Raw genomic sequence first — 51,327 nt, 5'->3', positions numbered from 1 at the left:
TTGCGCGCGTCTTCGTGGTAGCAGACATGTTTCAGATGTTTCTCCGGGCTGTGGACATCAATGGGTCTTGGGGCCACATTCATGTCTCCACACCAGATCGCCGGCTCCTTCGGGGAAAGATGCGATTCGAAGTGTTTTCGTAGCCGTTCATACCAATTCAGCTTGTACTGATATTTCGGGGATTCAATCTCAAACCCCTGCGGCACATAAGTATTGATGATCGGGATCCCCTGAATCACCACCCGCAACAGACGAGCGTCCTCGACATCGCCTCCATCGTCAAATCCGTATGATATCGCTTCCGGCTTGGTGCGACTGAGCACCGCGACGCCGTTGTAGGCTTTCATTCCGCGGAAGGTGATGTCGTAGCCTGACGCGGCGAGTGCGGCCAGTGGAAATTCGCTATCTTGAACCTTGGTTTCCTGCAAACACAGGACATCCGGTTGATGGCGTTCCAGCCATTGCAGCACAATTGGAAGACGTTTCCGAAGGGAATTGACATTAAAGGTCGCGATCTTCATACGGCGGGGGGGATTCTAACAGAGCCCGTCCGCCGCAACAACTCACTCTCCGCTAAAACGCCACGGCCTGCGACCGGAGCGATCCGATTGCAGGCCGTGGACCTCACGCTTCGGCGAGACAGCTCCCGCCGACTATGTCATCGTGGTCATTTAGTACCGCGCTGCGTCCTTCAGTTCATTCTTCATCGCCCCGACCTCGTTGGCGGCATCATCGGCGGCCCCCTTCGCCTCCTTCACCTTGGCATGAACGGCTTCTTTCTTCGCCTTGATCTTGGCTTTTGCCTGTTCCTTTTTCGCCTTGGCGTCGGCCTTCGCTTGCTTCTTCTTCGCTTTGGCCTCGTCCCGCTTCGCCTTCAACTCGCTTTTTGCTGATTCCTTCTTGGCCTTGAGGTCGCTCTTCAGCTCCTCTTTCTGGGCGTTGAGATCATCGGACAATGCGCCCGCGTCCTGCTTCATTCCCTCAGACATTTTTCCTAAGCCCAGATCATCGGCAAGGGCCAGTGAACTCATGCCCACAACCGCAGCAGCGACCACGACAGCGAGTGACCTTCTCATCAACAACCCCTTTCTGAAGTGAAATATGGTTTCCGGCTTTCCCAAAAGACCGACCGGCATGCAGTACTCATCAATACCTCGACAAACTGCGTTTGCCAACGTTTTTGCCGATTTTTGCCAAGAGCAGAAAAACGTTACGGGCGAAAGGAGGTCAGGTAGCGACGGAGGATGGCTTGCTCTACTCGAGAACGACCGCGATCCGGAGCCGGAAAGCGGAGGACCAGGTGAATACGGCCGGCCTCAGGAAGTTGAATGGTGATACGAGGCTCCGGCGATGGAGCCTCCAGAAGATTTCGCTGTTCGAGCAGTTTCATCTGCCGGCCCATTTGGTCCATAAAGGGGGCGCATTCAACCTTCGCCGCGCTGAGCAGCGCCTGTTCGGCGGCCTGCCAATTGTCAGTGCTCAACAACGGAACCGTTAAGACGTACAGACCATATTCTTGCGATGGACTTTCCTTGATGAGAGGATTGCCGAAAAGCAGACTGTTGGGAAACACGACGGTTCGGCCCGTATAGAGGTGTGACGTCTGTCCGGGACCGATCTCAAGGAGCTTCGTGGCAAACACATCGTATTCGAGGACGACCCCACGGTACGTGCCCAACTGAATCCGATCCCCGACTCCATAGACCCCGCCCCCGACACGCAGTGCGGCGCCGCTCCAACAGAGAATCAGCTCCTTTGTGGCCAGTACCAAGGTGGCCGCCAATGCGACGAGCGAGACCGCGAAGGCTTCCAACTCGTGTGCCCAAATCACCACGAGCCCCACGAAGAGGCATAGCACCATGCTATTGCGCGTGGTCACAATCCAGCGACGCTTGGCGTCGATGGTCAGTGTGGGATTGCCCTTAATCCAACGAACCAGGATGGTTCGCGCGAGCAGGAGGATGAGCAGCAGAAGAATGGACTTCGACAGATCGAAGAAGACGCTCGATCCGATCACCGGCAACAGTTCTCGCATAGAGTCGTCTGTAGGCTTCACTGCGACTCGGTACCTTCTTCAGTCGGACGAGGAACGCATTCTTCGCGTTTCCAGTCCTTCAGCCGTTTGTCCTCGTCAAAGGACAATGTGTACCGATAACAATACAACGGCTCCCGATAGGGCTCTTCGCTTCCGGCCAAGCTTTTTCCGAACGGCGACGGTGACGGCGCGGCTTTTGTTTTTCTTCCCGAAGTCAGGCTGCTGGGGTCCCACGGGTGGACTTCCCGATCACCCATGGGCACGCGATAGGTCCACACCGTATTACCCCCCAGGACCGGCGTCTTGGCGGTGCTGGGGGGGCCGAATTTTTCCGCAATCTCGTCCTGCGTGAGCGTCTTTAACCCCTTGTCCAAATACCGATCACGCCACGGCCCCCCGCATCCTGACATAATCGCGAAGCACAGCAGGAGCACGGTCGTCAGCCTGTAACCCCAGCCCTTCTTTTCACGATACAAGATACCCATCGACCGCCTACCGCTCCGAATCACGTTGTTCCCGAACCCACCGAATGGAACAATACATCGCATACCCTTGAGCCATCATCCCGGTCACCAACAGCCCCAATGCGGTCTGCAACCAGATGGTCTTGGGAAACTCCAGCCCGTAGACGCCCAGCATGAATCCGCCGGCGATGCACACCACGCCCACGCCACGCGCAATCAATGCATTGGTCCGCAAATCAGACATATCCCGCTCCCTGACTCACATCGAGTCACTACGCTACACCGGTCTATCCGAATGGTTCAACTTTTTCCCGGTTCGACGTCAGGACTTCGCTTTCGCTCGAATCTCATCTGCTCGTGTCTCAAGGGCATCCGCCTCAGCGCTCCGGCCGATCTTTCGCAATGCGGCAGCATAGTCGACGAGGGTCTTGGCCACATCGGGATGATCGACCCCTAACTGCTTTTCCCTCACCGCCAACGCCCGCGCAAGCAACATCGACGCCTGGGAAGCCTCACCTTGAGCCATCGCCAGTGCGGCCAAATTGCTCAGCGCCAGCGCAACTTCCAGATGCTCCGTCCCCAGCAATTTCTCTTTGATCGCCAGCGCCCGGGTCAATAGTCGCTGGGCGTCGGCAAACTGTCCGTGTTTGCGATGCAACACCCCGAGGTTGTTGAGCATCGCGGCCACATCGAGATGATTCTCGCCATGCACATCCTGATAAATCTTCAGCGCCTCCAGATACATCAGTTCGGCCTCGACGTATTTCCCCTGCGCGCTGTAGGCCTGCGCAAGACGAGCCAGCGTGACCGCGACGCGCCGATCATGCACACCGAACTCTTCCGCCTTCTTGACCGCGGCCGCATAGATCCGTTCCGCTTCCTCGTACTGTCCCCGCTGCACCGCCGCCTCACCGGCCTGCATGGCAGCCTCCCAGGTCTGCTGCCCGCAGGACCAGGCCACCAACAGCAACAGCGCGCAGGCGAGGGCGAGAACGTTCCGCCTCATACCAGTCCCATTTGCTCGAGGATCGACTCGGCTGGATAGGTCACGATCTCTGCAAGGGTCGGATGGTAATGCGGAATGCGCAGCAAGTCCTGCGCGGTCCCGTGGAAATACATGACGGCAATGAGTTCATGGATGAGTTCTGCTGCGTCAGGCCCTACAATCTGCGCGCCGATGAGCTCGCCGCTATCCGGGCGACACAACAGTTTCACAAATCCGTGAGACGCCCCGAGACACATGGCCTTGCCGTGATCGGCAAACGGATAGGAAGCGGTCAGGTAAGGAATCGATTGTTCACGGCACTGGCGCTCACTCAAACCGGCAATGGCCACTTGCGGATCCGTAAAGACCATCTCGCTATCCAACCGATGATCAATGACTCGCGCGGGCGCATCAGGATGCGTCGCGTTGAAGGCAGCGGTTTCACCTTGCTGAATCGCTAAGTGCACAATCGGCGTGAGATCGTTCACATCGCCGACGGCAAAGATATGCGGCTGCGAGGTCCGCATATCTGAGCCGACAACCAGGCAACCATCAAGGAGATCGACCCCAGCCGCCTCCACATTAAGCCCCTTCAGGTTGGGACGACGACCGAGAGCGTGAAGGATCACAGCGGCCGAACGGGTATGGGAAAGACCGTTCTGTTGGAACTGCACGGTCTTACCGGTTGGCGACGAAGTCACCTGCTCAAACGACACGCCGGTAATCACCTCGATGCCCTCGTCCTGAAAGGCAGACGCTAACGCCTGTCCGACATCCGAATCCATATCGGAGAGCAGCGTGGCGCCACGCTGCACCATGATGACCTTGGTGCCGATGCGAGAAAAAAATTGGGCAAACTCGACTGCGACCAGCCCTCCCCCCAACACCAGCAACGACGACGGCGCCTGCCGTACATCAAGCATCTCATCGCTGGTCAGATACCCGGCTTGCTCCAATCCGGGAATCGCTACTTCCGCCGGGCGCGATCCGGTGGCAATCACGAAGGCTGTGGCTCGAATGTGCAATGCGCCCGCACGAATCTCATGCGGAGAAATGAATTCGGCGCGCGACTCATACAGGGTGAATCGAGGGTCGCGCAACGCGGCGATGCGATAGTCGGCAAACTCCTGCACCAGGCGGTTTTTCCGGTCGACGATGGCCGAGAGATCGGCCCGTGCGCTGACCGGAGTTAACCCAAATTCCCCTGCCCGTTTCATCAGGGCCATAATTTCGGCCGACCGGAGAATGGTTTTCGTCGGCATGCAGCCGCGCAAAATACACAGCCCCCCGAGCGGCCCTTGATCGACGATGGCCACATCCGCGCCGGCATCGCGCGCCGTCCGCGCAGCGGCATACCCCGCCGACCCGCCGCCGATAATCACGACATCGTGCCGACGCTCGTTCTGCTGAGAGAGTTGTGATGGCATGTGCGGTTCGATAGACTGACTCGCAGAGTAACAATCACAAGGATACACCATGATCAAACCGGGTCGCTATCGTCACTATAAAGGGAAGGACTACGAAGTGCTGGGCGTCGCCCGGCACTCGGAAACGGAGGAGGCATACGTCGTCTACCGTCAACTCTATGGAGAAGGCGGATTATGGATCAGACCGATGACCATGTTTTCGGAGTCGGTCTCCGTCGGAAGTGAGCTCGTGCCACGATTCCGGCGGCTAGAGGAAGGTCCAGTGTGAAAAGGTTGCGGCTTGCCCTCGACGATGCCCGGCTTGGTCGACCACAGTCCACACCAGGGCCTGCTCAATCAGAAACCGGCGCCCGCTGCTCGATATTCTGACGCCCTGATAATTGTCGAGATATCCCTGGAGGTTGGCACGTTCGAGCATGCGTTCCCGTTCGGCACGATTCACCGGTTCTGCCGTCAACCGGGAGGGGGTCTGCACGAGCTGTTCCCAGGTCATCTCCCAGAGCGTCAGCGCAAGCTGCGATCCGTAATTCAAGATCGGATCGTCTTGCGTCCCGTGCGACACGGTTACAAAGGGGGCGTGGAACAATGCGTGAGCCTGTGCCTCAGACCCGCCCAACCGGGGCAGCAGGTCCCGGCCGACGCAGTGGCGGTAGCTGTCGAGCAGTTGCTGAGACCATTCGACAACCTCCGGTCGCCGCCATACGTGAATGGAATCGTCCACGGCCTCCTCGGCGGAAGAGAGCGGGAGAAAGCGAGCCCCGCATTCCGCATGCGATGGGTAGTAGCACGGCGGCTTGCCGCCTGCCAAGTTATGCCGCGTCTTTTCGAAGATGCCGCACGAACAATGCTTGTCCGTGGCTACCGAGGAGGGTCATGACCAAGTCGCCGCGTCGGAGAGCTGTGCCGTCATCCTTGGGCCGCGAATCTTGCCCGACGATGGAGCAAGACCACACTTCCACCACCGCGTCTTGGCTTCTCGACTTCAGCAGGACGCGGCCTCCCTGTTCGACCTGATAGCTCAGATCCAGCGGCACGCCCTCAAACACCCGCTCTGCGCGCTCGAGAATCGGCGTACGGGAGTGAGCCGACTTGGCACCCTGCTCACGTGAGTAGTGGAAAACTTGATAGGGAAACAGATAGGGAGCCTGTGGATTCTTGAAGCCGTAGGAAGAATTAAACGTCACCAGATTCCAGGTGCCGGGGAGATCCTCGCCGGTACAGGATCGCAATGATGAGGCTGGGACGGTCAATGCGGGTCGCGTCAGCGACTTCGCATGCGGCCGATCTTTTGCCTCGGCTGATAGGAATGCGAGCGTGATCGAGCAGCATGCAGTCAGAAGCGCCCACTGCCATCGTGCCATGTGAGCCTCCATCTCCAACGAGATCAAGGATCTTTGCGTGAATCTGAGGCGGGGGAGGGAGCAGGCAAGGCCTTGGGAGCCCGCGGCAGGACACGATACTCGATCAGTCTGCAGGTGCAGAACGAGACCTGTCGCCACTCGGCGGTAATTTTCACGATCGCCGAACCGCAGATGGAACACCCCAGCGCCCGGGGATCACGCTTGATCGTCCAGCGGGGGATCGTGATGTGGTCGGCATCGATGGGTTCCTGTTCCATGGAACCCTTATCGGTCCGCCATGGTGGAATCTGAAGAGGCATTTTTTTCCGAGCCCCTTTGCCCTTGATGCGACAGGCCTGGTCGCATATATAATAGCTCCGCGCGAGTACCGCGCCCCAATCTCTCGCAAGGGCGCGGGTTTATAAGGAGCATGGCCATGGCTGCACACACACTGTTCGAAAAAATTTGGAACGACCACGTGGTTCGGGCGGAACCGGACGGAACCACCTTGCTGTATATCGACCGCCATTTGGTGCACGAAGTCACCTCGCCGCAGGCTTTCGAAGGACTGACGGTCGCGGGCCGCACTCCGCGCCGATCGGCGGCCGCACTGGCGGTTCCCGACCATAATGTCCCGACGACCGATCGCCGCGTCGCCATTGCCGATCCGATCAGCGCCAAACAAATTCAAACGTTGGATGATAACTGCAAGACCTTTGGCATCACCCTGTTCGGCATGAACGACATCCGGCAAGGCGTGGTCCATGTCATCGGTCCCGAGCAAGGGTTCACCCTGCCGGGCATGACGATCGTCTGCGGAGACTCCCATACGTCAACTCACGGCGCCTTCGGCGCGCTCGCATTCGGCATCGGCACCAGCGAAGTCGAGCATGTGCTGGCAACGCAATGTCTGGTTCAGAAGCGCCCCAAGACGATGGAAGTCCGCGTAGACGGCCAACTGTCGCCGCGCTGTTCCGCGAAGGACATCATTCTGGCCATCATCGGCAAGATCGGCACGGCAGGCGGAACGGGCTACGTCATCGAATATACAGGCTCCGCCATTCGGGCGCTCAGCATGGAAGGCCGCATGACGCTGTGCAACATGTCGATCGAGGGCGGAGCCCGCGCCGGCATGGTGGCGCCGGATGAGACTACGTTCGCCTATATCAAAGGCCGTCCGATGGCTCCGAAGGGGGCGCTCTGGGACCAGGCGGTGGCAGCCTGGCGGAATCTCCACACCGATGCCGGCGCGAAGTACGATGCGGTCGTGGAATTACGCGCCGAGACGATTGCGCCGCAAGTGACGTGGGGAACCACACCCGGCATGGTCACCGGCGTGGATGGCACTGTGCCGGACCCCAGCACCATGAGGGATGACAAACTCCGCCAGGCCACCGAGCGGGCCATCGAATACATGGCTCTGAAACCCGGCATGCCGATTCGCGAGATTAAAATCGACAAGGTCTTCATCGGGTCCTGCACCAATTCACGGATCGAAGACCTCCGCCTTGCCGCCTCGTTTGCCAAAGGCAAGAAAGTCGCCGGCGGCGTGCACGCCATGGTCGTCCCCGGCTCCGGCCTGGTGAAGCAGCAGGCGGAACAAGAGGGACTGGATCGTATCTTCAAGGAGTCTGGCTTCGAATGGCGGGAGGCAGGATGCAGCATGTGTCTGGCCATGAATGCCGATGTCCTGCAGCCGGGTGAACGCTGCGCCTCGACCAGCAACCGGAACTTTGAAGGTCGTCAGGGGGCCGGAGGACGCACCCATCTGGTGTCGCCGGCCATGGCCGTGGCGGCCGCCATCGAAGGACATTTTGTCGATATTCGCCAGTGGTCATAAGCGGGAAGGCCGTTCGATCCTGGGGCCGAGTCCGTTAATGACAGCGGCCGGCAGATACGCAGCACAAAAGGACATACCATGCATGCATTCACCACACTCACCGGCCTGGTCGCTCCCTTGGACCGGGTCGATGTCGATACTGATCAAATCATTCCCAAGCAGTTTTTGAAGACGATCAAGCGCACCGGTCTGCGGGAAGGGTTGTTCTATGATTGGCGGCGACGGAAAGATGGATCGCAGGATCCTGAGTTTTTCCTGAACCAACCACGTTATCAGCAGGCCTCAATTCTCCTGACGCGGGACAACTTCGGTTGCGGCTCTTCGCGCGAACATGCGCCCTGGGCCCTGCTCGATCAAGGCTTCCGATGTGTTCTCGCGCCCAGCTTCGCCGATATTTTTTACAACAACTGCTTCCAGAACGGCATTCTTCCGGTGGTCCTCAAGGGATCGGACATCCAGGCGCTGTTCGACGGCGTGGCCACCCGTGAGGGCTATCGATTGACCATCGACCTGGCAACCCAGCAGGTCACGACGCCGGAAGGCACGGCCTATCATTTCGAGATCGACCCCTTCCGCAAAGATTGTTTGTATCGCGGGTTGGATGCGATCGGCCTGACACTTCAGCACGCGCCGCAAATCGGGGAGTACGAACAACGGCGCCGCACCCAAGCTCCCTGGCTGTTTCAAGACGTGAAGTAACCGTCAGAAAAGGAGTGCTATGACGTGGTGGGAGACCATTCTGTTTCCTGTAGCCTGGCTCTGGAGACCCAAATTTCTCTTCACGTTGTTGTTTTTCGGCGGCGCAGCCTATCTCCTGGTCGTCTTTAATTGGAGCTACTCCGACGGAGATCGCGCCGGGTACTTGCAGAAGCTGTCCCGAAAGGGATGGTTTTGTAAGACGCAGGAAGGTGAGCTGGCCATGACAACCGTGCCGGGCGTCGCCCCGGTGCTCTGGAGCTTCACGGTGTGGGACGAGAACGTGGCCAAGAAGCTCGACGGACAGATGGGCAAGCGGGTCGTCATCCACTACAAGGAGTTTCGCTATATCCCCACCACCTGTTTCGGCGAAACGCCCTACTTCGTGGATCGCGTTGAGGTCCTCGACTGACCTCCTGGTTAAAGCCACTTTTTCTGCTTGAAGAAATACAGCATCGCCAGACCGGTCACGGCCATGACGCCCAGCACCGCTGGATAGCCCCAGGGCGATTTCAACTCCGGCATGTGCTCGAAATTCATCCCATAAATGCTGGCGATAAAACTGAGCGGCATGAAAATGGTCGTGATGATCGTCAAGACCTTCATCACGCCATTGAGCCGATAACTGACGCTGGACAAATAGACCTCCATCATCGACGACACCATTTCCCGCAGAGTTTCGACGGTGTCGCCGATCTGAATGATGTGGTCGTAGACGTCACGGAAGAAGACTTTGGTGGAGCCCTGCAAAAACTGCCCATCGGACCGCGAGAGATTGTTCATGAGGTCTCGCAGCGGCCAGACCGAGCGTCGGAAGTACAGGAGTTGCCGTTTGAGCGCGTGGATATCCCGCAGCGTTTCCGGACCGGGATTCGTCACACACACATCTTGCAACATCTCGATTTTCTCCCCCAATGTCTCCAGGATCACGAAGTAGCGGTCCACGATCGAATCCATCAGCGCATAGAGCAGATAATCTGCGCCGGCATGGCGTAACCGACCCTTCCCGTTCCGCAACCGTTCCTTCACCCCCTGAAACACATCGCCGCCGTTTTCCTGAAACGACAGCACAAAATTCTCCCCGAAGACCAGGCTCACCTGCTCGACGTTGATGTCGCCTTCGTTCTGCCCCTCATAGAGCATCTTCAAGACCACATAGCCGTAGGTGCCGTAGTCGTCGAGTTTTGGGCGCTGATCCGTATTGGCGATGTCTTCGAGCAGCAGCGGGTGGAGGCCGAACATCTTTCCGAACGCTTCCAGCACCTCCATCTTATGAATGCCCCCGACGTCGACCCAGCGAACCGTCGGCTCTGCCGTCAAGGCCACGTCCTCCGGCCTGGCGACCGATCGCTCTTGGAACTGCCCTTCACCGTACTCGTACACGGTGATCGTGACGTTCTCCGACTTTTTTTCGCCGATGTGGACCAGCGTGCCGGGCGGCAGGCCTGCTTTGCGGGAATGTTTGTGCTTCAGCTTCATCGTTCACCCAGCTTGTACGCGGAAGCCGCGGGAGGGTCAAGGGCTCTCGCAAGCCCACGCCACTCCGGACTTTGTTCCGGCGCCAAGACCTGGTACGGTGAAGGAACGACACGCAATCGTTCGTTCAATCCAATGAATGAGGAGCCACAGCACAATGGATCGTGAACTCGCCCTGTTGTCAGAGGCCATGCATCAAGCCGGTCGTGAAGCGCTTCGCTTGTCGACAGCCGGATTTGACACCTACACCAAGGCGGATCACTCACCAGTCACGTCCGCCGACCTCGCGGTCAATCGCATCCTGCACGACTGCGTGTCGACCGCCTTTCCTGACGACGGCTGGTTGTCCGAGGAAACGGCTGACACAAATGCGCGTCTGAGCCGCACCCGCGTCTGGATCGTCGATCCGATCGATGGGACACGCGCATTCGTGCGAGGGGTGCCGGAATTTTGTTTGTCGGCTGCCTTGGTCGAAGAGGGCCGGCCGATCGTTGCCGCCATCTTCAATCCATCGACCGGTGAATTTTTTTCAGCGATGCGCGGGCGGGGCTTCCGTATCGAGCGTCTCCTCAAGCCTGTCCAGCCGCCGTTTGCCTCGACCGAACGCCCGCTCGCGCTGGTGAATCCCTGGGAGCTTCGGGTCGGCCGGTTTGAGGCCTTAGAGCCACACGTTCGCTGCCGTCCGATCGGGTCCATCGCCTATGCTCTTGCGTTAGTGGCGGCCGGGCGAGCCGACGCGGCCATCACCCTGGATGGCGGCAATGAGTGGGACATTGCCGCCGGGGTCCTGCTCATTGAGGAAAGCGGGGGACAGGCTACCACGGCCTCCGGCCAACCGTTTGCCTTCAATCGCTCCGACCCCAGACTGTCGGGTACACTGGCGATCGGTTCGAGCCTGCCCGCGCCGGCACGCACGCACCTCATTCGACACAGCACCGCACAGTCCGGTACGCGTGCTTCACAGCCCTAGCCCTTTTCATCCCCGCCGCTTCTCTGTACCATGCCCGTTCGCGTTACCATCCTCGGAGGTGTTTCATGAACGTCGCTCTGCTCGGGACAGGATTGTTGGGAGAAGCGGTCGCAGAGCGGCTGCATGCCGCGGGCCACTCCCTGTCGGTCTATAACCGCTCTGCTGGAAAAACCCAACGGCTGCGACAACTGGGCGTTGCTGTCGCTCCAACTGCGGCCGAGGCCATGTCCAAGGCAGACGTGGTACTGCTCCTGCTGGCAGACGAGGCCGCGATTCGTGCCGTCCTGCTCGATACGAAAAACCGTTCCGCGATCAGCGGGCGGATGGTGATCCAGATGGGAACGATCGGTCCTGCAGAGAGCCGCTCGATTCAGGCAGAGATCACTCGCCTGGGCGGCCGTTATGTGGAAGCGCCGGTCCTCGGCAGCATCGCGGAAGCAAAGACAGGCACCTTGTTGATCATGGTCGGTGGAACACCGGAGGACTATGCCGAATGGACGCCGTTGCTCCAGACCTTGGGATCAGACGTGCGCCTAGTCGGACCGGTGGGGAAGGCGGCCGTGATGAAGCTCGCGCTGAATCAGCTGATCGCTGCAGAAATGGCCGCCTTTGCTCTGAGTCTCGGACTGATTCGCGAAGGCGGAGTCGATCAGGACACATTTATGGAGGTCCTACGCAAAAGCGCGCTCTACGCCACGATGTACGACAAGAAATTACCGCGGCTGGCAAAGCGACAGTATGAACAGCCGAACTTTTCCACCCGGCATCTGCTCAAAGATGTCGACCTGTTCCTGGCGGCCGCTCAGCAGGCGCGCCTATCGACCGAAGGGCTTCAGGGTGTGCGATCGCTGCTCACCGGCACGATAGCCCAGGGCTTGGGAGAGATGGATTATTCAGCGCTCTATGAGCAGGTAGACCCTGGGGAAGGCACGCACAGGTAGCGGCTAATGGGGCGCCTGTTCGGCAGGCACCGGGTGATTGTCTGCCATCGACTGCACTTTCACCACGTGGAAGCGCCCGCCGGCTTTGGTCGGCGCACGGTCCTCTTCGATGCGGGTATACCACCAGCGACCTTCACCCTCTGAATAGTCCGGCGACAGGGTAATCTCGAATCCCCCTTCGCGATCGTTTTCCCGCTGAGCCCACGCCCCTGCCCATCGGTGATCGGTGAGCACGTCGGTCCGAAACCGCCCATCCTTAAAATCATACGAGCCGTTGCCGAATCGATCCAACTTCAACGGCACCACCATCCCACCTTCTTCATATTCCCACTCACCGGCCAGCACCGCATTCTCCCCGCGGTGCAGGGAGATTTCCCCCGCTGCCGGTTCGACCCAGACAGCCTCTTGCGGCCGCGGCGCATGACTGCACGCGTGTACCATCAACAGGGCCGCGACAAGTGAGAGAAGAGACAACGGGTGGTGCTTCATGGTGTACATCCTGGTATTTCGAACTGGAGGCAGTTTTTCGGTGTGGGGACGATCGTTTTACATACCATGCATGGGCAGAAGCCTCAAGCCTCATCAAGAATTTTGCTCATACCAACCACTCCCTATGTCGACCACCCTCGGCAATGCCTCTGAACAAGGCAACAGTCTCCGCTTCACACAGATCGCCACAGAGTCTGTCTACGACAGTTGTCTCGAGATCATCCGGCAGGACCAACACCTTACGCCAACCGGCAAGCCTCAAGGTCGGTCGAGCTTGACCGATAAGGAGAAGGCGGGAAATCGGTGGGTGCCAGCCGATCGGCGGTATGCTGTGGTCTGGGGCCACAAGAATCGTTTCAGTCGCGCCGCGTCGAGCCTGCTCGACTTGCTCAACGGCATTCTCGACCTGTCCAAAATAGAGGCCTGACGTATACAGATGGAATCCATCCCCTTCGACCTTCATGAACTCATCGATCGGACTGCGGAATCGATGGCCGTCCTGGCCCACGCCAAACACATCACCCTCCTGGCCTTCGTACATCCGCAGGTCCCCATTTCAATCCTTGGCGATCCAACACGTCTGCGGCAGGTCCTCGTGAGCCTGGTCGGGAATGCGGTCAAATTTACGGAGCAGGGCGAAGTGGTGATTCGAGTGGAGCCGGTTCCTGAGCCTGAAATGGCCGGTGCCCTGCGTGTTTCCGTCTCGGATACCGGCATCGGGATCCCGCGCGACAAGATCGCTGCCATCTTCCAGAATTTCACGCAAGGAGACTCCTCCACAACCCGCAAGTATGGCGGCACCGGGCTCGGCCTGAGTCTGTCACAACGACTTATCGACATGATGGGAAGCCGACTCACGGCTGAGAGCATCCTCGGGCAAGGCAGCACCTTTTCGTTCATCCTTCCCCCTGTGTCAATGCCCACTACCGAATCCCCATCGGCGGCGCCATCGGTCGATCTGCAGGGCCGTCGAATCCTCGTCGTCGACGGCAACCCCGTCAGCCGAATGATCATCCAGGCGCACCTTTCCGACCTCGGTGCCACCATCATCGAATCGCACACCGGCACATCCGCCCTGGCTACCCTGGATGCAGCTCACGCACGACATGAACCCATGGACCTGGCCATCGTCGACAGCCACTTACCCGATCAACACGGCATGTCCCTGGCGCAGGCCCTACGGCAGCGCGCAGACACCGTGGCGATGCCCGTGGTCTTACACACCGAGGAGGTGCGCCACGCCACCGCTCGCTATACCGATACCGTGACCATTGCTGGCTACTTATACAAACCCCTCAGCCGCACCAGACTCCTGAACGCCGTCAACAGCGCGCTGCGGACACCAGCGCCTCCGCAAGCCGTTCAGCCGCCAAGCGCGAATCACTCCTCAACGTCCGACCCCCACCCGCTCAGGGTGCTGCTTGTCGAAGACATGGAAGACAATCGAGTCCTGATCACGTTGTTTCTGAAAGCCCTGTCCTGCCGCCTTGATCTGGCAGAACACGGCGCAGAGGGGGTGAACACGTTTCAAGCCGGCCGGTACGACCTGGTCCTGATGGATATTCAGATGCCGATCATGGACGGGTATGCTGCGACCCGCGCGATTCGCGCATGGGAAACCACGGAGGGGCGTGAGGCGACCCCGATCATCGCGCTGACAGCGAGTGCCTTTGAAGAGGACATCGAGAAGGCCCGCGCGGCCGGTGTCACCGCCTACCTGACCAAACCCATCAAAAAACACACGTTGCTGGAGGCCGTGCGGCGCTACCTACCATCCAGCTCCGGGAAGGAGGCGGCCTGATGAGCGAGACGGCACCTGTGGCATCCGACCTCGGGACCGGACCCCTTCCGGTGGTGGTGGACTCATCATTCGAGCCACTGATCCCCAAATTCATGGCCAACCGGACCAAAGAAATCATGACGATGACCGACGCCGTCGACAAACAGGACTTCGACACGATCAAGCGAGTCGCCCACGGCATGAAAGGGGTCAGCGGCAGTTACGGCTTTCACGCCATGACCACCATCGCAGGTCACGTGGAAGCGGCGGCCAAAGTCGCCGATGACGCCTCCATTCGAAAACACCTCGTGACGCTGGCGGCATACCTTGAACGTGTTCAGATCACCTATGAGTAAGCGGTGTGCGCCGTTCCCGGCATCCCCATCCAGGTAAGCTATGCCGAGGGCAAAAATGAAGAAGTGTTCGTGCGTTGTAGGAATTCATGCTACAAGAGAATGAACTCGTCCGGGCCAGAACCGTCTGACAGTTCAGGCCCCTCATGCTTCGTCACCGAAGGAGCGCGTGCATGGAAAGCGTCGCACATCCCAAACTCAGGGTACTTATGGTGGAAGATGAGGAAGACACGGCGAGCCTCCTGAGGTTTCTTCTCGAACGGGCGAGTTACCAAGTCATCCACGCCAAAGACGGCCGGCAGGCCCAGGAACTCGCCGATACCATCGCGCCACCGGATATTGTATTGCTGGATGTGATGCTCCCGTTTCTGAGCGGACTACAGGTGCTCACCTATCTCAGAAAGCGTGACGGCTGGGGAAAGGTGCCGATCGTGATGCTGACGGCCGACGGCAGCGAGCACGATATCAAACGCGCATTGGAGACCGGCGCCAGCGATTATATGGTCAAGCCGTTCAACCCGCGCGAACTGACCAGTCGACTGAAACGGTTCGTCGGCCAGGCAGCCTGAGCCACCCACCGGAAGGCATCGTGTGCTGGCTCTGGACCAGTCAAACCTGACGCTCCGCATCGGCAGCCTCGCCGCGATCACCATCTATTCCGCCGTATTTCTGCTGCTCCTGGGCATTCTCCTGCTTCGGTTCATACGCCTCACCAAGGACCGTCGGCGGCGCACCGTCACCGAGACCTGGCGGCCCTTGCTCGCCCAATGTGTCGTCGAAGTGCCGGAGACGCTGCCACCGCTCACGACGCGCGACCACATCGTGCTGCTCTACCTCTGGAACCATTGCTATGAGTCCATCCGCGGAGAGGCGCGCACGAATCTGAAGGAACTCGCCAAACGAACAGGGACGGACCAATTCGCGAAAGAACTCCTCCACGCCAGGCTGCTCCGCCGCCGATTGTTGGCCATCGTGACGCTCGGCCACCTTCAGGAACGATCAATCTGGAACGATCTCGCCGCGATGCTGCAGGCCGACAATGCCTTTGTCTCCTTGGTCGCAGCCAAAGCCCTCTTACAGATCGATGCGAAAGAGGCGATCCCACTCCTGGTTCCCGTTCTCAGCCGTCGCAACGACTGGTCACCCCTCAAAGTGGTCGCCATGTTCGAACCGGCCGGAGCGGACATTGCGGCCGAGGCCATCGCGAAGGCCGCCTGTGAGGCCACCCCGGAAATCGGGGCCCGCCTGATCCGCCATCTTGCGGCGACCCAGAGCCAGCATGCGCTGCCACCGCTCAGAGCCCTCCTGAAGAAGGGAACGCCGCCTGATGATGTACTGTCGGCCTGCCTCTTCCTGTTTGGCGAATGCAGCGATCCTCGTGATGTTGCCACGATCCGGACGCACCTCTCCCATCCGACATGGTTCGTCCGCCTTCAAGCGGCATCGGCATTGGGGAAGGTCGGCGTCGAAGAAGATGAAGGGCGACTCATCGCCCTCTTGAGCGATGAGCATTGGTGGGTCTGCTATCGGGCTGCAGAAGCTCTTTCGAATCTGCCCTGGATGACGATCGAGCGCCTGACGCAACTCTGTGAGGCGCTCACCACCGTCGAGGCAAAGGAACACTTGCTTCCATTCATGGCGCAGTCACACGTGAAGACGGACCAGCCGAATTCCGCCATCCCTCCACAGGTGCGCACGGCCTAGGAAGTCGCCGCGCGCGCCATGTCGCTTGGGAGACTGACCACCCGTTCGAACGCAGCTTAGGTGCGACGACCGGCCGGTGACGCGCGACGGCCTGCGGGAATCATGGCACGCGGCGTCAATCGGACGGTGTGGGTGCCCTGCAACTCGGGGACGGTCACGATCGTTCCCTGTTGCTCCACCCCCTGCACAGAGGAGCCGGAACGCGCAAGTTCCCATCCGTTCGGCACCTCAAGGGTCAACCCGGAGACGGGACTTGGCGCCGTCAGCGTCACCCGCAGTTCCGTCGACTCGCGCACCACATCCAATTGAACTTGATCGCGCGCCGCCCACCACCGGCCGAACCCTCCCACCGAACCAAACCAGGCAGAAGGACGCACGCCTTCCACGAACCCCTTCTCGAACGCGAGCTTGTGGTCGAGGACATTCGGATGAATGAGCACCACCATCGAGCCTCCATACCGGCTGAGCTTCCGCGCCAGCTCAAGCGCTTGCGGAAGCCGGTCACCCAACTTCGGAAATTCTTCATCTTCGATCGTCACGGGAAACTCAAACACATCGACTTCACTCTCTGTCAGGCGGTCGTACGTCAATTGATAGGGCAGGTGGGTGAGCGAGTTATTCGCCGTGGCAGTTGAACTGAACCGAAACCCTGTTGCATGCAGTGCTTGAGGCAGCCCGAATGGATTCGACAATTCCCCCGGCCTGAACGAGACAATGTCCTGTCCTGAGAAATGATCGATGAGGAACTTGCTGACCCGCAGTTCGCCCAGCAGGCTGGCGTTGAAGGCCGTTCTCCGGCTTTTCACAAACGGCGCGTAGGAGGGATAGGATTCACGACCAGTCCCCACGGGAAACTGGTCGAACACCTTCGAATGCGCGATCGTATGACTTCCCACCTCCATCCCGAGCTCGGCAAGACGCGCCAGGTGACGCACCCCTTCGTCGTTGAAGAAGATGTCATCGTTGTAGTCGCGAATATATTTCACTTGAATGAAATAGGTGCCGACCAGCCCCTGACTCTTCTCGTACTCCGCATAGTCCACCGCATTGTTCATGGACTGGGTAAAATCGACATCGTGCGTCAACATGACGGAGAGCGATTTCCCGAACGGCACCGTGCCGAGCGTCACCGCCCGCTCTTCCGTCGCACGGTAGATGGATTTGAGCAGCCGCAGCCACACGTCCAGCGTCGGATCAAACTGATTGTCGAAGGTCTTGACTAGTTCATCTCCGCGATTGTTGTAGCCTTTCGACAGCAGAAACCCGAGATCCACGCCGATGGCATAGGCCCGGCCACGCTCATGTGCGACCTGTGTGACGGCGGCGGTGCCATCGTCAAAACGCGCGAGCGGCGTTGCCGCGTCGGTATAGCCGTACGTACCCATCACCTCCAGGTTTTTTTCCCGAACACCGATTCGCAACGTTCGTTCTTGTGGATCGGTCAGTTCCGACAGCAGCGGAGCACCCCCGGAAAATGTCAGGTCATACCGCTGACGCGAGGCAACGGCATCACGAAACCCGAACACCTGATTCAATCCACCACCCAGCACCTGCACGCCGATCAACGTACCACCTGTCTTCGGAAATTCCGCCAGCGCCTGCAACTCCGCAGGATTCAGCACTTTTCCTGAGATCATCGGGTAGACCAAGACCGTCCGGTGAGACAGGGCTTCCCGCACGTCTCGTGTGATGCGGAAGGGCACGCCGATCGACTTGAGCCCGTGGGCCAACGCGAGCCAACAGGAGTCCGGATCGGTCAGCAGAATCGCCAGACGACTGCTCGATCCCTGCCCATACCTGTTCCAGGAGGTCGGCACTTTCGGCGGCACGACTGTGACATGATTGGGCCCCGACAGACCGGGAAACCGGTAAAAGTCCTGTTCCGGAACCTCGTAGGGCCGGTCGGATTGCGACCAGAAGAGCGCCCAGCCGCCCATCAGCAGGAGCAGCATGAGGAACGCGAGACCACCGATACGGACACTCGTGCGATGCAGCATCTACTCACCAATGATAGATCAGGTTGAAGTTGCCGCCCCGACGGACATAGAGAAATCCACGGTCCTCATAGTATCCGGCCGCTTCGGCGGAGAATCGCTCGTTGATCGGAAACGTGACGCCCCCTTGAATCGTACGGCTCCCTACACGGGTAAAGTCCTGCGCCGCCACGATCCGTTCACCGGAGGTGCCGAACGAGCCGGACGCGAAGAACTGCAGGCGTTCCGTCGGTCGCCAGGTGAGCTGAGAGGCCAGAGTGACCGCGCCCGTGTTGGGAATGAGATACACCTTTTCGGTCAGCCAGAGATTGAAGGGCAGGAAGACCGTCAGCCCAGGCATCAGCAGATCAATGTCGTCCTGCTTATAATTTAATCGCCGGTAGCCGAACGACAGCTCGATGGGCGCAAGCGAGGCATGCACCCCACCCAGTCCTTGCGCCACCTCCCCAATAAAGGAGTAGTTGGGGGAAAAATTCGGATTCACCGTCCCCTGTGCCGCGACATATCCCCAGGCTCGCTGCCACAAGGGGCTATAAAACTCGGCCGAGACCGGCGTGTCGTGGAATCCAAACCGATTGATCGGTTCAACTCGCAAGACCAGCGTTTGATTCCCGAAGGGCTTGGCTATTTCAAATAACAGGTCACGCTCGTCCGGTTGATTCTTGGTATAGGAATAGTGGCCATAACCGATCTTGGCGTAATCCCGGTAGGGAAGCCGCAGTCCGGTCAGCCCCTGCCCCACCGAAGCCCGTGGCGAGACCAGCAATTCCGATTGCACCGCATGAATCCGCTGCTCAATGGCCGGGTCGTGAGTCTCGGCCAACAGCGCCTCATAGCGCTCCAGGGCCTCCGAGCGATCACCTCGCCAATGCGCCACCTCCGCCAGTCCACGGCGAGCCTCGATCTGGGTCGGCTCGGCCTGCAACACCTCTCGGTATAACCGACCCGCCTCCTCGAACTGTTTCTGCCACGACAACACCTGCGCCAGCGCGACGCGAATGTCTTGATCCTCCGGATGCCGCGTCAACACCTCGCGGTACAACTCGGCAGCTTCGGCATGAGCCCCTTGCCAGGACAACAGGCGCGCCAACGCGCTACGGATCTCGTCGTTGTCAGGATAATCCTGCAGCGCCTCGCGGTAGACGCCTTCCGCCTCGTGATACTGCTTGGCCACCTCGAATCTGGTGGCCCGTTCCATGAGATTCCTCAGCGGCTGCAACGGCCGCGCCTCTGTCAAGGCAACGCTGGCAGGCGGCTCGGCAACAGAGGGTACCGCGGCCTGTATTTCCGCCCGAATGGCCCGCAGCCTTTCTTCGCTTTCTGGATCCTGTGTTTCGGCCAACAGCGCCTCATAGCGCTCCAGGGCCTCCGATCGGTCACCCCGCCAATGCGCCACCTCCGCCAGTCCACGACGAGCCTCGATCTGAGTCGGCTCCGCCTGTAAAACCTCCCGGTACAGCCGCCCAGCCTCGTCAAACTGTTTCTGCCACGACAACACTTGCGCCAGCGCCACGCGAATGTCTTGATCCTCCGGATGACGAGCCAACACCTCCCGGTACAACCCGGCGGCTTCGGCATGAGCCCCTTGCCAGGACAGCAGCCGTGCCACGGCAGCGCGCAGTTCATCATGGCCTGGAGACGCTCGAAGACCCTCGCGATACACAGTCAACGCGTCCTCAGGCTGGCGCATCGTTTCCAAGCGGCGGCCTCGCTCCAACGCCCGACTTCCATCGGTCGGTTCCGGTTCGCTGCTGCGGGTAGACGGCGGATCGGAAGCCGGAGTAGCCGATTCGATCTCGGCTTTCACGGCCCGCAACCGTGCCTCCAACGCTTCATCCCCGGAAGCCGCGACCGCCCGTTCGTAGTACGGAAGCGCCTGCTCACGTTGCCCGTTCCACAACAGCAGATCCCCCAGGCCCGCCAGGGCCTCGGCATGCGTCGGCTCATCGTGAAGCACCCGTTCAAATTCTTCCCGCGCCTCGGCGAATTGCTTCTTCCAGGACAGGACTCGAGCCAGACTCACACGGTTGTCATGATCCAGCGGTTGGCGGGTCAGAAGATCGCGGTAAATGGCGATGGCGTCATCCCATTGTCCCTGCCAGGACAGGAGTTTCGCCACCGTCGCCCGCACATCATCATGGTCCGGCCTGGCCATGAGGTATTGCCGGTAGGCCGCAATGGCTTCCTCATACCGCTGTTCCGCTTCCATGGCTTTGGCTTGTTGGAGAATCTGACGCGGAGAGGAATCCGGCGCCATGGCGGCAATCATCGTGGTCGGCACGGAAAACCAGCCCGCCGCGAGCAGGCTCCCCGCCAGCAGACCGGCTGCAGACATTCGTTGATTCATCCACTTGCGGGGATCGTTCATCCGTGACGACCCTGTTCTCCCGACACACCCGACGTTATTCGGCGAGGGCGCGGAATCCATCGAGATCGTGAATCATCACCCCCGCAAAACTGGGGTGCGAGGTGGTGCGCAGTATCTCCTGAATTGCCGAGGACACCTGGACACGAGCACGACCGGCAAACGACAGCTGTTCCGGCCTGACTGTGAATCGTCGATGCACCCGGAACCACTCCCGATGCAGACCTGCATTGCTCGGCTCGTCCATCGGTCGCCACCGCAACAGATGGTGGTCGCGATCTAAGAGGGCATCCGCGTGCCCTGGTTTTGGGGCCCGGCGCAACACCACATGCTGTTCAACCGGCAACACCGTCGTCTCGACGGCCAGCCAGACCGGGATCCCGCTCACCGACCCATACCGCAGGATATCGTCGGCGATGTCCTGCACCTCATCGAGATCGGTGCGGTAGCTCATCACGGCCACTTCATCGGCGAGATCCATCACGGCATAGGCCAGGGGCCGTCCCCCGACCGTCGGCGTGGCGAGCCAAAAAGGCATCACCATGGAGAGCCTGGCGCGACCTTGCATGGCCTCTTTCACCGTCTCGATGGTGCTGAGATACCGGCGAAGTTGCGCCTCGTCCTGCAGAAACCCCGGTACGAGATAGGGTTCGAGGTCGAGCTGGATGCCCGCCAGCAGGCCGGACGTTGCGAGATGCAGCAGCCTTCGTACCTTATCGGCCAATCGTTGCGGTTCCTGTATGGCTTCGGGATCGCCGTCCAACGCCCATGGCTCGATTCCGGCGCTCCGGACCTTGCCCATGAGGTGCACATACTCGCGCCAAAGCCCCTCGTCATCAGATTGCGACGGCACTTGAATCAACACCCGTGAGCAGCCCTGCGCACGACAGGTCCCCACCACCACGTCCGGATCCCTGATGGCTTGTCGGTAATTCCACACCCAGAAGCCGGTCCCTGGGAGGCTCACTGCGGCCGGCGCTTCCTGTGTTACCTCAATCTTGTCGAACTGAATCTGTCCGCCTTGCCCATCAGTGGACACCACGAGGGCCGTGACCTGCCGCAGATCGACGACCCGGCCGATCTCCCGAAGGGGAAGCGTCAGATCGAAGGAGCCCGTCACCGTTCTGAGACTTTGGTTGTCCTCACGCTTGTAGCCGGCCAGATCTTCGATACCAACCACTACAGGTCCGGTCGTACGACCACGCAACCGCAATATCCGGTAGGACAGCAAATCCACGGGCTTTCCCGCCTGATGCAGTTCAAGACGCTGTCCGCATCGGATTGCTCCATCACCACTCCACTGCAACGCGATGCCCCCGTCCGTCTTGGTCATCTGCCCCCGACAGGGGCCGAAGGTCCGGACCTCCCCGAGACGGTTCTGCAGTTCAAGAATGGGCACAAACGGTCGATAAGGAAGAGGGGCCGCAGTCGGCGGAGGTCCGCTGAAGGCGACGGTTGGATTCGTGCCCTCGCCGATATAGGTCAGTTCAATTTCGTAGACGGTGGAAGGAATGGGTCCCGACAAGGGAACATCGGCAGCCTGTACGGGGGGGATCGGGACGTCGAGACCGATTCCTGCGAACCCCGTCAGACAAAGGGACGCCATCACTCGCAGCCACCGCACTCTGCCCATTCTGATTGAACGCACGAGACACTGATCCATGTGGCTAGAAACCCTCATTTCAATTTCCGAATGGCTGTTCCTGCTCTACTTTCTCGGCCTGACCGCCGCATACTTGATGCTGGACCTCATTGCCATCGTCCACTTGCGGCAATACCTGCAGGAACGTGTGCTGGAAAGCCTGCCGCGCAGTTATACGGGCTTCGAGCCGCAGATCAGTATTCTGGTCCCGGCATACAATGAAGCCGCCACGATTGCCGGCTCCATTCGCTCGCTGCTGCAACTCAGTTATTCGGAATATGAAATCGTCGTGATCAACGACGGGTCGAAGGACGCCACGATCGACGTCCTCCGCCAGGAGTTCGAGCTGTTTCCGTTCCCGGAGGCCTACAACACCCAGCTCCCGACTGCGAAAATCCGGGCGATCTACCATTCATCGTTGCATGCCAACCTGCGCGTCATCGACAAGGAGAACGGCGGCAAGGCCGATTCCCTGAACGCCGGCATCAACCTCTCGCTCTATCCTCTGTTTTGCTGCATCGACGCGGATTCGATCCTCCAGCCGGACAGTCTGCGCCGGGCCGTGCAGCCATTTCTGGACGACCACCGTACAGTCGCAAGCGGCGGCACGGTGCGCATCGCCAATGGCTGTCGCGTGGAAAACGGGTTTCTCACGAAGATCGGCCTCCCCACGAATCTGTTGGCGCTGTTCCAGATCGTCGAATATCTTCGCGCGTTTCTGTTCGGACGCCTGGGCTGGTCGCCGATGAATGCCATGCTCATCATCTCCGGCGCGTTCGGCATCTTCCGCAAAGAAGCGGTCGTCGCCGTGGGCGGGTATCAATCAGACACCATCGGTGAGGATATGGAGCTGGTTGTCCGACTGCATCGCCACCTGCGATTGAGCGGGAGGCCCTACCGGATCACCTTCGTCCCCGATTCGGTCTGCTGGACCGAAGCCCCGGAAGATCTGCGTACGCTGAAAAATCAACGCATCCGATGGCAACGCGGGCTCTGCGAAAGCTTGACCAAACACCTGGAGCTGATGTTTCACCCCAAGGGCGGGGCGATCGGCTGGCTAGCCTTTCCGTTCATGGCTGTCTTCGAATGGATCGGACCGGCGATCGAAGTGTTCGGCTACTGCTTCCTGATACTCGGTCTTATTCTGGGAGTGGTTTCCGTGCAGGCCTGGCTGATTCTGCTCGTCGCGGCCATGGGCCTCGGTGTGCTGCTCTCGGTGAGCGCCTTACTGCTGGAAGAGATGTCGTTCCACGTCTACCCGGCCCAGCGCGATGTCTTGAAGTTGCTGCTGGCTGCGGTCCTGGAAAACTTCGGGTTCCGCCAATTGAACTCGCTGTGGAAATTGATTGGCCTGTATCGCTGGGTACGCGGGAAGAAAGCGACGTGGGGCACCATGACCAGAACCGCATCCTGGCAAACGCGCTAGTATCGCGAGTCCTTGCCGTCCGTCTACACCGAGAGCTGTTCGATCGCCCGGCTGGCTTTCTCCAGATCGCCGTCGGTCTTCGCCATACAAAACCGCATGTAGCGGCGGCCTTCCGGTCCTTCGAAGAACGCCTCTCCCGGCACACCTGCCACCCCGGTTTTGTCGAGCAGATAGAGTGCGCGATCACGACCGGTCTTTCCCGGAAGTCGGGACACATCCGCCAACACGTAGTAGGCTCCTTGCGGCACGGCCGGTGGAAGCCCGGCCTTCGCCAAGGCGCCGCAAAAACGATCTCGCTTCTGTTGATGTTCGACAGCCAACTCGCGGTAAAACGACGGCGCAAGGGCACGAATTCCCGCAGCCACGCCATGCTGCAGAGGTGTCGGCGCGCAGACATACAACACGTCGCTCATTGCGCCGATCGCCTTGGCCCATGACGGCTCAGCCACGCTATACCCGATACGCCATCCGGTGATGCTGAAGGTTTTGGAATAGCCCCCGATGGTAATGGTCCGCTCGGCCATGCCAGGCAACGAGGCCATGCTGATATGTTCCCGCCCATCGAACACGAAATACTCGTAAATCTCGTCCGTGATCACCATCAGATTGTGGCGACAGGCGATGTCGGCGATCTGCTCCAATTCATGCCGCGTACAGACTTTGCCGGAAGGATTGCCGGGACTGTTCACGACGATGGCTTTGGTTCTGGGGGTGATCGCCCGTTCGAGGCTCTCGAGATCCAACGTCCACTCCGGCGGTCTCATGCTCACATACCGAGGCACCGCCTCCACAGCCTGGATCGCTTGGACGTGATAGGCATAAAACGGCTCAAAGAGAATCACTTCGTCGCCAGGATTGAGCAGCGCCATGCAGGTGGCCTGAAACGACCCCGTGGCGCCGGCGCTCACCGTAATCTGGGTTTCGGGATCGGCGGTGATGTGGTTGTACACGGCCAATTTTGCGGCGATCGCCTCCCGCAATTCTGCGATGCCGTCAAAGCGGGCATAGGTGTTGTGCCCCTGCGCCATCGCCTGCTGAGCGGCCTGCACCACCACCGGCGGCACAGGCGTATCGCACACGCCCTGAGACATATTGATGCCCTTGACCTTCGCGCAGGCGAGGGTCATCGCGCGGATATCCGACTGAGCCAATCGGGCTGTTCGATCACTTTTCTTCATGAGCGTCCTCGATCTTCGCCTCTGCCTTGTCCAGATCTCTACGGCAGATCCTGCCGCGCCCCATCTCTCGCGGGCAAATTTCCTACTCCGTTTCCCAAGGAAAATGCAACCGGACGCCACTCATTCTGCTGAACGCGGCTGGTTCACCAGATCCCGTGTCGGGCGGCGGCGGGCCACGGTGTGGAACACCGACTGTCTGCCTCCCGTGCGGAACCGTTCGTAATACCCCAGCACCCGATCGACATAGAGCTGCGTGGCAGGCAGGCTCGGCATACCCACGGTTTGCCTGACGCGTGCTTCACCGAGGTGATAGGCCGCCAACGCCAGCGACAGATCCCCGCCGAACCGGTCGAGCAGTCCCCTTAGTAGAGCCGCTCCGGCGCGAATATTGTCCTTCGGGTCGAACGGATCCAGGACATGAAAGGCCGCAGCGGTCAGCGGCATCAGTTGCATGAGTCCGATTGCCCCCTTCGACGACACCGCATCGGAATTAAAATTCGACTCGACTTTGATGATCGCCTGCAGTAATGCCGGGTCCAAGGCATATTGCTCGGCATAGGCGGCAATGAGGGACGCGATCGACTCCGGAGCCGGTCGTCGCAGGTAGTCCGTCATCGTGGGATCGAATGCGAGCCTGCTGGCCGGAGGCATGGCCGCGATCAAACACACCGCCACGGCCAGGGGAAAGAGTGCACGAGCGACCCGGCTCCAGAATGCATTCCAATCCGGCTGTTGCATGATGGGAAATCGACCGACAGGTGCCGGACGGCTCCTATCGACCATCTTCCTCGATACTGCGGATCAACACGGCACGCCCATGCCGGTCGAACCAGGACTGAATTCGGTCGCCGACATGGGCCGGGCGATCAATTTTCGTATTTTCATCATGAGGAATGCGGTACTCCTGGCCCCGGACGTCGCGCACCAGATAGGCTCCGCCTTCCACCGCTTGGACCTGACCCACCACCGAACCGGATGCCGGTTCACCAACCGACTGGGCGGAACGGGCTTGCGCACCCAGCGTTCCCGTCACAATCCCCATGCCAAGATGTTCCTGTGGAGAAGGTGCCTGTAGGGCCGACTGTGTACACCCCATGACGAGGAGCCCAAAGGGAAGCAGACACAACACACGACCGCACACCGTGAGCAAGGGCATCATGGCTCTGACCTCCAAGGATGATGGGCAGGGAAGCCGGTGCAAGAACGACCCGCGCACCGACACGTCACTATTCCATGGAGTGGGGGAATGCTCAAGAAAATGAGGGAAACCGACAATGCTCCTTCAACCAACAACGATCCATCACAACCTCCAACCCAGCCCGACGCGCCCGCTCGGCCGCCGCGTCATCGATCACACCTTCCTGGAGCCAGACGGCTTTGGCCTTGATCCTGATGGCTTCATCGACAACCGGACCGGCCTCTTCAGAGCGTCGAAAAATGTTCACCACATCGACCGGACCGGGCACCGCAGAGAGCGTCGGGTAGGCTGGTTCACCCAACACGACCGTTTCCCGTGGATTCACGGGCACCACGACCTTCCCCTGTTGTTGCATATAGGCAGCCACCCGATACGACGGCCGAGTCGGATTCGACGACAACCCCACCACGGCGATCCTGCGACAATCCACGAGGAGGCGCCTGAGCGTCGCCTGCGACAGCGTGTCGTCCGTCATGGGGCCCCCCAGACTTCCTCAAGCCGCTGCGCGCGCCCGCAATTGAACTTGTAGAATTTGTACCGGATCGGATTCTTCTTATAGAAGTCCTGGTGATAGTCTTCCGCCGGATAAAACTGCGAGGCCTTGGTGAGTTCCGTCACGATCGGTTGGGACAGTCGCGATGAGTGTTCGATCGCGCGCTTCGACTCCTCGGCTAGGCGCTTCTGTTCTTCGCCTTGGTAGAAAATCACTGCGCGGTACTGACTGCCATGGTCGCAAAACTGCGCGTTCGGCGTCACCGGATCTACATTGTGCCAAAACGCATCCAGCAGCGCTTGGTACGTCACCTTGGTCGGGTCGTACACCACTTCAACCGACTCCGCATGACCGGTTCCTCCCCCAGACACCTGTTCATACGTCGGGTTCTCCACCCGCCCGCCCATATAGCCGCTGGTCGCCGAGAGGACACCCGGAACTTTTTCAAAAACTTCCTCCATGCACCAGAAGCACCCGCCCGCAAAGTAGGCGTTCACACCAGCCTGATCAGCGGCATGACCACTGGAGACGAAAGCCCCTGCCAGCACCAACGGCAGGATGAACCGGGCACAGATGGTTGTGTCTGCGACGAATTTCATGGGTGACATCCTCCTCGGAGCGATCGCATCGACTTCTGCTCGGTCATTCTACCAAAGCCTCCCGGCCTGCGCGACGCACATCTGGTCGCCAAGCCCACGCATAATCTCTACGCACGTCGCAAACGATTGGATGTTTGTGTATGATGCGCAGGATGAATCGACTGATGCTGCTGACCAGCCTCCTGGCGGGGTTGCTGCTACCCGGGTGCGCCACCTGGCTAATGAACGGAGAGCCACCGGAGGTGCTCGTGACGAATGTCACCCCGCTGGAGGCCAGCGCCTTTGAGCAACGGCTTCAGGTCGATCTTCGCATCCGGAATCCCAACGAGGTCGAACTCGCCGTGACCGGCATCGACTTTCGTCTCGATCTGAATGGAAATCGGCTCGCCCGGGGGTTGGGTAACAAAGAATTCGTCGTGCCTCGCCTAAGCGACGCCGTGACGTCCGTCGAAACCAGCACGTCCACCCTGCAGGTCGTCAGACAGCTCCTGTCTTTTTCCGGCGATCAGTCGCTGACCTACCATGTCACGGGTGTGCTACATACGAAGAACGGCCGGCTCCCCTTCGATAACTCCGGCGTGCTGCTGGAACAGGGCGCGCTGTCCGGATCACCCGCTGCTCCCTGAGCAGACTAACCCCGTCGTTCGTTCCCAGAAAAAATCCTCGGAGTCGAGCAAGAGGATTGCAACCGCTCACAAGCTGTTCAAAAAGTTCGTCCAGCAAGGCCGCAGCAATGCGAGGCAGCGAGGCATACCCTTGTGGGTACATTGAGCCGCGGAGCGATGCGAGAACGAAGCTGGGAGGCTGTTTCAGCCGCTTGCCAGCCGGATTCTTCATGGAAGCCGTCGCGAGGCGTTCGAGACCGAAGCCCGCCGGGGCTGCTCGCAAATGAGGCCGACGCAGGCGTACTTGCAGTCCGTCGAGGAGGCCGAAGGAGAACAGCCCCGCCGGGCGAGAGGATCGGACGACGCAGCAGGTTTGCGTGAAGAGTCCGGGCTAGACGCCCCAGGAGCGCGCGCCCTGGACAAGATCCGGCTGTTGTTGCTCGAACTGCTTCATCATGAGGGTGATGGCTTCTTCCGGGTTTTCCACTGTAGCGATCAGTCGCCCGCCCAGTTTCTTGAAGAACTTTTCTTCAACCGGCGTCGCGCCGACCAGAATGACCGGCTTGCCTGCCTTCAACGCCAATGCGACCTCAGACACTGTACCGGCCCCCATCAGCCCGCAGACCACCACCACGTTACTGGACATAACGTTGACGTTGTTGCGGGCGTTGCCCATTTCCGTGATGATCGCCAGGTCGACATACTTGGAGACACGTTCACGAGCCGAGGGCAATATGCCGATCGTCAAACTGCCTGGCACCTTCTTGGCACCCTGACAGGCGGCGTCCATCACACCGACATCACGTCCACCGGTCAGGACAACCCATTCGCGACGCGCAATCAATTCACCCAACACACGGGCGTTGTCCACATCCTTCTTCCTGGCCTTGGCCGGCCCCATGACTCCCACGATATAACGCATGCCCATCCTTACATCCGCCCGCCGCATTGCGGTTGCCACCAACCCGTCACCGCCACCGTCGCATAATAGATGGCCCAGGAGTCGGGATCGTCGGCCAACCGGCCATACTGCTCGATATCGGCATCCGAGACCATGCCCGTCGCGAGATACTTCTCCCGCAATTGCTCGGCAGACAACTTCATCATCTGCGCCACCATGCCCCCGCCCGCCGACAAATGCCCTTCATGCTCGACGGTGAGCTGCGTCAAATCGTGACGCTGGAACAATGCTGGCAGCCTCACCCCCAACGCATGATCCATTCCGAGCGAGCTGAACATCCGTTCGATCGCCTCGGATACCCGACCGAACGAGGCCCGACCTTCCTCGGAGCCGGCCACCGCGCGAGCGGCTTGAAAATCAGGCTCCTCGAGCACGACCCATCCTCCCGGCTTCACGCAACGCAGCATCCGTTCGAACGCGCGTTGATACTCCGCGATATGAATCATCACGTAGCGAGCATGGACCAGGTCGAACGTGGCAAGGGGAAGATCGGTGTCGCAAATGTCGCCTTGAAGAATTTCGATGGTCGAGCTGCCGCTGCCCCGGAGGAAGCGCGGATCGGTGTCGAGCGCGACCACTTTGCCGGACGGCCCGACGCGCTGCTCCAGCCACCGCACGATCGAGCCAGCCCCCGCCCCCACCTCCAGGCAATGCCATCCGCTCGTGAGGCCGGTCGCCAACAGGCGCCGCTGGGTGCCCGCATCAAATATCCGCTCGAGCATTTGCAGTCGCACTAATTCACGCGGCTCCTCACTCGTCTGAAACACGTATTCCGTATTCACCGTTTCCCTTTCGTTGTTTGATCCATCGCACGCCCGCACATGTCCCTACGGCCGACCCTCAGAAACGCGACCCCGTCAACGCGATATCAGCCTGAGCCCACGCGGTCCGCAGCCGGGCCTCTTCTTGAGCCGCATCCTTCCGCTGCGCCTGGAGACTGTGCACGAGTCCGTGCAGGGCCCAGCCGTTCTCGGGATTCAAGCGCAAATCCTCCCGGTACACGGATTCCGCGTCGCCCGGACGCCCTGCTAGTAACAACACGGCCCCCAGGTTGTGACGAACCGGCTGAAACCAAAACGGCGGTTCGCTGTACGGCAGCGTAGCCTCCAGCTGAAGCGCCTCGCGCAAAGCCTGAATCCCCGCCTCATACTCCCCGCGGCGGGCGGCCATTTCCCCAACCAGCACGCGCTCCGCAACCTTGAGCAGCGTACGACTCAGCTTCCCTTCCGTCGTCTTCACCCTGGCCAAGGCTTTCAGCGACTTCCGGAGATTCAACAATTCCCCCTCTGCGCTTCCGAACCGGGTGGTCGCGGCAAAGGCCAATCCACGCACGTAGTGCCAGAGGCCCGTGGTGAACCGTAGTTCCTTGGGGGGCGGAGGCTGCCGGATCAGCTCCCCCCACTGGCCGAACCGTGCCATTGTGAGCAAGAGCGTCGGCGCATACCATTCGAGCGACGGCTCTTTCGCAATCTCATCGACCGAGATCTTTCCCAAGAGGTCGCGGGCGACCTGCGCGGCTTCTACGCTACGCCCCTCCATCGCCAGCGAAGCATTCAGGAAATGGAGATTGTGCGCATAGTATCCCGTTGCGTAGTTGCCCTCAAGGGGGTGATGCAGCAAATACTCGCGGTCCACCGTGGCAGCATGGACATTTCGCTCCGATGCGTCACGATAGCGCCCCACCCGCATAAAAATGTGCGCCGGCATGTGCACGAGATGCCCGGCGCCGGGCATCAACGACGGCAGGCGCGTGGCGCAGGCCAGCGCTCGCTGGGGATCGGGCGACGCCTCCACGGCATGAATGTAGTAATGGCAGGCACCCGGATGATTCGGATCCCGCCCCAGCGCCGCTTCCAGCGTGGCTACAATGTCTTCCGTCCCCGGTTGGGGACGACCATCGGCGCGCCAATAGTCCCAGGGCCGAAGGACCATCATCGATTCAGCGAACAGCACGGCGGCATCGACATCATCGGGAAACTCCGACGCGAGCCGGCGCATGGCCTTGGCATAGGCCTCATCCCTGCCCTTTCTGGACGAAGACTTTTTGCTGGAGTAGCGTGTCGCCAATGCCTCCACGTAGGCCCGTTCCCGGGGGGTGGCCATGACCAGCCGCGCCGCGGCTTTGTGAATGGCGTCCGCCGCGCGGGTTTCCGCTTTGGCATCCATGGCGCTATTAATGTTCGGCCCCAGACTCAAGGCCACGCCCCAATAGGGCATGGGCGCGTCGGGGTCAAGGCGGGAGGCCTCGGTGAATGCGGTGATGGCCTCCTCATGATTAAATGCATAGACCAGTCTGAGCCCTTGATCGAAATATTTCTGTGCCAGTTCGGAAGTCGTGGTGATCTCGTGATGCAACGTGCCGAGATTGTCGAACAACGTGGCTTCTGCCCTCGCTCGTCCCGCCCCGAATGTCGCTGCCCACTCCGCAACCAGGAGCCCGGACAGCAGCATCTGCAGATATCGTCGCTTCACCATTGATCGCACTCCTGATCATGTCATCGGCGAGAAGAAGGACCACGCCTTGGTCCTCCGGCAAGAGGCCGGCCGCGAGGAGACGCACAAAGTAGCAGCCTTATCAGGAAGTTGCCAGCACGTTATCGTGTGGAACCGACACCGTGGTTGATACGTAGGAGATGATCTGACGAGGCCCGTTGCTCAGGGCGGCACAGGAGCAGCGCGATCTGATGCGGCCGTGCGGAGGTAACGGATCGCTCGAATCCAGCGCACCGGCTTCGATACCGTGCAATGCAGGGGAAATGTGCAGGCGTCGGCTATGCGTTGAGGTAGGGAATTTGAGACGCGTCGGCAGAAGCGTCGCGACGCTCTCTCGACGGCTTCAGGTCACGCTCACGATACGGCAGCGCACGCGGCGGAACCAGCGACAGTTCCAATTCAGCGGGTGGCGCCATCTCCATGTCCTTGCCCATGTACATCAAGACCTGCTGTTGCGAGCTCACCAGCGCACGCAAGTCTTGCAGCTGCGACGAGAGTTCTTCCATCTGCACTTTCTGGGTCGACACCTGTTCACGCAACTCGTGGAGTTCCGCCTGGGTGGATTGGGTATGGTGGATCACCCAGTCCTTAAGTTCCCGCGCTTGCGCCGTGAGGGCGCGCTGCACGAACCCCGCCCGGTCACGCAGCCTGAAAATGAGATCGCCGACGGCACCGTCCCACCGGCGGGCGGGCACCAACCCATGTTCCGCCTGGACCTCATGCTCGATATGACGCGCGACCGGAGCCCCCAGCCATTTCGACACCCGTTGTCCAATCGGCTGTTCGGTCCGGCCATCAGAATTGCCGTACTGGCACCAGTCCTCGAACCGTTCGGTCATGTCTTCGAGCTTGACGAACACCTTGCCGATCGCCGCGCGTAAGGGCGAGGGCGCAAACGGATTCACCGCTCCCTTCTCGCCCTTGTCGGGGGCCAAGGTCAGGAGATGAACCGGTTTTTCCGCCAAACGCTGTTGTTTCCGCTTCATAGGCGTATCGAACTCTTATCGGCCAACTTCCCTTAATTCATTACTCTTTCCCATAGGCCGAGTCAATGGCTCCGAGGGGGTTTTTTCAGCCTGAACGGGTCGGCGCTCAGGCACGAGCAGGCGGCGAAATACTCGCGCGGAGCTCCACGTGTCGTCTCGCCTCAACACAGCGCAGGGGGAGCAAAAAGACCGTCCGGCAAGGCCGCAGTGAGGTCCGCGACGCGAAGAAGAATGAGCGCCACGTCTGCGGACAGGCGAGAATGGGTGAGCGCCCAGTGTCCCAGAGGCGAGTCGTACCCCCGCAGCACGGTGAGCCTCTGCGTGATGCGAGAACGCCGCTGGCGGACTTTTTCCGCACCCTGCTAGAAGCGGGTGACACTGGAGAAGTTGAAGTCGTGGATCCGCATGGCGGGCACCAGGGCCTTTCCGGTTTCTGAGGTCACCGCCTCCGCCGGCGCGGTATAGGCCTCCACCTGGTTGAAGGCGCGCAAGGGGCTTTCGTGAAAGCGAAAGTTCCGGACGGCTGACGTAATCTCTCCGTTTTCTATCAGAAATGTTCCATCCCGCGTCATACCGGTCAGCGTCAGGTCAGACGGATTGACGGGGCGGATATACCAGAAATTCGTTACGAGGATACCCCGTTGCGTCGTGCGAATAAGGTCGTCCACCCGCGTGCCGATGGGGCGCTCGCCTGATAAGTAGGGCGACTCCAATGTCGTGAGCGTCTCGATTTGGTGTTCCCGCGCGGTATACCGATCGTGCAGGAGCTGAGTCAGCACGCCGGCCTCGATCCATCCGGATTCGATCACCGGCAATCCTTCATGCGTGAAGCCGTTTCCCAGGAGGTCCGCATGGGCCGGTTGATTCAACAGCGACAGCCGGCGATCGATGATCCGTGACCCCAATTTTCCGCTGAACGGGCTCGTCCCTTTGTAAAAAGATTTTGCGTCCAACATCCAGATCATCCAGCTGAGCAGTCCGGCGACCGCCGCCGGTTCCAGGATGACCGTGTAACGCCCGGGCGGTAACTCTTGCGGCTCGTCCGCTCCGCGCTTCGCCTTGATAATGGCCGCCAGCGTCCGCTCCTGTACATGCAAACGGTCGATGGAGCGATGGGCGGCAGCCGACCAGCCGGTGGCGTCGCCGGCCTGGACGGTCAAACTGAACCGTGCGTCGGTGCGTTCCTCATAGGCTCGCAATCCTGTCTCTGCGGCCAGACCCACGGTGGCCGTGCCGGACGACACCGTACCAGCAGCGTTCAGATTTTCCATCTTGCACTGCCCGATCGCTTCACGCGCATAGTCCAGCCGGCGTGCCGGGCCCGCGGCAGTCGTTTCAGGGCGGGAGGTCGGCAATGACAGATACGTTTGCACTCCGACCGGCGGAAGATACTCCGGATCGTCAGGCGAGAGACGGGCGAGCGCTTCGGCCTGCTTGAGGGTTTCCCGTACTGCCCCGGCAGTGAAATCCGTCGTGCTCGCGGTGCCATGCTGGCGCCCGAAGGCGACAGTGATCGACAGGCTGCCCCGCCGCAGATTGACATTTTGAATGACTTGGTTGTTGGCGAACCGAGTAGTACCGCCGTGACTATCGCGCAACGAAACAAAGGTGTGATCGCCGGTGGAGTGACTCATCACGAGATCGGCCAGGAACTCGAATTCCTGGCGGTTCGTCAGTTTCGGCCATGAGGACGTAATCGATGAGGTCATGCGTCGGCCTTCGTCTGTCCGCTGATGACATCCACGCGCCGGAAGCGGGCGTGAGAAGCAGCGTGGGTCATCCAGCCTGATTGGCCAGGTTGCCCTTTTCCGCAGGTAATGAACCCGTACCGGCGGCGGTGGCTGGCGTCGGCGACGCCGTCGCAGCGCCCCCAGAATTCCGGGGTGATGCCGTGGTAGATGACATCCCGCACCATATGCGTCCGCCGGCCGTTTTCGATCAGCCAAAACGCATCGCCGCCGAACTGAAAATTGTACCGCCGCTGGTCGATACTGTACGACCCATGACCCTCGATATAAATACCTCGCTTCACGTCGGCCAGCAGCTCATCCAGCGTGGCCCGACCCGGCTCCAGACCGATGTTGGCAATCCGGACCATGGGAACCGATCCCCAACTGTCGGCACGGTTCGATCCGCGTGAGCGTTCTTCCTTGATTCTCGGCGCCACTTCGCGATTGGTGCAGTAGCCGACAAAGATGCCTTCTCGCACGATGTCCCACTTCTGGCAACCGACGCCGTCATCGTCATATCCGGTCGCCGCCAGCGTGCCCGGTTCAGTGTTGTCCGCCACCAGATTCACGTGCGGCGAGCCATACCGGTACGTGCCGCGCTTGTCGGGTGTGAGAAAACTGGTTCCGGCATAGTTCGCTTCATAGCCGAGGGCGCGATCCAGTTCGCTCGGATGGCCGCAAGACTCATGCATCGTCAATGATAGGTGTTCGGGATCAAGCACCAGGTCATACCGCCCTGCGTCGATCGCCGGAGCCCGCACCTTTTCCACCGCCTGTTCGGCGATACGCGCCCCTTCACGGGTCCAGTCGGCATCCCGCACCAACTCATACCCTGTTCGCAAGTGAGGCGTGTTGAAGGACCGGCTCGCAAATCGACCATCGTGGACGGCCGTTGCGGTACAGTCTCCCTGCACTGCCAGCAGGTTGAACTCCAGGTGCGAGCCCTCGGTAGACACGAACAGTTTGCGGTCACGCTGCGCCCACAAGCTGGCATGACTTCTCACCACACCAGGATGCCGCTGAATGACCTCCATCGTGTTGAGCAGCAGCGCGGTCTGTTCTTCCAGCGCCACGGCGAAGGGATCCAAACGACAAGGAGTGACGATGCGGTCTTCATGGACCGGCTCCGGCGCGAGATGCACTTTGGTGATGGCGAGCGAAGCCGAGCCTTTTGCGATTTCTACGGCCAGATCGGCGACACGAGGAATTTCTTCGAGAGAAATGATGGAACTGGCGGCGAAGCCCCAGGCGCCGCGGTGCAGGACTCGAATGCCGAACCCTCGATCGGTGGACTCGCGGATATGCGCGATGCGCCGGTCTTCACCGCTGATCGTGCGCATCGTTGTGTCCAGCAGGCGGATATCCGCATACTCGACTCCGGCCGCGCGCACACGAGACAATGCCAATTCGGCCAACTCGTCCCACTGCGATCCACTCATAACGGCGTCTTTCCCTGCGCGAACGCGCAGGCAGTTTCGCGTAGTATAGCAAGATCGCGGTCGCTCATTCCTGCCTTTTCATCGGCACGCGGTTCCCCTACAATCATTCCGGCATGATCACTCCACCACAGACGCCCCGGCAGCGAATCATGACGCTGCTGACCGGCACCCTGTTATCGTCTCACCAGTTGGCCCAGCTTCTCGGCATGCCGGAGCGCCAGGTGGAAGATCATTTGACCCACATTGTGAAAACCCTCGCTCGCGATGCGTCACGGACATTTCTGCTGGAACCCTCATACTGCCAGGACTGTACGTATGCCTTTCGCGATCGAACCAGGCTCACGCGCCCCAGTCGTTGTCCCCGCTGCAGAAGCGAAGCCATTACCTCTCCACGGTATGGCATCCGGGAAGAGTCCGGCTCGTAATGATGTGGTTTCGTCTCTGCCATCTCGCTGGAAACGGATACAGACATGGCACACACTGACATCGGCACGCATCCGACCGATCAACGAAAGGACCGCCGCATGAACAGATTGCTGACATGCACCATTGCAGTTCTGCTTCTGAGCGGCTCGGCTTGCGGCCAGGATCAGGCGTCGCAACTGCTCGAAACCGCCCAGTTTGAAGAACGCCAAACCAATCTGACCCATGCCAAAGAACTGTACGAAGACATCCTCCGTCAGTATCCGGACAGTCCCGCCGCCAAGACGGCCCGCGCGCGGCTGGCCGAACTCGCCAAACCATAACAGCAGCCATTTATCCTATCAGGCGTCCACAGGAGACCTAAAAAGTTCTTCCAGCAAGGCCGCAGCTAGCGGAGAGGTGAATCGTACTCTTGTGGTACGGTGAGCCTCGACGAGAAGCGAGAACGCCGCTGGCGGACTTTTTCGGCCTCCTGTTAGGGTCGACGTGGCGGCCAGGGAATAAACGCATTGGTCGTGCGCTGATAGTCCGCATACTCGAGACCACGACTTTTCATCGTCTGCGTCTCCGTCCAGGGAATGCCGGTGACCTTTAAAAGCGCCCAGCCCATCGTGAGCGGACCAATCAACGTCAAACCCCAGTTGCCCAACGGACTCGCCACTCCCATGACCACGTAACTCCACCAGTGCAGCCATTCAAAAAAGTAATTGGGGTGGCGCGAGTAGTGCCACAGTCCTTCCCGGCACACGCGGTCCTTGTTCCAAGGTTGACGGCGGAAGGCCGCCAACTGCCGATCGGACACCGCCTCCCCCGTCACCGCAACAATCCACAGGAGCAGGCCGAGTAGTTCCACGAGATGAAACGGCGGAAAGGGATTCTGCATGACGACCAGCGGTGGCAAGGAGAACCAGGCGATGGCGGCAGCCTGCAATTGAAAATACCAGAACCGGCGCAGCGAGCCCTGTTCGCCCCATTGAAGGCGCAGGGCGCGGTAGCGACCGTCCTCCGATTTTCCCCACAGTCGATCGAACAGCACATGCGTGCCGAGGCGGACCGCATAGACGACGACCATCACGCAGACCAACAGACGCCGCGCCGGTTCTCCCGACACTAATCCTGCATACCACAGCAGCACGAGGGCCAATCCGTAACACCACCCGACATCGGCTATCGACAAGTTCCGCAGACGGCGCTCAAGCAGCCAGAGCGCACCCATCAGGAGCGCCGAAGCAGCCCAGGCGGTCATGATGAGGGACAGGGGGTCTGTCGCGGTCATGAGATCAGTGGTCGAAGGTGAAACGCGAAGACACAAGAGTCAACGCCCGTGGTGGGATGATTGTACTACGACGTCCTGCGCAACACACGGACCGCAGGTCGCATGGCATTGCCACCACAGCGAGCGTATGATCGCGTATATCAGAGCAAGGTGTGACGTCACTCACGGGAGGAACAGAGATGAAGGGGAGATATATCGCTACGATGGTGATCGTCATGGCGATCGCCGGCACAGTCCTGATTCAGGCGGACGCGCGTGGTGAAACGGCGGGAAAGACCGATACTCTGGCAAAAGGAAAACGGCTGTTCGTCAAGCACTGCGCCGGATGCCATGGTCCTGATGGCAAAGGGGATGGCTACAAGTTGCTCGGACCCGATCCGGCGAATCTGACGGCGCCCGCGACCAGGAAAAAATCAGATCGCGCGCTGCTCGCCACTATCCACGAAGGAAAACCGAACATGCCTTCGTGGAAAGGCCTGCTCTCGGACCGCGATATTCAGAACGTGCTGGCCTATATTCGCACGCTCCCCCACTGATCTATCGAGATTCTTGATGGGGATAGTCCCAGGGATCAGCGCCGACCGATGACCCATCCGATAGCCATTGGCGGAGGCCCGGCAGGCGAAACGACAAGAGCGCCTGCATCTTGTCGCTACACATCGACAGATCCGGCGGCCGGGGCGGACCCTGATACCCGACGACCGATCCCGGTTGAATTGCAGATCGCAATTCTGGAAACCGTACCGCCAGCAGCTCTCCGATCTCCCAGCGGGATAACCGTTCCTGGCCTCCCAGGTGATACACACCCGACCGGCGCTGCACGCCAAATTCCCAGAGCGCCCGCACCAAAGCACCAGCCGGCATTGGACAACGGAACTCGTCCGTAAAGAGCGTGAGCTTGTTGCCTTTCGCCGCAGCCCGCATCATATCTTCGACGAAACTCCGGTCCCGAGTCGGTGACGTGCCCGCCGTCAACGCGATGCGCACGACTGCATGGGCCGGATTTCCCAGCACGACCTGTTCCGCCTCCGCTTTCGTCTTCCCATACACGTTGAGCGGACGAAGGACATCGGTCTCGACGTAGCATCCCTTTGCCCCATCAAACACTTGATCGGTGGACAGGAAGACGAAGGGCACGTCCCGCGCGAGCGTGGCCAGGACCCGGGTCGCTTCGACATTGATCAACCGGGCCTGCGCAGGATCTTGCTCACACAGACCGGTGCGGCTCAACGCCGCGCAGTGGAGAACAAGATTTGGCCTGTGATGATTCCAGAGGCGTTGTACCTGCGCCCGATCGGTGAGGTCGACTTCAGCCCTGGTCACGCCGCGCACCTCCCACCCAGGCACCCAGCGCGGCGCGCTTCTGGCGAGATAGCCGCCGATCAAACCGGCAGCGCCGGTAATGAGTGCGACCGGTTTCACGGTTCGCTCCGCCCCAGACGGCGAATATCCGGCACCTCGATCACCCTCGTCTTCACCGGAGGATGTTCAATCGACCACAGCAGAGCCGCGAGCATCTCCCGAATCGAGACCAATCCCAAACGCATGGCTGCTTCTCTTGTCGCAGGTACTCGCTCCAACACACGATAGACCGGCAGCAACGCCAACGGCCACCAGTGTTTCGGACCCAAAATATACCAAGGCCTGAGAATCGTCGCGAGCAACCTCGCCGTCGCAATCGCAGCCTCACAGTCACGGCGGACGGCGATATACTCCCGCATGATCGGGGCCGGATGGGCGACACTGACATACACAACGTGCCTGACCGCGGCTGCACTGGCGGCGGCAATCGACGCCCGCGCACTGGGTCCATCGACCGCGCGAAACTGCGTCCCTTTCCAAGGCGATGGTTTCGGCACGCCGACCAGCTGCACGAGTGTATCGTGTCCCCGCACCGATTCTGCGAACGTGTCCGCCTGCAATGGATTGCCGACCACGACCCGGCACCCGGCCGGAACCTTCTTCGCGGATGCCGCGCGAACCAACGCCGTCACGTCATGGCCCCGTTCAAGCAACAAAGGAAGAAGCCGGGACCCCAGGTATCCAGTGGCGCCGGTGAGAAAGACTCGCTGTCTATTAGTGGTCTGCGTCATGGATGTGACAGCAGCGCCGGCTTGGTCCGAAGCAAACCGGCCCAGCCGGCCATTCCGTTCATCTCCTCGAACCCTTTCGCGACGAGGCGGGCTGCCGCAGCCATCAGCGCAGCCTGATCCCCAGCCGGCAACCCCAGATTCGTTTTGATGTGCGTAACCTGTTCGCCCAGCGGATCACTGTCCGGCAACTGGCGCAACGCAACATGCCAGAATCGGCAGGTTCCCCCGGCACCGTCCTGGCCGATCCGGAACGTGCCGAACTGGGCCACATCCTGCTGGAACGCAGGAATTCCCGCCAGCTCCAATACATTACGGCGATGGCCTCGCAGCAGGGCGGCGGCGGCGGACAGTGGAGTTCGTGTGTCATTCCTCTGCCTGCCCGTCGCATCGATGGAAATCACCCAACACCCTTGCGGGAAGAGATCGCGTAACGAACGGCTGGCCGACGCCTCCTCCAGCACCTGCACCAGTGTGCGGATGCCCAAGTTGTCGGCCGCGCCGCCATCATAGGCAAAGATCGGATCGGACGATGCGCCGTTCATGCCGGCACGTCCATCCGTCAACTTCAGAGGCTCCAACACACCGGGGTAGGCCGCAGACATATACACGGCCCTGGCGATGCTGAACGGGGCCAAAGGAATACCTAATGGTGCGAACCGTTCTTCGGCAATGACCAACGGATCCCCCGTGAGGGCATCTGTCGCATTCAATAGTAAGATAGGTCTCGAGGGATTCAGATCGGCGAAGGTCGCGCCGTGAAACAGTGTTTCGTCGAGAGCGCGGATGACCGGCTCTGCTGGTATCGTGTTTCTGAAGGAGTACCGAAGCAGGTTGTGGGGCACTTGGTACCAAGGCCCCGCTACGGCGCCTTGAATGTCACGGCCGACCAATTCCTCAAAACCGTTCTGAAAATTAAAGTCACGATAGCCGTCCAGGGCATAGGCTGCAGCCGGCAGCCCGCCGCCCGACACGGCCGAGAGGACATCGGCCTGCGACAACAGGCCGACCCGGTCCAACTCTTTCATGACGGCCGCACCGAAGACCGCCGCGCGGCTCCCGCCTCCGGAAAAGGCGAGCCCGACGAACCGGCCATCGGCCAATTCCTTCTGTCCCAACTGTAATGTGGCTCTCGTAGGCGCAGGGCGAGGATCAGGAGAAAAGGCCCGAGGACGGTCGGCAGTCGTGCAAGACAGAGAAGCCAGCAGCAGCGCCGCGAGCCAACAGCCGAGGGAACGTCCCAGTAACAAGCTCATGTGTGAATCTACGGCTGAGTCGGGAAAACGGATGTGTCTCTAGTAAGGAATTCCGGCTTTGGGGCGGACGCTAATAGGATGCTGACACCGTACGAGCATACCTCAACCAGGTGACTCTCAAAGACTCATAGACTCACACAGTGGCCGTGGCAGGCTGTTCAAAAAGGCTGTCCGGCAAGGCCGCAGCCAGCGGAGAGGCGAGGCGTACCCTCTGCGGGACGTGGAGCCTTTTCGCGCCGCGAGAACGCCGCCGGCAGCCCTTTTTCAACAGCCGGCTAGTTTCTGGTCAGCTTGCGATACCGTATCCGGTGCGGCTGATCAGCTTCTTTGCCGAGCCGGCGCTTCCGATCGGCTTCGTATTCGCTGTAGTTGCCTTCGTACCAGACCACTTTGCTATCGCCTTCGAAAGCCATAATGTGCGTAGCGATACGGTCGAGGAACCAGCGGTCGTGGCTGCTGATGACGGCGCAACCGGCAAACCCTTCCAACCCCTCTTCCAGGGCGCGGAGGGTGTTGACGTCGAGATCGTTCGTCGGCTCGTCGAGGATGATGAGGTTGGCGCCCTCCTTCAGCATCCGGGCCAGATGGACGCGATTGCGTTCTCCGCCCGACAGATCCTTAACTTTTTTCTGCTGGTCGGTCCCGGCGAAGTTGAAGCGGGCGCAGTAGCCGCGGGCATTGACCTCGGCCTTGCCCAACATCACCGTATCCTGGCCATCGGAGATGATCTCGTAGACGGTCTTGTTGGGATCAAGCGATCGGTCTTGATCCACATACCCCAGCTTGACCGTTTCGCCGATCCGGATCGTGCCGCTGTCCGGCTTGTCCTTGCCGATAATCATGCGGAACATGGTCGTTTTGCCGGCGCCGTTCGGCCCGATCACGCCGACGATCCCGCCTTTCGGCAGGCTGAATTCGACATTCTCATACAACACATTGTCGCCGAAGGCCTTGCTGATGCCCTTGGCCTCCACGACGACGTCGCCCAGGCGAGGCCCCGGTGGAATATAAATTTCCAGTTCGGCGGCCAGCTGATCCTGTTTTTGATTGACCAGTTCTTCGTAGCGATTGAGGCGTGCCTTGCCCTTTGATTGGCGGGCCTTCGGCGACATCCTGATCCATTCCAATTCATGTTCCAGCGTCTTCTTGCGTTTCGATTCGGCCTTCTCTTCTTTCTCCAGCCGCTCCTGCTTCTGCTCCAACCAGGAGGTGTAGTTGCCTTGAAACGGAATGCCGTGCCCGCGATCCAGTTCCAGAATCCAGCCCGCGACGTTGTCGAGAAAGTACCGATCGTGCGTCACCGCGATGACGGTTCCCTTGTACTGTTGCAGATGCTGCTCCAGCCATTGCACCGATTCGGCGTCGAGATGGTTGGTCGGCTCATCGAGCAGCAGAATGTCGGGCTCCTGGATCATGAGGCGGCAGAGCGCCACACGGCGTTTTTCGCCTCCTGAGAGGACACTCACTTTTTGATCGGCGGGCGGACAACGCAGGGCATCCATGGCGATTTCAAGTTCACTTTCAAGTTCCCACCCGTTCGCCGCCTCGATCTTCTCCTGCAACTGGGCCTGCTTGTCGATGAGTTTTTCCATCTCATCGGGGCCTGCATCGCCCATGCTGTTGCTGACCGCTTCGTATTCGTGCAGCAAGGCGACCAGTTCTTTCTTGCCTTCCTCCACGACTTCTTTGACGGTTTTGTTCGGATCGAGCTGCGGCTCCTGCTCAAGCAAGCCGACGCTATAGCCCTTTGAGCGTGTGATCTCGCCCACATAATTTGGATCCACACCGGCAATGATTTTCAGCAATGAGCTTTTTCCGGACCCGTTCAAGCCGAGGACGCCGATCTTGGCGCCGTAATAAAAACCCAGGTAGATATCGCGCAGCACCTGCTTCTTGGGCGGATAGACCTTGCCTACCCCGACCAGTGAAAAAATAACTTGCTTGTCGTTCGTCGCCATAGCCATCCTCAGTAGAGTGTGAGTCGTCTGTTCGTTCGTGCAATCGATGACCATAACAAAGCGCGGCATGATTCACAACCGCGCAGGATGGCCGGCTCATGATTCCAAACGCATGGATTAATAGAACGTCCTGCCGCATCATCCTGGCGCTGCTCCTGCCCCTACTCACCTGGACGGGAGCCGCCTCCGCCCTTGCGGACGACCGCGAGCAACGCGATCTGGTGGACCAGTCGCGCATGACGCTCTCGAACTTTCTGGCCGATTCCAACATGACCTGGTTTCGCGACCACATCCAAGACGCCAAAGGCCTGTTCATCGTGCCGCAATACATGAAGGGCGCATTGATCTATGGCGCAGCCGGCGGCAGCGGCGTCTTTGTCGCCAAAGACGAGAAGACCGGCGAATGGAGCGAACCGGCCTTCTTCACGATGGGCGCCGCCAGCTTCGGCTTTCAGTTCGGCGCGCAGATGTCGGAAGTGGTGTTGTTAGTTCTGACGCAACGCGGGGTCGATTCGCTGCTGCTGGGCAATTTCAAACTGGGGGCGGATGGATCGGTCGCCGTCGGTCCGGTCGGCGCCGGCGTTTCCGGCGCGACGACGCCCAATCTCAGTGCGGATCTGTTGTCGTTCGTGCGGGCCAAAGGTCTGTTCGCGGGTGTGTCGCTGGAAGGAGCGGCGCTCATCTCGCGGGAGGAATGGAGCCGCGCCTATTACGGCAAGGCAGTCTCGCCCACCGACATCGTGATTCGTCGCGAGGTGAAGAATCCGCATTCGGACGTGCTGCGCGCGGAGATTAGGAAGGCAATCGAGGGGAAGTAATCCCGGCAGACCCCATTGCGACCCACCAAGCAAAGCCCCGAGATTTCCATCGGCGGTTACAGGGAGTGCAGCACTTGCGCCCCAGCCTTCGCCTTCGTTGCCAGATCGGCAAGACCCGCCCGTGCCTCCTGCGCTGTCCGCACCGGGTGAGTGAAGGCAAATCGTCCCCCCTGCATGCGGTCGGGTGTTTTGACGCGCAGATGAAAGCCCAGTCGGTCTATCGTCGTGATACTCCCCTGCTCGGCCTCCAGCTTGCCGCATTCGCGCGCGAGCAGCAGCAGCGTCTCCTGCTGTGCGCTGTTGATCTCACGGATCAGGTCGGATGCAGCCTCTGCCAACGGATCTACCGCAGCCGCCATATACTCGGCCGGTGCGACCCAGCCCATGGAACCAAAGCCCCCGACAAAATAGATGTCCGCCAGTGCCATGCGGAAAAAGGCAAAGTCATCGAAGTCGACCCAATAGGCCGCGTTTGCATGACGAGACAAGTACCGTTCGCGCACCGGTGCGACTTCGTTTTTCGGAACCTTCGTGACCGAGCCCATTAGAGTGACCCTAGCCGCACCCAGCGGATCACGCTGACTTTCCGGCGGGGTAATCAGCAGGCTCGCGCGCGGATCCCCGAGCAGATTCTGCGTGTGCATCGCCATGGTGCTGATCAAAAAACTCGGCTGCCCCTGATCATCCAACCCGTACGGCATCACCGATCCGAACGGCCAGCCCGGTTGCTTACGCGAGATGGTCGAGAGGCCACCTGTCTGCTGCAGATGCACCAAGGTTCTGGCCTTTTCGGCATGGGACGGTTCGGGAACGTCGGGGCCTTCTTCGTCCGGCCCGCTGTTATGTGCTCCTAACGATGACATGAAATTCTCACCTTCCTTTATGGGTCAAATGCCCAAATCTTCTGTGAGCCGCAATTCCGATTCGTCGACGATTTCTTCCAGACAAGTGAAGCAAGAAAATGGAAACCGATCGACCGGAACCGCGCAGACTTCTCCGACCGGAGATTCCTCCAGCGCCGGGCCGCCGCATTCTTTATGAATTAAGACCAACATCGCTATTCCTTCACCACCAGTCGCCGGATCGTGTCCACATGCTCCGGACTGCTCAGCCGGTGATCGCCGGTTTTCAGCAATAGTTCGATAGGAAACTCCGGATCTTGCGACAGCACATGCTGCACGAAGGCCCAACTGCCTTCCGGCTTGATCACCGTATCTTGCAGACCATGCAAAATGGTCGTCTTCATGCGACGCGGCATGGTGAGGCGACGGCGCCAGAGCGCTTGGCTGTCCTCGACCCAATGCCAGGGAATCGGCGCCTCCTTGTGCAAGGGTTCGTCATCCCAGGGCATAGAACCGGCCACCTGCCATTGTGCGCGTCGCTCGGTTGAGATTTGTGTCGCGCGCAGATCCATCATGTTAAAAGCCGGGGCGATCAGAATGAGTTCTTCGACGACCGGTTGCTCCTGCGCGACCAGCCAGGCCAGCCAGCCGCCCAGGGAATTGCCGACAATCGTCACCGGCGGGCCATCGGCCAGCAGATTCGTCACAGACTCCGCATCCTCCAGCCATTGAAGCAGCCGATAGTCTCCCCACTGTCCTTCTGAATCGCCCCACCCGCGAAAATCGAAGCAGCAGAAGCCCCATCCTCGCTCCTGGCACCATTGGGCAAGTGCCTTGCTTTTGTTGCCCCAGCGTTTGGAGAGAAATCCGGTGATGAACAGGACCTGCCGATCCTTGCCTGCAAGACGATCACCGCGAAGGACTGCCCCGTCAGCACCGGTCAGTGTAAAGGACGTCATCATGCGTCTACCGTATCGTCTTCACGAGAAAGCTGCCCAGCTTGCGCAAGACCGGTTCAGGAATTTCATGGCCGCCCCGGAACGGCTGCCACTCGACCGTCACGCCGGCTTGAAGAAATTCATCACGCAACCGCTCGGCCATACTGAACGGCAGAATGGGATCCTGCGTGCCATGGCTTTGAAAGAGGGGCAGTCCCTTTCGTTTCGTCAACAGCGGCGCCCACTCCTGTTTTGCCACCAAGGTTCCGGAGAGCTGGATGAGTCCTGCATAGGGCTGCATGCTATGAAGCAGCGCATCGCAAGATAGCATGGCGCCCTGCGAGAAGCCGCCTAACACCGTCCGCGCAGGATCGGCACCGAGTGTCGTGCGTATCTCGTCGAGCACCCCCTTCATGCGGGCACGCGCTTCAGGCAATCCGCGCGGGATCTCACCCGACATGTCCCGGACCTTGCCCGCCGCTCGATCCGCTTGGATACGGGCCATGTCGATCATCCACCAAGCGCGCGAATCGCCAAAGCCCATCGGGATCTGAATCGGCGCTTCGGGGAAGAGAAACCGCGTGCCCGCCGGCGCGTCCAGATATTCGCTGAGCGGCACGAGGTCGTCCCCCGGCGCGCCGAATCCATGGAGCAGCACCACCCACGGGCCATTGCCCCCGCCCTTGCCATCGGTCCCGCCGGTCAGGCGAACCGTGAGACCGCCGAGTTTTTCAACACCCATGAAGCTACCGTTCCTTCGTCAAACCTGTCGTGGGGTCAATGCCGGGGACGTTTATCAGCATGACACGCAGTGTAATGGGATTATTGGCCGAGATACCAGTACTGCAGGAAGGCGAGCGCGGCAACCAACGTCGCTTGGATGACGGGCTGCTGATAGAACGGCACGAAGGCGCCCTGTTGTATGCCGTCGATGTCGGTGATGATCTGCCGCCACGCTTTGTCCGGTAATTCTTCCCCGGCGGCAGAACCCGCTTGAACGGGCCCTTGGGCAAGACGGTCGAGCCGCTGTTGTAGAGGCGCAAGAATCCGCCGTTTGGCTTGCATAGCCGCCAGGTATAACAGGCTGGCACTGGCAAGAGCCACAAGACTATTGACGGTCAATACCAGAATGAGCACTGGTGGAAAGTCCCAATGGTCAAAATAATGGCTCCGGGCGGCGATCAAAAGGAAGAGTACCAAAAACGGGTAGAGGATCCGGCGATTGACGATTCTGGTTCTCTCGACGATGAGGCGGATCTGTTGCATTTCATTCAACCCCTCGGCGGCCGGCATTTCCTGGATCCACTTGGTGCAGAGAATCACTGCATCCAGCACGGCGACATTCAAGGCCAGAAACGACAGGACACTCAAACCTATAAACACCCTGTCGGCGGAACAGCTGAATGTGCCTCGACAGGGCACGAAGAGCCGCAGCTCCCCACCGTTCATGAACAAGCACAGAGGCAAGATTAGAGTAAAATAGAAGACTAAGCCGAGAGTGATCCGTCCCGCGCGCGGAAGCCACATGTGCGCTTGGCGGTAACGCGTCCATAGGGCGCTGACGGTGCCAGGATAGTCCCGAGTCGAACCGTGAAACATCCAATTCAGATCGCCCCAGAATCCTTTCAGTGCATTGCGCCATCCGCTGTCTTTGGGCTGGCGAGCTACATGGTAGAAGAAGGAGTTCGTGAGTTCGTCGATATTGCGAACCGAATCGACGTGGCCCTTGATCAGGAATACCATGCACAGGAAGATGGACAAGAGTCGCAGCGCTTCCGTGGGCCAAATGCTCACACCATCAGACCAGGAAAATGGCTCATCTTCGGCATAAGGGAAGTGGAGAAGTTGACACCACACCACAAGAGCCAGGATGACGGGAATAAGGATCCAGGAACCACGCTGTATCCTGAGAAGACGGCGCTGCGTCGGGTTTCGTTCCTCTTGCGCCGCCAACCAGTTCCAAAGACGTCCATATCCCCAGAGTGCCAGAAAAACCAAGACCAACCCCACTATCCAGAGGAGGCCGATTCTGGGCGGTAGGCTGAGTCCTCCTGTGCTGGGATCGACATCTGTTCTGACCGGGTGGATCCTTCGCAAGCCTTCCCCTGGATGATCAAGGCTTAGATCGACCGCACCATGGCGCCCGATTTCGAAGATTCGGGGCGGAACAAGGCCGTTCGCTCCCTGGGACGTTATTCGACCAATCGCTTGCAGCACCGCGAAAAACGCAGAGGTTTGGAGCGAGTTGCGGAACGGCGGGATACTCTGTTGCAACGAAGACCCAAGCTGCAAACCGAACTGGGAAACCACGATGAGGTTGCGCGTCCATTTCTGTTCATCCTCGTGAAAATACCGAGCATCCAGATCGGTCGCAAAGAACAGAGTGTTCGGAAATTGCTCTCGCACCGCCTGGAGTATCAGGAGCGCATCGTAGGTATCGCGTCCAAGAATTCCGATGGCCTTGAGCTGTCCCCTCTTCGCTTCGGTCGATCGATCGCCGGCAGAACCACTGTCTTGAGACTCGGCCTTGATACGAGCCACAAGACGCCGCACATAATCGAGTTGCGCCTGGCCTTCCGGCCGCTCGTAGGAGTCGATATCGCGGAATCGCTCCTTGCCTTCCGCTTTCTCTTTGTCCTTCTCCTTACTACCCTCCTTAACCTTGCTGCGCCTGGCCCGATCATCTGAGGCGTCACCATCCAAACCACTCAGATAACTATATTGCAAGATGTTGAACTCACCGAGTGACCGCTTGCCGGCGAGGAGATCATCGATTCCCTCTTCAAGACTGGGACACTTGCCGACATACTGACAGGCCGCGGCAGCGAAGGTGAGCGGAAGGGCTCGGGCATAGAACGAATCCCACTCTCCGATGAGCGCGATCCTGTCATGTTCAATCGCGACCTGCCGCCTGTGAAGCTCCTTCACGAGGGACTCGAGGAGGACGTCGTCACTGGTGACGCGATAGGAGAGAACCAGACCAGCCGCCGTCAGCAGCCCCTCAAACACTTGCTTGCATGCGACATAGGAACGGCAGTCTCGCTTATCGTTCACACCTTCAAGCCCAGATAAATAGGACAGCAGACCGGGCATGGCGGTGGCCCAGGGGGAGTAGAACTCTAGGGTACCGTTGTCATCTTGCCAACGATAATGCGCCCGCGCACCTTCAGAACTACTGGCTGTCCGTTCGATTTCTTTGAGTATTGCCCGAAAATCTGCCGAGCTACGAGGACCCACGAGTTTCGTTGCCATAGCACCACTGGGCTTGATCCAGTAGAGCAACGAATCGATACGCGTAAGCGTTGTCCCCTCGTCTTCCTCCGCTTTCACCCAGAGGACCAACACATGACGGATCTCTTCGAACAGCTCGTTCGATCCATGGCACAACCCGATCGGGCTCCGACTGTACCACTCATAGGGCGTGGATTGCGGAAGGAGCTTGCTCTCGTTCGCTGGGTTCCGTGAGGGAATGTGATAGTTCCAGGTGAAGTACGACAACCACTCATCTTTCTCCGGGGCGAAACACCCCACTTCCAGTGCGGCAGCTACGGCATATCGGTCACGGATACGGTTTTCCACTGCTTCAACCGAGGATCCGTCTTGGGTCATCACCACCAATGTCAGGATTCGTTCACCAAGCGCATCAATGTCCCGGATTCTCCGGTGCAAGCTGTCCAAACCAGTGATGCGGGGTGATTGAGGACTCACCGCCACAGTTCCCAGCTCGATGCTCCTTCGGTCGATGGCAAGGACGGAGAATTGCTTGTTCGCATCCGACGCCCTTTCGACTGCCGTGAAGGGATCCTCCCAGAGCCTGGCCGGGACTTTCAGCTCTTCAGTCGTTTGGTGCAATCCCGTGCCCATGCTCGGCGGCCTTGAACTCTGCAGCGGGTTCTTCGTGAACACCATGGCAGCCACGGCGAGGGCCAAGGTGACCGTCGTGGCCAAGGATAGGGTGGAATCGTCTCCCTTGAACGCCATACGCAGTCCCTTGCTCCGATCGACCAAGGCTGAGGGTGACTTCGTTGACTCTACGTAAATGCAGCATCTCTCATGCCAACTACGTAGTATGAGAACGGCAAGATAATTGATGGGGTGTATGCGCAAACTGAGACGGCCACGGGCTCTTGTCGTATCGACGAGGATACAGAGCCGTATCCAATTGGATACCGTGGCATAGCTAGTGAGGACAATGGCGCGTGAAGATGAACCGCTATGACGAGCAGCTCACACTGAGATGTTTGCCCCAGTTCGGCGGAGCGGCCGCGTAGGAATTCATGTCGGGGTGATCCGTGTACGGATCCTGGAGCAAGGTGAGCAGGCGGTCGATCTCGGCATAGTCCTTCTGCTGAGCCTTCTCGATGGCTCCTTGCGCGAGATAGTTGCGCAACACGTACTTCGGGTTGACGCGATCCATCCGGACACGCCGTTCTTCGTCGCGGCTCTGCTCAGCGTGCAACCGTTCCCGATATCGAGCGGCCCAGACATCGAACTGCTCAGGACTGAGGAAGTGTTCCCGCAGCCGTTCGTTCTTCGCACCAGGCTCGGATGAGAAGGCGCCAAGCTCGCGCCAGAAGATCGTGTAATCCACGCGGCTGCCGGCCATGAGCGATTTCAGTTCGTCCAGCAGAGCGGGATCCTCAGCACGCTCCTCCGCAAATCCCGCTTTGTTCGACATGCGAGCTCGATAGAACCGATCGATCGTCTCCTGATAGCTGTCCAAGACGGCCTTGAGTTCCTCTTTGGGCACGAAGGGCAACAGGGTTTGTGCGAGGCAACTCAGGTTCCACAAACCGATGTACGGCTGCTGATTGAAGGCATAGCGCCCGTTATAGTCCGAGTGGTTGCAGATAAAGCCCGGGTCGTAGTCGTCCATGAACCCATAAGGACCGTAGTCCAGCGTCAGCCCAAGAATCGACATGTTGTCGGTGTTCAACACGCCATGCGACCACCCCACCGCCTGCCACTGCGCAATGAGTGCCGCCGTGCGCTCGACCACTTCTGCAAAGAAACGGAGATACTTGTCGGCGGTCGACGCCAGATGGGGGAAATGCGACTCGATCACGTGGTCGGCTAATCGCTGAAGATGCTCATGCTGCTTCCGGTAATAGAAGATTTCAAAACTCCCGAACCGCACATGCGACGGCGCCATCCGGACGATAGTCGCGCCGGTTTCCACCTGCTCGCGGTAGACCTTCTCGTCGCTGCCGACCAGGCAGAGGGCGCGCGTCGTCGGAATGCCGAGGCCATGCATCGCTTCGCAGCAGAGGTATTCGCGGATGGCCGACCGCAGCACCGAACGCCCGTCTCCGTCGCGGGAAAACGGGGTCATGCCCGCGCCTTTCAGATGCAGATCCCACCGCTCGCCGCGCTCGTTGAGGACTTCTCCCAGGAGAATCGCCCGCCCATCGCCGAGCTGAGGCACATACACCCCGAACTGATGACCGGAATACAGCATGGCCAGTGGTTCCATCCCCGGCACCAGCAGGCTGCCGCCGAACACCCCGGCGAATTCCGATCTCGTCGCTTCGCGCGAGTCCAGGTCGAGCAACTCCATGGCCATCCGGTTCGCACTGATCAGGAACGGTGCACTGCTGAAGGGAGTGGGATTCACCTTGGCATAAAAGGCTTCCGGCAATCGCGCGTAGCGATTATCGAAGCGGAGGGTTTCTAGCGTGTGGAGAGTCATATCCTCGACGCCGGTCCGCAGGATGCCGGCCTATCCTTTCTCCCCGTCACCGGAAGTTGGCTTCCAGGTCGGACTCCAACGTAAAGACAAAAATGCGCTCACCCACGACGGTATCGATATCCGTGAAGAGCGCCGTGATCTTGGCTCCGATCAGTTCCGCGACTTGTTCGCACAGGCGTTCCCGCCCTTGTGCGATCAGGTTCTGGCGGAGGCGTTTCACCATATCAATGCCTTCCGCCGTCTTGGCCAATTGCCGCTCGGCCGGCGTCAGCACTCCCTTCAAGCGCACGACGAGCATATCGCGCACAATGAACACCCGCACCTCGTCCGGACCGCGGCCCAGGAATTCCTGCTCAAATTTGATGATCGCCGTCCGAACGGCGGCTTCTTTTTCACCCTTACTGGCCACGGTTCCTGCTATCCTTTTC

54 protein-coding genes and 1 pseudogene are annotated in these 51,327 nt (G+C 59.8%); 17 read left to right on the top strand and 38 right to left on the bottom strand.

What is annotated here, in order from left to right:
- From xth to JNL86_12240, 7 genes are all read right to left on the bottom strand, one after another.
- A partial coding sequence (xth, locus tag JNL86_12270) for an exodeoxyribonuclease III (GenBank protein ID MBL8043683.1) occupies positions 1-521 on the bottom strand: 521 nt, incomplete at its 3' end.
- A 150-nt stretch (positions 522-671) separates the two neighbouring features.
- Entirely contained in the window at positions 672-1,076 is a 405-nt protein-coding gene (locus JNL86_12265; GenBank protein ID MBL8043682.1) for a hypothetical protein, read from the bottom strand.
- A 134-nt stretch (positions 1,077-1,210) separates the two neighbouring features.
- Positions 1,211-2,035: a mechanosensitive ion channel family protein gene (locus tag JNL86_12260; GenBank protein MBL8043681.1), complete on the bottom strand. Its 825-nt coding sequence runs from the start codon at positions 2,033-2,035 to the stop codon at positions 1,211-1,213.
- Positions 2,036-2,052: 17 nt separating this feature from the next.
- Positions 2,053-2,520 carry a hypothetical protein gene (locus JNL86_12255; protein MBL8043680.1) on the bottom strand — a complete coding sequence of 156 codons (468 nt, stop codon included), beginning with the start codon at positions 2,518-2,520 and terminating at the stop codon, positions 2,053-2,055.
- Between the two features lie 7 nt (positions 2,521-2,527).
- Complete coding sequence (locus tag JNL86_12250) at positions 2,528-2,743, bottom strand: hypothetical protein (GenBank protein ID MBL8043679.1); 216 nt, start codon at positions 2,741-2,743, stop codon at positions 2,528-2,530.
- A gap of 78 nt (positions 2,744-2,821) precedes the next feature.
- Positions 2,822-3,505 carry a tetratricopeptide repeat protein gene (locus JNL86_12245; GenBank protein MBL8043678.1) on the bottom strand — a complete coding sequence of 228 codons (684 nt, stop codon included), beginning with the start codon at positions 3,503-3,505 and terminating at the stop codon, positions 2,822-2,824.
- Positions 3,502-4,863: an FAD-dependent oxidoreductase gene (locus JNL86_12240; GenBank protein MBL8043677.1), complete on the bottom strand. Its 1,362-nt coding sequence runs from the start codon at positions 4,861-4,863 to the stop codon at positions 3,502-3,504. Before JNL86_12240 ends, JNL86_12245 begins: the two co-directional genes overlap by 4 nt.
- A 97-nt stretch (positions 4,864-4,960) precedes the next feature.
- On the opposite strand from JNL86_12240, the gene JNL86_12235 reads away from it, so the two are divergent.
- The gene (locus tag JNL86_12235; GenBank protein MBL8043676.1) at positions 4,961-5,179 is read left to right on the top strand and encodes a DUF1653 domain-containing protein; all 219 of its coding nucleotides are present in this window, start codon (positions 4,961-4,963) and stop codon (positions 5,177-5,179) included.
- On the opposite strand, the gene JNL86_12230 is transcribed toward JNL86_12235, so the two are convergent.
- The 3 genes from JNL86_12230 to JNL86_12220 are packed head-to-tail and all read right to left on the bottom strand — an operon-like array spanning position 5,159 to position 6,529.
- On the bottom strand, positions 5,159-5,719 hold the full coding sequence (locus JNL86_12230; GenBank protein MBL8043675.1) for an MEKHLA domain-containing protein: 561 nt from the start codon (positions 5,717-5,719) through the stop codon (positions 5,159-5,161). The two genes, JNL86_12235 and JNL86_12230, sit on opposite strands and share 21 nt — an antisense overlap.
- A gap of 1 nt (position 5,720) precedes the next feature.
- Positions 5,721-6,272 carry a hypothetical protein gene (locus tag JNL86_12225; protein MBL8043674.1) on the bottom strand — a complete coding sequence of 184 codons (552 nt, stop codon included), beginning with the start codon at positions 6,270-6,272 and terminating at the stop codon, positions 5,721-5,723.
- 23 nt (positions 6,273-6,295) lie between these two features.
- Positions 6,296-6,529 (bottom strand): hypothetical protein, encoded by a 234-nt coding sequence (locus JNL86_12220; GenBank protein MBL8043673.1) that lies wholly within the window; start codon positions 6,527-6,529, stop codon positions 6,296-6,298.
- A gap of 158 nt (positions 6,530-6,687) precedes the next feature.
- Here JNL86_12220 and leuC point away from each other — a divergent pair, with 158 nt between their 5' ends.
- The 3 genes from leuC (at position 6,688) to JNL86_12205 (ending at position 9,199) form a co-directional block, all read left to right on the top strand.
- On the top strand, positions 6,688-8,091 hold the full coding sequence (gene leuC / locus JNL86_12215; protein MBL8043672.1) for a 3-isopropylmalate dehydratase large subunit: 1,404 nt from the start codon (positions 6,688-6,690) through the stop codon (positions 8,089-8,091).
- A gap of 78 nt (positions 8,092-8,169) precedes the next feature.
- Positions 8,170-8,790, top strand: a complete 621-nt coding sequence (leuD, locus tag JNL86_12210; protein MBL8043671.1) for a 3-isopropylmalate dehydratase small subunit — start codon at positions 8,170-8,172, stop codon at positions 8,788-8,790.
- A gap of 19 nt (positions 8,791-8,809) precedes the next feature.
- A complete protein-coding gene (locus tag JNL86_12205) occupies positions 8,810-9,199 on the top strand; it encodes a hypothetical protein (protein ID MBL8043670.1) in 390 nt (129 codons plus the stop codon).
- Between the two features lie 8 nt (positions 9,200-9,207).
- Here JNL86_12205 and corA read toward each other — a convergent pair whose 3' ends face one another.
- The gene (corA, locus tag JNL86_12200) at positions 9,208-10,266 is read right to left on the bottom strand and encodes a magnesium/cobalt transporter CorA (GenBank protein ID MBL8043669.1); all 1,059 of its coding nucleotides are present in this window, start codon (positions 10,264-10,266) and stop codon (positions 9,208-9,210) included.
- A gap of 154 nt (positions 10,267-10,420) precedes the next feature.
- On the opposite strand from corA, the gene JNL86_12195 reads away from it, so the two are divergent.
- Positions 10,421-11,233, top strand: a complete 813-nt coding sequence (locus JNL86_12195; protein MBL8043668.1) for a 3'(2'),5'-bisphosphate nucleotidase CysQ — start codon at positions 10,421-10,423, stop codon at positions 11,231-11,233.
- Between the two features lie 65 nt (positions 11,234-11,298).
- On the top strand, positions 11,299-12,174 hold the full coding sequence (locus JNL86_12190) for an NAD(P)-dependent oxidoreductase (GenBank protein MBL8043667.1): 876 nt from the start codon (positions 11,299-11,301) through the stop codon (positions 12,172-12,174).
- Between the two features lie 3 nt (positions 12,175-12,177).
- On the opposite strand, the gene JNL86_12185 is transcribed toward JNL86_12190, so the two are convergent.
- On the bottom strand, positions 12,178-12,663 hold the full coding sequence (locus JNL86_12185) for a hypothetical protein (GenBank protein ID MBL8043666.1): 486 nt from the start codon (positions 12,661-12,663) through the stop codon (positions 12,178-12,180).
- A gap of 124 nt (positions 12,664-12,787) precedes the next feature.
- On the opposite strand from JNL86_12185, the gene JNL86_12180 reads away from it, so the two are divergent.
- The 5 genes from JNL86_12180 to JNL86_12160 all read left to right on the top strand — a co-directional run bounded on the left by JNL86_12180 (position 12,788) and on the right by JNL86_12160 (position 16,500).
- Positions 12,788-13,090 (top strand): hypothetical protein, encoded by a 303-nt coding sequence (locus tag JNL86_12180; protein MBL8043665.1) that lies wholly within the window; start codon positions 12,788-12,790, stop codon positions 13,088-13,090.
- Positions 13,091-13,099: 9 nt separating this feature from the next.
- On the top strand, positions 13,100-14,464 hold the full coding sequence (locus JNL86_12175) for a response regulator (protein MBL8043664.1): 1,365 nt from the start codon (positions 13,100-13,102) through the stop codon (positions 14,462-14,464).
- Positions 14,464-14,799: an Hpt domain-containing protein gene (locus JNL86_12170; GenBank protein ID MBL8043663.1), complete on the top strand. Its 336-nt coding sequence runs from the start codon at positions 14,464-14,466 to the stop codon at positions 14,797-14,799. Before JNL86_12175 ends, JNL86_12170 begins: the two co-directional genes overlap by 1 nt.
- A 170-nt stretch (positions 14,800-14,969) precedes the next feature.
- Positions 14,970-15,365, top strand: a complete 396-nt coding sequence (locus JNL86_12165) for a response regulator (protein MBL8043662.1) — start codon at positions 14,970-14,972, stop codon at positions 15,363-15,365.
- A gap of 22 nt (positions 15,366-15,387) precedes the next feature.
- A complete protein-coding gene (locus JNL86_12160) occupies positions 15,388-16,500 on the top strand; it encodes a HEAT repeat domain-containing protein (GenBank protein MBL8043661.1) in 1,113 nt (370 codons plus the stop codon).
- A gap of 56 nt (positions 16,501-16,556) precedes the next feature.
- Here the strand turns inward: JNL86_12160 and JNL86_12155 are convergent, their stop codons facing one another.
- Genes JNL86_12155 through JNL86_12145 form a run of 3 tightly spaced genes read right to left on the bottom strand, consistent with a single transcriptional unit; the run spans position 16,557 to position 22,465 of the window.
- A complete protein-coding gene (locus tag JNL86_12155) occupies positions 16,557-18,497 on the bottom strand; it encodes a hypothetical protein (GenBank protein ID MBL8043660.1) in 1,941 nt (646 codons plus the stop codon).
- Between the two features lie 4 nt (positions 18,498-18,501).
- Entirely contained in the window at positions 18,502-20,841 is a 2,340-nt protein-coding gene (locus JNL86_12150) for a tetratricopeptide repeat protein (GenBank protein ID MBL8043659.1), read from the bottom strand.
- Positions 20,842-20,896: 55 nt separating this feature from the next.
- Positions 20,897-22,465: a hypothetical protein gene (locus JNL86_12145; GenBank protein ID MBL8043658.1), complete on the bottom strand. Its 1,569-nt coding sequence runs from the start codon at positions 22,463-22,465 to the stop codon at positions 20,897-20,899.
- 55 nt (positions 22,466-22,520) lie between these two features.
- Here JNL86_12145 and JNL86_12140 point away from each other — a divergent pair, with 55 nt between their 5' ends.
- Positions 22,521-23,927 carry a glycosyltransferase family 2 protein gene (locus JNL86_12140; protein MBL8043657.1) on the top strand — a complete coding sequence of 469 codons (1,407 nt, stop codon included), beginning with the start codon at positions 22,521-22,523 and terminating at the stop codon, positions 23,925-23,927.
- A 23-nt stretch (positions 23,928-23,950) separates the two neighbouring features.
- Here the strand turns inward: JNL86_12140 and JNL86_12135 are convergent, their stop codons facing one another.
- From JNL86_12135 to msrA, 5 genes are all read right to left on the bottom strand, one after another.
- Positions 23,951-25,105 carry a pyridoxal phosphate-dependent aminotransferase gene (locus JNL86_12135; GenBank protein ID MBL8043656.1) on the bottom strand — a complete coding sequence of 385 codons (1,155 nt, stop codon included), beginning with the start codon at positions 25,103-25,105 and terminating at the stop codon, positions 23,951-23,953.
- Positions 25,106-25,225: 120 nt separating this feature from the next.
- Positions 25,226-25,888: a lytic transglycosylase domain-containing protein gene (locus JNL86_12130; GenBank protein ID MBL8043655.1), complete on the bottom strand. Its 663-nt coding sequence runs from the start codon at positions 25,886-25,888 to the stop codon at positions 25,226-25,228.
- Positions 25,878-26,264 (bottom strand): hypothetical protein, encoded by a 387-nt coding sequence (locus JNL86_12125; GenBank protein ID MBL8043654.1) that lies wholly within the window; start codon positions 26,262-26,264, stop codon positions 25,878-25,880. The genes JNL86_12130 and JNL86_12125 overlap by 11 nt, the downstream gene beginning before the upstream one ends.
- A gap of 91 nt (positions 26,265-26,355) precedes the next feature.
- The gene (locus JNL86_12120; protein MBL8043653.1) at positions 26,356-26,778 is read right to left on the bottom strand and encodes a CoA-binding protein; all 423 of its coding nucleotides are present in this window, start codon (positions 26,776-26,778) and stop codon (positions 26,356-26,358) included.
- Complete coding sequence (gene msrA / locus JNL86_12115; GenBank protein MBL8043652.1) at positions 26,775-27,395, bottom strand: peptide-methionine (S)-S-oxide reductase MsrA; 621 nt, start codon at positions 27,393-27,395, stop codon at positions 26,775-26,777. The genes JNL86_12120 and msrA overlap by 4 nt, the downstream gene beginning before the upstream one ends.
- Positions 27,396-27,547: 152 nt before the next feature.
- On the opposite strand from msrA, the gene JNL86_12110 reads away from it, so the two are divergent.
- On the top strand, positions 27,548-28,021 hold the full coding sequence (locus tag JNL86_12110; protein MBL8043651.1) for an LEA type 2 family protein: 474 nt from the start codon (positions 27,548-27,550) through the stop codon (positions 28,019-28,021).
- A gap of 370 nt (positions 28,022-28,391) precedes the next feature.
- On the opposite strand, the gene JNL86_12105 is transcribed toward JNL86_12110, so the two are convergent.
- The 6 genes from JNL86_12105 to JNL86_12080 form a co-directional block, all read right to left on the bottom strand.
- Complete coding sequence (locus JNL86_12105; protein MBL8043650.1) at positions 28,392-28,922, bottom strand: hypothetical protein; 531 nt, start codon at positions 28,920-28,922, stop codon at positions 28,392-28,394.
- A gap of 8 nt (positions 28,923-28,930) precedes the next feature.
- Complete coding sequence (locus tag JNL86_12100) at positions 28,931-29,683, bottom strand: methyltransferase domain-containing protein (protein ID MBL8043649.1); 753 nt, start codon at positions 29,681-29,683, stop codon at positions 28,931-28,933.
- Positions 29,684-29,801: 118 nt separating this feature from the next.
- Positions 29,802-31,436, bottom strand: a complete 1,635-nt coding sequence (locus JNL86_12095) for a hypothetical protein (protein ID MBL8043648.1) — start codon at positions 31,434-31,436, stop codon at positions 29,802-29,804.
- 296 nt (positions 31,437-31,732) lie between these two features.
- Complete coding sequence (locus JNL86_12090) at positions 31,733-32,440, bottom strand: hypothetical protein (protein ID MBL8043647.1); 708 nt, start codon at positions 32,438-32,440, stop codon at positions 31,733-31,735.
- A 362-nt stretch (positions 32,441-32,802) separates the two neighbouring features.
- Entirely contained in the window at positions 32,803-34,149 is a 1,347-nt protein-coding gene (locus tag JNL86_12085) for a TldD/PmbA family protein (protein ID MBL8043646.1), read from the bottom strand.
- Complete coding sequence (locus JNL86_12080; protein ID MBL8043645.1) at positions 34,146-35,609, bottom strand: TldD/PmbA family protein; 1,464 nt, start codon at positions 35,607-35,609, stop codon at positions 34,146-34,148. Before JNL86_12080 ends, JNL86_12085 begins: the two co-directional genes overlap by 4 nt.
- Positions 35,610-35,722: 113 nt before the next feature.
- Here JNL86_12080 and JNL86_12075 point away from each other — a divergent pair, with 113 nt between their 5' ends.
- Entirely contained in the window at positions 35,723-36,034 is a 312-nt protein-coding gene (locus JNL86_12075) for a hypothetical protein (GenBank protein ID MBL8043644.1), read from the top strand.
- Positions 36,035-36,133: 99 nt separating this feature from the next.
- Positions 36,134-36,355, top strand: coding sequence for a hypothetical protein (locus JNL86_12070; GenBank protein ID MBL8043643.1), 222 nt, complete (start codon positions 36,134-36,136; stop codon positions 36,353-36,355).
- Between the two features lie 152 nt (positions 36,356-36,507).
- Here JNL86_12070 and JNL86_12065 read toward each other — a convergent pair whose 3' ends face one another.
- On the bottom strand, positions 36,508-37,308 hold the full coding sequence (locus tag JNL86_12065; protein ID MBL8043642.1) for a DUF1295 domain-containing protein: 801 nt from the start codon (positions 37,306-37,308) through the stop codon (positions 36,508-36,510).
- 179 nt (positions 37,309-37,487) lie between these two features.
- On the opposite strand from JNL86_12065, the gene JNL86_12060 reads away from it, so the two are divergent.
- Positions 37,488-37,844 (top strand): cytochrome c, encoded by a 357-nt coding sequence (locus JNL86_12060; protein MBL8043641.1) that lies wholly within the window; start codon positions 37,488-37,490, stop codon positions 37,842-37,844.
- 1 nt (position 37,845) lies between these two features.
- On the opposite strand, the gene JNL86_12055 is transcribed toward JNL86_12060, so the two are convergent.
- The 4 genes from JNL86_12055 to ettA form a co-directional block, all read right to left on the bottom strand.
- Positions 37,846-38,730, bottom strand: a complete 885-nt coding sequence (locus JNL86_12055; protein MBL8043640.1) for an SDR family oxidoreductase — start codon at positions 38,728-38,730, stop codon at positions 37,846-37,848.
- Positions 38,727-39,401: an NAD(P)H-binding protein gene (locus JNL86_12050; GenBank protein MBL8043639.1), complete on the bottom strand. Its 675-nt coding sequence runs from the start codon at positions 39,399-39,401 to the stop codon at positions 38,727-38,729. Before JNL86_12050 ends, JNL86_12055 begins: the two co-directional genes overlap by 4 nt.
- The gene (locus JNL86_12045; GenBank protein ID MBL8043638.1) at positions 39,398-40,654 is read right to left on the bottom strand and encodes a patatin-like phospholipase family protein; all 1,257 of its coding nucleotides are present in this window, start codon (positions 40,652-40,654) and stop codon (positions 39,398-39,400) included. Before JNL86_12045 ends, JNL86_12050 begins: the two co-directional genes overlap by 4 nt.
- Positions 40,655-40,929: 275 nt before the next feature.
- Positions 40,930-42,588 carry an energy-dependent translational throttle protein EttA gene (ettA, locus tag JNL86_12040; GenBank protein MBL8043637.1) on the bottom strand — a complete coding sequence of 553 codons (1,659 nt, stop codon included), beginning with the start codon at positions 42,586-42,588 and terminating at the stop codon, positions 40,930-40,932.
- A gap of 218 nt (positions 42,589-42,806) precedes the next feature.
- Here ettA and JNL86_12035 point away from each other — a divergent pair.
- Positions 42,807-43,430, top strand: a pseudogene (locus tag JNL86_12035) (lipid-binding SYLF domain-containing protein).
- 56 nt (positions 43,431-43,486) lie between these two features.
- Here JNL86_12035 and JNL86_12030 read toward each other — a convergent pair.
- From JNL86_12030 to JNL86_12000, 7 genes are all read right to left on the bottom strand, one after another.
- Positions 43,487-44,293, bottom strand: a complete 807-nt coding sequence (locus JNL86_12030; protein ID MBL8043636.1) for a pyridoxamine 5'-phosphate oxidase family protein — start codon at positions 44,291-44,293, stop codon at positions 43,487-43,489.
- A 24-nt stretch (positions 44,294-44,317) separates the two neighbouring features.
- Entirely contained in the window at positions 44,318-44,485 is a 168-nt protein-coding gene (locus JNL86_12025) for a hypothetical protein (GenBank protein MBL8043635.1), read from the bottom strand.
- Between the two features lie 2 nt (positions 44,486-44,487).
- The gene (locus JNL86_12020) at positions 44,488-45,234 is read right to left on the bottom strand and encodes an alpha/beta fold hydrolase (GenBank protein ID MBL8043634.1); all 747 of its coding nucleotides are present in this window, start codon (positions 45,232-45,234) and stop codon (positions 44,488-44,490) included.
- 4 nt (positions 45,235-45,238) lie between these two features.
- Positions 45,239-45,952 carry a hypothetical protein gene (locus JNL86_12015; protein MBL8043633.1) on the bottom strand — a complete coding sequence of 238 codons (714 nt, stop codon included), beginning with the start codon at positions 45,950-45,952 and terminating at the stop codon, positions 45,239-45,241.
- A gap of 80 nt (positions 45,953-46,032) precedes the next feature.
- Positions 46,033-49,191, bottom strand: a complete 3,159-nt coding sequence (locus JNL86_12010) for a hypothetical protein (GenBank protein ID MBL8043632.1) — start codon at positions 49,189-49,191, stop codon at positions 46,033-46,035.
- Between the two features lie 232 nt (positions 49,192-49,423).
- Positions 49,424-50,899 (bottom strand): YdiU family protein, encoded by a 1,476-nt coding sequence (locus JNL86_12005; GenBank protein MBL8043631.1) that lies wholly within the window; start codon positions 50,897-50,899, stop codon positions 49,424-49,426.
- Between the two features lie 46 nt (positions 50,900-50,945).
- A complete protein-coding gene (locus JNL86_12000) occupies positions 50,946-51,308 on the bottom strand; it encodes a DUF2294 domain-containing protein (protein MBL8043630.1) in 363 nt (120 codons plus the stop codon).
- Positions 51,309-51,327: the final 19 nt, after the last annotated feature.

The organism is Nitrospira sp. (assembly GCA_016788885.1).
Taxonomy (GTDB): domain Bacteria; phylum Nitrospirota; class Nitrospiria; order Nitrospirales; family Nitrospiraceae; genus Nitrospira_A.
This window is presented reverse-complemented; position numbering and strand designations above follow the sequence as displayed.

What these genes read in the sequence shown, in the direction of transcription:
- JNL86_12260 (MBL8043681.1), bottom strand. Translation starts at nt 2,035, where the DNA reads ATGCGAGAACTGTTGCCGGTGATCGGATCGAGCGTCTTCTTCGATCTG.
- JNL86_12090 (MBL8043647.1), bottom strand. Translation starts at nt 32,440, where the DNA reads ATGAAGCGGAAACAACAGCGTTTGGCGGAAAAACCGGTTCATCTCCTG.
- leuD (MBL8043671.1), top strand. Translation starts at nt 8,170, where the DNA reads ATGCATGCATTCACCACACTCACCGGCCTGGTCGCTCCCTTGGACCGG.
- JNL86_12150 (MBL8043659.1), bottom strand. Translation starts at nt 20,841, where the DNA reads ATGAATCAACGAATGTCTGCAGCCGGTCTGCTGGCGGGGAGCCTGCTC.
- JNL86_12085 (MBL8043646.1), bottom strand. Translation starts at nt 34,149, where the DNA reads ATGACCTCATCGATTACGTCCTCATGGCCGAAACTGACGAACCGCCAG.
- JNL86_12025 (MBL8043635.1), bottom strand. Translation starts at nt 44,485, where the DNA reads ATGTTGGTCTTAATTCATAAAGAATGCGGCGGCCCGGCGCTGGAGGAA.
- JNL86_12140 (MBL8043657.1), top strand. Translation starts at nt 22,521, where the DNA reads ATGTGGCTAGAAACCCTCATTTCAATTTCCGAATGGCTGTTCCTGCTC.
- JNL86_12045 (MBL8043638.1), bottom strand. Translation starts at nt 40,654, where the DNA reads ATGAGCTTGTTACTGGGACGTTCCCTCGGCTGTTGGCTCGCGGCGCTG.
- JNL86_12015 (MBL8043633.1), bottom strand. Translation starts at nt 45,952, where the DNA reads ATGGGTGTTGAAAAACTCGGCGGTCTCACGGTTCGCCTGACCGGCGGG.
- JNL86_12145 (MBL8043658.1), bottom strand. Translation starts at nt 22,465, where the DNA reads ATGGCGTCCCTTTGTCTGACGGGGTTCGCAGGAATCGGTCTCGACGTC.
- JNL86_12020 (MBL8043634.1), bottom strand. Translation starts at nt 45,234, where the DNA reads ATGATGACGTCCTTTACACTGACCGGTGCTGACGGGGCAGTCCTTCGC.
- corA (MBL8043669.1), bottom strand. Translation starts at nt 10,266, where the DNA reads ATGAAGCTGAAGCACAAACATTCCCGCAAAGCAGGCCTGCCGCCCGGC.
- JNL86_12135 (MBL8043656.1), bottom strand. Translation starts at nt 25,105, where the DNA reads ATGAAGAAAAGTGATCGAACAGCCCGATTGGCTCAGTCGGATATCCGC.
- JNL86_12175 (MBL8043664.1), top strand. Translation starts at nt 13,100, where the DNA reads ATGGAATCCATCCCCTTCGACCTTCATGAACTCATCGATCGGACTGCG.
- JNL86_12030 (MBL8043636.1), bottom strand. Translation starts at nt 44,293, where the DNA reads ATGTCATCGTTAGGAGCACATAACAGCGGGCCGGACGAAGAAGGCCCC.
- JNL86_12100 (MBL8043649.1), bottom strand. Translation starts at nt 29,683, where the DNA reads ATGCTCGAGCGGATATTTGATGCGGGCACCCAGCGGCGCCTGTTGGCG.
- JNL86_12250 (MBL8043679.1), bottom strand. Translation starts at nt 2,743, where the DNA reads ATGTCTGATTTGCGGACCAATGCATTGATTGCGCGTGGCGTGGGCGTG.
- msrA (MBL8043652.1), bottom strand. Translation starts at nt 27,395, where the DNA reads ATGAAATTCGTCGCAGACACAACCATCTGTGCCCGGTTCATCCTGCCG.
- JNL86_12265 (MBL8043682.1), bottom strand. Translation starts at nt 1,076, where the DNA reads ATGAGAAGGTCACTCGCTGTCGTGGTCGCTGCTGCGGTTGTGGGCATG.
- JNL86_12065 (MBL8043642.1), bottom strand. Translation starts at nt 37,308, where the DNA reads ATGACCGCGACAGACCCCCTGTCCCTCATCATGACCGCCTGGGCTGCT.
- JNL86_12125 (MBL8043654.1), bottom strand. Translation starts at nt 26,264, where the DNA reads ATGATGCCCTTGCTCACGGTGTGCGGTCGTGTGTTGTGTCTGCTTCCC.
- JNL86_12190 (MBL8043667.1), top strand. Translation starts at nt 11,299, where the DNA reads ATGAACGTCGCTCTGCTCGGGACAGGATTGTTGGGAGAAGCGGTCGCA.
- JNL86_12110 (MBL8043651.1), top strand. Translation starts at nt 27,548, where the DNA reads ATGAATCGACTGATGCTGCTGACCAGCCTCCTGGCGGGGTTGCTGCTA.
- JNL86_12050 (MBL8043639.1), bottom strand. Translation starts at nt 39,401, where the DNA reads ATGACGCAGACCACTAATAGACAGCGAGTCTTTCTCACCGGCGCCACT.
- JNL86_12130 (MBL8043655.1), bottom strand. Translation starts at nt 25,888, where the DNA reads ATGGTCGATAGGAGCCGTCCGGCACCTGTCGGTCGATTTCCCATCATG.
- JNL86_12070 (MBL8043643.1), top strand. Translation starts at nt 36,134, where the DNA reads ATGAACAGATTGCTGACATGCACCATTGCAGTTCTGCTTCTGAGCGGC.
- JNL86_12170 (MBL8043663.1), top strand. Translation starts at nt 14,464, where the DNA reads ATGAGCGAGACGGCACCTGTGGCATCCGACCTCGGGACCGGACCCCTT.
- JNL86_12220 (MBL8043673.1), bottom strand. Translation starts at nt 6,529, where the DNA reads ATGGAACAGGAACCCATCGATGCCGACCACATCACGATCCCCCGCTGG.
- JNL86_12205 (MBL8043670.1), top strand. Translation starts at nt 8,810, where the DNA reads ATGACGTGGTGGGAGACCATTCTGTTTCCTGTAGCCTGGCTCTGGAGA.
- JNL86_12180 (MBL8043665.1), top strand. Translation starts at nt 12,788, where the DNA reads ATGTCGACCACCCTCGGCAATGCCTCTGAACAAGGCAACAGTCTCCGC.
- leuC (MBL8043672.1), top strand. Translation starts at nt 6,688, where the DNA reads ATGGCTGCACACACACTGTTCGAAAAAATTTGGAACGACCACGTGGTT.
- JNL86_12155 (MBL8043660.1), bottom strand. Translation starts at nt 18,497, where the DNA reads ATGCTGCATCGCACGAGTGTCCGTATCGGTGGTCTCGCGTTCCTCATG.
- JNL86_12225 (MBL8043674.1), bottom strand. Translation starts at nt 6,272, where the DNA reads ATGGCACGATGGCAGTGGGCGCTTCTGACTGCATGCTGCTCGATCACG.
- JNL86_12005 (MBL8043631.1), bottom strand. Translation starts at nt 50,899, where the DNA reads ATGACTCTCCACACGCTAGAAACCCTCCGCTTCGATAATCGCTACGCG.
- JNL86_12060 (MBL8043641.1), top strand. Translation starts at nt 37,488, where the DNA reads ATGAAGGGGAGATATATCGCTACGATGGTGATCGTCATGGCGATCGCC.
- JNL86_12235 (MBL8043676.1), top strand. Translation starts at nt 4,961, where the DNA reads ATGATCAAACCGGGTCGCTATCGTCACTATAAAGGGAAGGACTACGAA.
- JNL86_12105 (MBL8043650.1), bottom strand. Translation starts at nt 28,922, where the DNA reads ATGCGTTATATCGTGGGAGTCATGGGGCCGGCCAAGGCCAGGAAGAAG.
- JNL86_12165 (MBL8043662.1), top strand. Translation starts at nt 14,970, where the DNA reads ATGGAAAGCGTCGCACATCCCAAACTCAGGGTACTTATGGTGGAAGAT.
- JNL86_12195 (MBL8043668.1), top strand. Translation starts at nt 10,421, where the DNA reads ATGGATCGTGAACTCGCCCTGTTGTCAGAGGCCATGCATCAAGCCGGT.
- JNL86_12095 (MBL8043648.1), bottom strand. Translation starts at nt 31,436, where the DNA reads ATGGTGAAGCGACGATATCTGCAGATGCTGCTGTCCGGGCTCCTGGTT.
- JNL86_12255 (MBL8043680.1), bottom strand. Translation starts at nt 2,520, where the DNA reads ATGGGTATCTTGTATCGTGAAAAGAAGGGCTGGGGTTACAGGCTGACG.
- JNL86_12185 (MBL8043666.1), bottom strand. Translation starts at nt 12,663, where the DNA reads ATGAAGCACCACCCGTTGTCTCTTCTCTCACTTGTCGCGGCCCTGTTG.
- JNL86_12245 (MBL8043678.1), bottom strand. Translation starts at nt 3,505, where the DNA reads ATGAGGCGGAACGTTCTCGCCCTCGCCTGCGCGCTGTTGCTGTTGGTG.
- JNL86_12120 (MBL8043653.1), bottom strand. Translation starts at nt 26,778, where the DNA reads ATGACGGACGACACGCTGTCGCAGGCGACGCTCAGGCGCCTCCTCGTG.
- JNL86_12010 (MBL8043632.1), bottom strand. Translation starts at nt 49,191, where the DNA reads ATGGCGTTCAAGGGAGACGATTCCACCCTATCCTTGGCCACGACGGTC.
- JNL86_12080 (MBL8043645.1), bottom strand. Translation starts at nt 35,609, where the DNA reads ATGAGTGGATCGCAGTGGGACGAGTTGGCCGAATTGGCATTGTCTCGT.
- JNL86_12075 (MBL8043644.1), top strand. Translation starts at nt 35,723, where the DNA reads ATGATCACTCCACCACAGACGCCCCGGCAGCGAATCATGACGCTGCTG.